The organism is Streptomyces hyderabadensis (genome assembly GCF_020404845.1).
GTDB classification, from domain to species: domain Bacteria; phylum Actinomycetota; class Actinomycetes; order Streptomycetales; family Streptomycetaceae; genus Streptomyces; species Streptomyces hyderabadensis.
Window position 1 is genome coordinate 1 of record NZ_JAIOJZ010000036.1, and the last position, 57,671, is coordinate 57,671.

A 57,671-nucleotide genomic window follows, 5' to 3' on the forward strand; every position below is an offset into this window, starting at 1 on the left:
TGCCGAACATCGCCGCGGCCAGGCTCAGCATGATCACGTAGGTGCCGGAGCGGTTGCGGTCGGCGAACATCTTCAGCGGCGTGATCGGTTCCTTGGCCCGCGACTCGATGAGGACGAAGGCCAGCAGCAGGACCGCGGCGGCCGCGAAGGAACCGATGGTCAGATTGTCCCGCCAGCCCTCGTCGGCGGCGCGGATGAAGCCGTAGACGAGCGATGCCATGCCCGCCGTCGAGGTCACCGCACCGGCGATGTCGAAGCGGCCGGTGTGCCGTTCGGACTCGCTGATGTAGAGCGGCGCCAGCACGGCGATCAGCACGCCTATCGGCACGTTGACGAAGAGCACCCAGCGCCAGTCCAGCCATTCGGTGAGCATGCCGCCCGCCAGCAGGCCGATGGCGCCGCCACCCGCGGAGACGGCGGCGAAGACGCCGAAGGCCCGGTTGCGCTCCGGCCCCTCGGGGAAGGTGGTGGTGATGAGCGCCAGCGACGTGGGCGAGGCGATGGCGCCGCCCATGCCCTGCAGGACGCGTGCCGCGAGCAGCTGCCAGGGTTCCTGGGCGAAGCCGCCGAGCAGCGAGGCGAGGGTGAAGAGCAGGATGCCGGTCATGAAGACCCGGCGCCTGCCGAGGATGTCACCGGCCCGGCCGCCGAGCAGGAGCAGGCCGCCGAAGGTGAGCGTGTAGGCGCTGACGACCCAGGTGAGGTCGGTGGTGCTGAAGTCGAGCGCGTTCTGGATGTGCGGGAGCGCGATGTTCACAATCGTCGCGTCGAGTACGACCATGAGTTGGCAGGCCGCGATGACGGCGAGTGCGATGCCGGGATGCCCCTCCCGGCGGGCCGCTCCCGGCTTCTGGTCTTTGAGCAGAGAAGAGGTTGTCACTATGTGTCCCCCACGAATGACTTAGTGAACGCTCGCGTTCACTGTTGCTTCAACGTTAGTGACCCGGAGACAGTGGACGCAACCGTTCACTTGTCGTGTCGTCGCGTGTCCGGTCCCCCGTTGCGGCCGCGCGATGCACGCCTTATCCCCGAATACCCGTTTTCACCGCTTTCTGGAGATCCCCGACATGGTTGCTTCGCACTGGGCGGCCGCCTCCGCCCAGACGCCCTCCCGCCGGCGAGGCGCGGTCCTGGAGCGCGCGATCCTGGAGGCCGCGCTGGACCAGCTCGGCACCGTCGGCTGGAACGGCCTGACGATGGAGGGAGTGGCCGCGGGCGCGCAGACCGGCAAGGCGGCCGTCTACCGGCGCTGGCCGTCCAAGGAAGACCTCGTCGCGGACGCGCTGCGGTCCGGCCTGCCGGACTTCGAGACGGTCCCCGACCTGGGAAGCGTGCGCGACGATCTGCTGGAGCTCTGCCGCAGAGCACGTGACGCGATGTACTCCCGCCCCGGATTCGCTCTGCGCTCGGTGATTCACGAATGCGACACCGTGCAGGCCGAGCGCTTCCATGCGGTGATCATCAAGGGTGTGGTCGAGCCAACGCTCAAGGTGCTGCGTGAGGTCATCCACCGCGGAATGGAGCGGGGAGAGGTGCGGGACGACGCGGCCAACGGCTACGTCTTCGACGCCATCCCGGCGATGATGATGTACCGCTCGAAGATTTGTGCAAGTGAATGGACGGACTGCGAGCTGGAGGAAATGATCGACCAGTTGATGCTCCCGCTGCTGCGGCCCGGCAAGTCCTGAACCCGGCCGGCGCGAAGACCGGTCCCGTTCGGGCAACCGGGGTGTCGCCCGGGGATCGCAGCGGCGTAGGCTGGGGGCGCCATGCCGTACGAACCACCTACTCACACCGTCGAGCGCTCTCTTCGCGCCACGACCGGAGCGAAGATCATTGCCGGTGTCGACGAGGTGGGGCGCGGCGCGTGGGCCGGTCCCGTCACCGTCTGTGCGGCGATCACCGGACTGCGCCGGCCGCCGGTCGGCCTGACCGACTCCAAGCTGCTCACCGTCAAGCGACGCACCGAACTCGCCGTGGAGTTGCGGACCTGGGTCACCTCCTACGCCCTGGGGCACGCCTCTCCGGAGGAGATCGACGAGCTGGGCATGACCGCCGCGCTGCGCCTGGCGGCGGTGCGTGCCCTGGAGACCCTGCCGGTCCGCCCCGACGCGGTCATCCTCGACGGCAAGCACGACTACCTCGGCGCCCCTTGGCGGGTCCGTACGGTGATCAAGGGTGATCAGTCCTGCGTCGCCGTCGCGGCGGCCTCGGTGCTCGCCAAGGTCCAGCGCGACAAAATGATGGCCGAACTGGGTGTCGACCATGCAGACTTCGGTTTTGCGGACAACGCCGGGTATCCGTCGCCCGTGCACAAGGCCGCACTGGAGGAGCGGGGCCCCACCCCGCACCACCGGTTGTCGTGGGCGTATCTTGATGCGCTGCCCCAGTGGCGGCACCTCAAGAAGGTCCGCAGTTGGGTGGACGGAAGCGTTCCGGAAATCGAGGGTCAGCTCGGATTCGATTTCTGACGGTTCCGCTCGCAGGCATGTGCCACCCGCCGACGCGAGCCGCACCAACGTTTGATAAATATCAGCTCATGCCTCTCATTCCCGAGGAGCCTCAGATTCACGAGAAGGCCCAGGGTCCCCGCGCCACTCCGGCCAGCGGCCGCACCGCGCCGACCCCCCGCCCCGTACCCGGCCCCCGTCCCGCGGCTCCGCCGCGCCCCGGCCGTCCCGGCCCGGTGCGGCCGGCCCCGCCGGCGCAACGCGCGTCGCGTGACACGGCCGCGGCCAAACCCGGACCGCCCGGTCCGGCCACTCCGGCAGCCACCCCGGCCGCCCCGCAGATCCAGTTGATCCCGGCCACCCCCGACGGTGCGCTCGACGCCGCCGAAGAGGCGGTGGACCTGCTGCTGGACTCGGGCCGAACCCCCGGTGACGTGCTGGTGATCACCACCGGCGAACCCCACCCGTGGGCGGCCCACGAACTGTCCTTCGGCGAGGCCGCCTACTGGGCGCAGCACGACGCGGGCGACGACGTCTTCTACGCCGACGCCGCCGTCGCGGACCGTGCCGCGTCGCGGGCCGTGGTCGTGGTCGCGCTCAACGGCGGCCCCGAGGCCGCCGCTGCGACCGCCCTGACCGTGGCCCACTCGCGGGCCGGCGCCCTGCTGATCGTCTGCGGCGACCCGCAGCGGATCAACTCGGTGCTGGGCGCGGGCGTCTGAGTCCGTTCCGCCGAGTGCGGCGGACGCCGGGTGCGCCCCCCCCGGGCCCCGGTCCGGAAGCCCCGCACGGAGGCGGCTTCGGCGTGCCCCGGCACGGCGACACAGCCCGGCCGGGCAGCTGATCGGACCCGACGGCGGCGCGCCCGCCGGGTCACGGCCACGCCGTGGCACCGTACGGGGCGCGGCGGAAACGGGTCATCGCGCGGTCACAGGGGCATCGGGTCACCGCTCGGGTCCCAGTCGAGTCGAGTCACCGCGCGGGTCGCGGAACGAGGCGGGGCACCGCTCGGGTCGTGGACGAGTCGGGGCACCGTGCGGGCAGGCCGCCCGCCCTGGTTTCCGGGCCCGGCCTCACCCGGGGCTCAGCGGGCCGCGGCGCGGCGCAGCACGTCCGAGGCGACCCCGCCGGTGCGCGGGGGCGGGGGCGGCGCCTCCGCCGTGGCGAAGGGCTCCGGCGCCGACGCCGCATTGGGCCGGCGCCCGCCGCGGCCCTCGCCGAGGACCTGCCAGCCGTCCCGGGTCAGCGTGATGTACGCGCCGCAGCGCAGCCCGTGCAGCGTGCACGCGTCCCGCAGCCCCCACATCCACGCGCCGTCCTCCTGCGTCCAACGCGCGTCGCCGTCACGGCAGTAGAGCAGCACGGCGGTGCGCACCGGGGTGCGGCGTCGCAGGTCGTGCGGGATGACACGGCGCAGCTGGGAGAGCAGTGCGTTGCGGAACATCCATCCGTCCGCGGGGGAGCGGCGGCTGGTGAACGAGGCGCTGGCGCGCAGTCGTTCGTCCGGGTCGAGTACGGCCACCACCGCCGTCGCCGGTTCGGGGCGGTGCCGCGCGTGCAGTCCGGTCACGACCTCGCGCGGATTGCGCAGCAACGGGATGCCGGCGGCGGCCCACTCCGCCGGTTCGAGCATGCGGGTGGCGGAAACGGCGGACGACGAAAACGAGGCCGCCGAGGACGGAGCGAATCCGAAGGTCACGTTCCTCCCTTCGGCTACGCGCCCACACTGCGGGCAGGGTCGGATTCGGGGAGCGCGCACCGCAGCGAAGCCCTGCCGGGGTCACGGATGGGCCGTGCGGGGAGCGGACTTCAATTCTTCCTGTCGAACTTGGATGCGGCAACGAGCAATTGAGACCGAGGACCCATATCGGCCGATGTGCGTTCTATATCCCTACCCGGAGCGTCACGGGGCGACGCATGGGGCACGGCATGCGCCGCGGTCCGTTCCGGATTCGCCGATTGTCAGTGCCATCGGGTTGCATGGGGAACATGGACCACGTGGAACTGCGTACCGAAGCCGACGCCGTCCTCGCCGAGCTGGTCGGCGACCGTGCGGGCTCGGCACGGCTGCGGGAGGACCAGTGGCAGGCGGTGGCGGCCCTGGTGGAGGAGCGCCGGCGGGCTCTGGTGGTGCAGCGCACCGGCTGGGGCAAGTCGGCCGTGTATTTCGTCGCCACCGCCCTGCTGCGTCGGCGTGGCGCGGGGCCCACGGTGATCGTCTCGCCGCTGCTGGCGCTGATGCGCAACCAGGTCGAGGCGGCCGCGCGCGCCGGAATCCGCGCGCGCACGATCAACTCGGCGAACCCGGAGGACTGGGAGACGATCTACGGGGAGGTCGAGCGGGGTGAGACCGACGTCCTCCTCGTGAGCCCGGAGCGCCTCAATTCCGTGGACTTCCGCGACCAGGTACTGCCGAAGCTGGCGGCCACCACCGGTCTGCTCGTGGTGGACGAGGCGCACTGCATCTCCGACTGGGGCCACGACTTCCGCCCCGACTACCGCCGGCTGCGCACCATGCTGGCCGAGCTGCCCGCCGGGGTGCCGGTGCTGGCCACCACCGCGACCGCCAACGCGCGGGTCACGGCCGACGTGGCGGAGCAGTTGGGCACCGGGGGCGGGGACGCCCTGGTGCTGCGGGGGCCGCTCGACCGGGAGAGCCTGCGGCTGGGCGTGCTCCGGTTGCCCGACGCGGCGCACCGGCTGGCGTGGCTGGGGGAGCGGCTGGGGGATCTGCCCGGTTCCGGGATCATCTACACGCTGACGGTGGCGGCGGCGGAGGAGGTCGCGGCGTTCCTGCGGCAGTGCGGACACCCGGTGGCCTCCTACACGGGCAAGACGGAGAACGCCGACCGGTTGCAGGCGGAGGAGGACCTGCTGGCGAACCGGGTGAAGGCGCTCGTGGCCACCTCGGCGCTGGGCATGGGCTTCGACAAGCCCGACCTGGGCTTCGTCGTGCATCTGGGGTCGCCCTCGTCCCCCATCGCGTACTACCAGCAGGTGGGACGCGCGGGGCGCGGGGTGGACCATGCGGACGTCCTGTTGCTGCCGGGGCGGGAGGACGAGGCGATCTGGGCGTACTTCGCCTCGGTGGGCTTCCCGCCGGAGGAGCAGGTCAGGCGCACGCTGGCGGTCCTGGAGGAGGCGGGGCGGCCGATGTCGCTCCCGGCACTGGAGCCGTTGGTGGACCTTCGCCGTTCGCGACTGGAGACGATGCTCAAGGTCCTGGACGTGGACGGCGCGGTCAAGCGGGTGAAGGGCGGCTGGACCGCCACGGGACGGCCCTGGACGTACGACGCGGAGCGGTACGCGTGGGTGGCCCGGCAGCGGCAGGCGGAGCAGCAGGCCATGCGGGACTACGTGGCGACCACCGGCTGCCGGATGGAGTTCCTGCAGCGGCAGCTCGACGACGAGAAGGCGGCACCCTGCGGTCGCTGCGACACCTGCGCAGGCCCCTGGCTCGACCCGGCCGTCTCCGCCGAGGGCCTCGCGGCGGCGACGGGCGAGCTGGACCGCCCGGGCGTGGAGGTCGAGCCGCGCAAGATGTGGCCGACCGGGCTCGCCGCGGTGGGGATGGACCTGAAGGGCCGTATCCCCGCGGGGCAGCAGGCCCTGACCGGGCGGGCGCTGGGGAGGCTGTCGGACATCGGCTGGGGCAACCGTCTGCGGCCGCTCCTGTCGGCACAGGCGGCGGACGCTCCGGTCCCGGACGACGTGCTGGCCGCCGTCGTCACGGTGCTGGCCGACTGGGCCCGCTCGCCGGGCGGCTGGGCCTCCGGCTCCCCCGACGCGGTGGCGCGGCCCGCGGGCGTCGTCGCCATGCCCTCCCGCACCCGCCCCCACCTGGTGACCTCACTGGCCGAGGGAGTGGCACGGGTCGGCAGGCTCCCGCTCCTCGGCAGCCTCGCCCTCACCCCGCACGCCGGGGAGTACGCCGCCCACCGCAGCAACTCCGCCCAGCGGCTGCGCGCCCTGGCCGAGTCGTTCACCGTGCCCGGGGAGCTCGCCACCGCCCTGGCCGGTACCCCTGGCCCGGTCCTGCTCGTCGACGACTGGACCGACTCCGGCTGGACCCTGGCCGTGGGCGCGCGCCTCCTGCGCCAGGCCGGTGCCGACCAGGTGCTCCCGCTCGTCCTGGCCCTGGCCGGATAGAGCCTCCGGAGAGGGCGGGGGCGGGGAAGGTCCAAGGCAGGACGAAGGTGACGTGTCCCTGTCGGGAGTTATCCACAGGGCAAAACGGAACGTCCCGATTCGCGAGATCGTCGAGCCATGACGAACCACAGCGAAACGCCTGGATCCGCCGAGAACGGCGACATCTCGCAGGCCGCACAGCCGGACCGGGCGCACCGAGCCCCGCACGAGAGCCCCGGAGACGAACACCAGGTCACCCTGCGCACCCCCGCAGAACTCGCCGACGCCCTGCCGTACCTGCTCGGATACCACCCCGAGGACAGCATCGTCCTGGCCGCCCTGCGGGACAGGGACGGGCGGGGCCGGTTCGGCGGCCGCGCACGGCTCGGCATCCCGGCGAGCCCGGACGACTGGGCGGGCGCGGCCGGACAACTGGTGCACGGACTGGTGACCGGAAGCGAGCGCCGAGGGGTGCGGCCCGAGCAGATGGTCGCCTACCTCTGCCAGGAACCGGGCCGGGGCGAGACCGGCCGGGACGTGATGGAGCGGTTGCGGCCGCTGGCCCAGAGGCTGCGCGTCGAGTGCGGCGCCCTCGACATCCCGGTCGTCGAAGCACTGTGCATCTCGGACGGGCGCTTCTGGTCGTACTGCTGCGACGAGGAGGCCTGCTGCCCGGCCGAGGGCCTGCCGATGGGACCGCCGGGGACGTCGGTGCTGGCCGCGGCGGCCACCTACGCCGGTATCCAGGTGCGCGGCTCGCTCAGCGAGCTGCGGGCCAGGATGCTCCCCAGGGAGGACGTGGTCGCGGTCGAGCAGGCGGCGGCCCTGGACGCGGCCTGCTCGACGCTCGTCTCCCGGATCCTGGACGCCGAAGGGCGTGCGGAGGTGGCCGAGGAGACGCTGGAGTCGGCGGAGCGGATCATGCGACGCCTCGCCGAGGCCCCGTCCGCGTCCGGCGTAGCGGCCGAGGACCTGCGTGACGACCGGTTGCTGGGGCACGACGAGGCGGCGGCGTTGATCCTCGGACTCCAGGACCGTACGACGCGCGACCGGGCGGCCGCCTGGATGGAGGGCGACGAGGCGGCCCCCGCGATGCGCCTCTGGCGGGCCCTGGCCCGACGCTGCGTCGGGCCGTACGCGGAACACGCGGCCGCGCCCCTCACCCTCGCGGGTTGGGTCGCCTGGTCCACCGGTGACGAACTGGAGGCGCGGGAGGCACTGGCCATGGCCCTCGGCGCGGATCCCGACTACCTCTTCGCCCGGCTGCTGCACCAGGCGTGCAACGAGGGCCTCGACCCCGAGTCGATCCGCCGCTGCCTGCGCGGGGGCGGGAAAGGCGGCCAGGGCGCGGGGGAGACGACTGCGGACGAGGACGCACCCGGCGCTCCGTCCGCGGAGCCGGAACCCGCCCGGCCCGTCGCGGCGACCCCCTCCGGCGGCCGGCGCCGCACACGCTCTCCCGCCCCGCCCCGTGCCGTCCGTGGCCGGGCGAGGACACGGGGCGGCGAATCCGGCACCGAGGCCGGCCGCCCCCGCACGTCCTCCGGGGCCGGGCGCCCCGGGACCGCACGGACCGACCGGTCCCGCCCGCACGCCTTGGGGACGCCGGTCACGGGCCGGCGGGGAGCCTGCCCGGAGGGGGGCGGGTACGGCAGAGCGCGGGAGCCGAGGCGGGAGCGAGCGCCCGTGAGGCGGATGGTCGCGGCACCGGAGCCGTACGCGGAGGCCTCGGGACGGCCGCCTCGCCGACGCGGTGGGTCTGACCTGGTACGACGTGTACCGGCGGGGCACGCGGGGACGGGCGGCGGGACGCGGGCCGGGAAGAAGTGGATCAGTACCCGGAGCGGTGGGCGAAGGGAGTGTTTATCGTCAGGCAGACGACTATGATCGCCGCATGCCCTACGACCCGTCAGCCTTTCCGCCCTTCGCCGTCACTGTGGACCTGGTCGTGCTGACCGTGCGTCGTCACTCCCTGTGCGCGCTGGCGGTGCGCCGGGGCGAGCCTCCGTTCCAGGGGCGGTGGGCCCTGCCCGGCGGGTTCGTGCGGGCGGACGAGGACCTGGCGCAGGCGGCGGCGCGGGAGCTGGCCGAGGAGACCGGGCTGTGCGTCCACGACCCTGCCGCGCCCACCCAGGACCACGGCGCCCACCTGGAGCAGCTCGCGACCTACGGTGATCCCGATCGCGACCCCCGCATGCGGGTGGTCAGTGTCGCCCACCTCGCGCTCGCCCCCGACCTGCCCGCGCCGCGGGCGGGCGGCGACGCCAGCAACGCCCGCTGGGCCCCGGTCGAGGAGCTGCTGGAACAGAGCGGCTACGGCCGGGCCGGCGAGGCGGTGGCGCCGCTCGCCTTCGATCATGCCCGGATTCTGGCGGACGGGGTGGAGCGAGCCCGTTCCAAGATCGAGTACTCGTCCCTGGCCACCGCCTTCTGCCCGCCCGAGTTCACCGTCGGCGAGCTGCGCCGGGTCTACGAGGCGGTGTGGAGCGTCGCGCTCGACCCCCGCAACTTCCACCGCAAGGTGACCGGCACCCCGGGTTTCCTCGTCCCCACCGGCGGGACCACCACCCGCCAGGGCGGCCGTCCCGCCCAGCTCTTCCGGGCGGGCGGCGCGACCCTCCTGAACCCCCCGATGCTCCGTCCCGAGGTGTGACGCCGGGCCTGCGTGATGCCCGAAAAACCGGATATCGCACGCTATTCTGCTACAGGTGATCCAGGCCTTCGGACTGACCAGCAACCCCCGCAAGGAGCTTCCGCCCGCCGTCGACGACGTCTCGTTCGAGGCGCGCGCGGGCCGCGTCACCGCACTGCTCGGAGCATCGGGCGCCGGCAAGACGACGGCACTCAGACTCATGCTCGAACTCCAACGGGGCCGGGGTCTCACCTACTTCAGAGGCCGCCCCCTGCACCGCATCGCCCACCCCGCACACGAGGTGGGTGTGCTGCTGGGAGACGTTCCGGGCCACCCCGCGCGTACGGTGCGCGGCCATCTCCGCATGCTGTGCGCGGCCGCCGGCGTTCCCGTCGGCCGGGCGGACGAGGTCCTGGAGTCGCTCGGCCTGCTGAACCTGCGCGACGAACGCCTCGGCACCCTCTCGCGCGGCATGGACCGACGCCTCGGGCTGGCCTGCGCGCTGGTCCCCGACCCGCACACCCTGGTTCTCGACGACCCCGCCGGCGCCCTCTCCGTCCAGGACGCCCGACGGCTGCACGACGCACTGCGGGCGCATGCCGCCCAGGGCGGCACGGTCCTGTTCAGCACGGCGGACCCCAAGGAGGCGGCGCGCAGCGCCGACCACGTCGTCACCCTGGAGCGGGGCAGAGTCGTCGCCGACCAGGCGGCGGCGGAGTTCTCCCGCACCCGGCTGCGACCCCGCGTCGCCGTCCGCAGTCCGCACGCCGCCCGCCTCGCCGCCCTGGTGACGAAGGAGGCACGCACGGCCCGCCGTTCCGTCGAGGTGGTGCGCGAGGGCGGCAACCGGCTCGCCGTCTACGGCAGTACGTGCGCCGACATCGGTGAGACGGCCTTCCGGCACGGGATCCTCGTACACCAACTGGCCGACGAGGTGGGCGACATGGGACCCGGGGCTGACGGCATCCCCGCGGCGCGGCAGCAGGAGCGACCGGAGGCGGACGGCGATCGCGCGCCCGCCGCCGGGACGCCGCGCCCGCCGTGCCCGTCCCCCGGCACGGAGGAAGACCCGGCCGAGGCCGCCGCCGGAGCCTCGGACCGCCCGGCGTCCGGGACCGCCCTGCACCGGACTCCCGGCCCCCGCCGAGCCCTCGTCCCCGCCCGCCTCCCCGGGCCTCCCGGGCCCTGCGCACCCGGCGCCGACCCGCACCGCACCGCGCGTCCGCCCGACAGCCTCACACCCGGCCGAGCGACGGCCCGGGAACAGGCCGCCACCCTTCCGCCCGCCATCTCCGTCCGCTCCGCCCCCAGCCCCCTCCGTCCGCTGCGCTACGAACTGCGACGCGCGGTGGGTGTCCGCACCGGATTCGTCACCGGCGCGGTCGTGCTCCTCGTGTCCGCCGTCACCGCCGTGGTCCTGGCCCGGATCGGACACACCCCGCAGCCGCGGCTGCTGGCCGCGTGGCCGCGTGAGTTCCCGCTGCCGCCCGCCGCGCTCGGTGCGGGGCTGCTCGGCGCCCTCGCCTTCGGCGACGAATTCCGCCACCCCGCCCTGGCCGCGGACCGCGGCACCGTGCCCCGCCGCCTGGGGCTGCTGAGCGCCAAACTCCTCGTCTCCGCGGCCGCCGCGCTGTTGCTGGCCGCCCTGACGGTGGGGTGCGACGCCGAGGTGCTCCGTCTCCTCTACGGCCAGGAGCTCGCGCGGGTGCCCGCCGACTGGCCCGCGCTGAGCGCCGGTTGGCTGGGACTCGTGGTCGGCTGCGCCTGGGCCGGAGTGCTCGCCGCGGGTGTCTTCCGTTCCACCACCGCGGGGCTGGCGGCAGTGGTCGCCGTCCCGGTCGTCGTCGTACCGCTCGTACAGAAGGTCTGGGCGGGTCCGTCCGTGCGGACGGCCGCGGGGTTCCCGATGCGGGTGCGCGAGGTCCTGTTGAGCCAGTGGCCGTTCGGTGGTGAGCGGTACGTGGCCGAGATGCTGCGAGTGATCGCTCAACCGGTGGGCGGTGCAATGACGTTGTCGCTGACCGCTCTGCTCTGCGCCTATCTGCTCACGACCCTGCGCAGCAGGGTTTGACGACGGGTGTCTCGCCCTTCCGTTCCGACCGTGTGCGCAACTCCCCGGGGAAAGCCCATTTCTTTCCGATAAGGCGTCAATTGCGACGGGGTGAGCGATCACCCTTTCGTGTGCTTTTCACCAAAGACCTCAAGGGAGTTGGGGCCAGCGCCGACAAAGGATGCGTGAGTACCCTTGCGCACACCATGATGACCGCCGCCCGCTCCGCCGACTCCGGCCTCGCGAACCCGGGCGAACTCGACCGCTACCCGTACGCGGAGACGCCCGCCGTCGACCGCGTCGGAGCGCCCTCCTGGGAAGGGGTGGAGCCCGAGCTGGGCCGCGTGGGCCGGCGCACCGCGGGCAACCGTGGCCGCGGACTGCACGGGCAACTCGTCCAGCAGCTGGGCCAGATGATCGTTTCGGGCGACCTGGGTGCCGACCGTCCCCTGGTGCCCGAGGAGATCGGGCAGCGTTTCGAGGTCTCCCGCACCGTGGTGCGGGAGTCCCTGCGCGTGCTGGAGGCGAAGGGACTGGTCAGCGCCCGCCCCAACGTCGGCACCCGGGTGCGCCCCGTCAGTGACTGGAATCTCCTGGATCCGGACATCATCGAATGGCGTGCCTTCGGCCCGCAGCGCGACGACCAGCGCCGCGAGCTGAGCGAGCTGCGCTGGACGATCGAGCCGCTCGCCGCGCGCCTGGCCGCCGGGCACGGACGCGAGGACGTCCAGCAGCGGCTCTCCGACATGGTCGGGATCATGGGCCACGCCATGGGGCAGGGCGACGCGCTCACCTTCTCGCGCGCCGACGCCGAGTTCCACACCCTGCTCATCCAGGTCGCGGGCAACCGGATGCTGGACCACCTCTCCGGCATCGTCTCCGCCGCCCTCCAGGTCTCCGGCGGCCCGGTCACCGGCTGTGACCGGCCGAACGACGTGTCGCTCGCGCAGCACGGCAGGATCGTCGACGCGCTCGCCACCGGCGACGGCGCGGCGGCCGAGGCGGCCATGCGTCAACTGCTGACCGTCCACCCCGAGGTGGAGCGCGTGGTGCCCGCCCCTCGCGAGCACTGACCGCTTCCGCCGGAACGGCACGGTCCGGACACGCCAAACCCCTCCTGTGGCTGTGGCCGGCCGCCGCCGTCGCCGCCGGGCCCCGCGGACGCCCATGGCTCCGCGGGGTCCGACGGTGTGATGAGAGGCTGAGCTTCCCGGTGTGGTCGGGACGCATGGGTTGGTGACCTTGTTCATCCGCTTTCGACCGGTTTTGATCGCTTACGGGGTGTGACTCGGGCCACGCGGATTGGGCGTAACGCTCTTGGGAACAACACGATGACCTAAGAGGTGACAGCCGCGGAGGGAATACGGACGCCGTTCACGGCGCTGTGCATCTCCCCGGCCCGCCCGTACCGTCGGCCCATTCCCAAGCCGGTGGTCGGCCCCTGTCCGCCGTGGACGGGGCCGGAAGCCGTTTTTCAACGTTCCGAGAGGTTGTTCGTGTCGGCCAGCACATCCCGTACGCTCCCGCCGGAGATCGCCGAGTCCGTCTCTGTCATGGCGCTCATTGAGCGGGGAAAGGCTGAGGGGCAGATCGCCGGCGATGACGTGCGTCGGGCCTTCGAAGCTGACCAGATTCCGGCCACTCAGTGGAAGAACGTACTGCGCAGCCTCAACCAGATCCTCGAGGAAGAGGGTGTGACGCTGATGGTCAGTGCCGCAGAGCCCAAGCGCACCCGAAAGAGCGTCGCAGCGAAGAGTCCCGCCAAGCGCACCACCGCCACCAAGGCGGTCGCGGCCAAGACGGTGACCAGCAGGAAGGCGACCGCTCCCGCCGCCCCGGCAGCGCCCGCCACCGAGCCCGCCGTCGAGGAGGAGGCCCCCGTCAAGAAGGCGGCGGCCAAGAAGACGACCGCCAAGAAGGCGGCGGCCAAGAAGACCACCGCCAAGAAGACGGCGGCCAAGAAGACCACCGCCAAGAAGGAAGACGGCGAGCTTCTCGACGACGAGGCGACCGAGGAGCCGAAGGCCGCGACCGAGGAGCCCGAGGGCACCGAGAACGCGGGCTTCGTGCTGTCCGACGAGGACGAGGACGACGCCCCGGCCCAGCAGGTCGCCGCGGCCGGCGCCACCGCCGACCCGGTCAAGGACTACCTCAAGCAGATCGGCAAGGTCCCCCTGCTCAACGCCGAGCAGGAGGTCGAACTCGCCAAGCGCATCGAGGCCGGTCTGTTCGCCGAGGACAAGCTGGCGAACTCCGACAAGCTCGCGCCCAAGCTCAAGCGTGAGCTGGAGATCATCGCGGAGGACGGCCGCCGCGCCAAGAACCACCTGCTGGAGGCCAACCTCCGCCTGGTGGTCTCCCTGGCCAAGCGCTACACCGGCCGCGGCATGCTCTTCCTGGACCTCATCCAGGAGGGCAACCTCGGTCTGATCCGCGCGGTGGAGAAGTTCGACTACACCAAGGGCTACAAGTTCTCCACGTACGCCACCTGGTGGATCCGGCAGGCGATCACCCGCGCGATGGCCGACCAGGCCCGCACCATCCGCATCCCGGTGCACATGGTCGAGGTCATCAACAAGCTCGCGCGCGTGCAGCGCCAGATGCTCCAGGACCTGGGCCGCGAGCCCACCCCGGAGGAGCTGGCCAAGGAGCTCGACATGACCCCGGAGAAGGTCATCGAGGTCCAGAAGTACGGCCGCGAGCCCATCTCGCTGCACACCCCGCTGGGCGAGGACGGCGACAGCGAGTTCGGTGACCTCATCGAGGACTCCGAGGCGGTCGTCCCGGCCGACGCGGTCAGCTTCACCCTCCTGCAGGAGCAGCTGCACTCCGTGCTCGACACCCTGTCCGAGCGCGAGGCGGGCGTCGTCTCGATGCGCTTCGGTCTCACCGACGGTCAGCCGAAGACCCTCGACGAGATCGGCAAGGTGTACGGCGTCACGCGTGAGCGCATCCGCCAGATCGAGTCGAAGACCATGTCGAAGCTGCGCCACCCGTCTCGCTCCCAGGTGCTGCGCGACTACCTCGACTAGGTAGCCGCAGGCCGTACGAGCGGACGGAACGAGAAGACGGTACGAGCGACGAGGGCCCGGTCCCGCCAGGTGCGGAACCGGGCCTTCGCGCTGGGCAGCGGGTGCGCGACACGGCGTACTGGATCACTCTGGGTGTCCCATGACCACCTAGGAGTGAGGAGCCCGCATGCGTCGTCTCTTTGCCCGGACACTGGCCCGGCCGCTCGTGCTGGCGGCCGCGGCGACCGCGATACCGCTGGGGTCCGCCGCCCCCGCGGCCGCCGACAGCATCGTCGTCGGAGGTTTCCCGGTCGAAGTGTCCGACAGTCCGTGGACCGTCGCCCTGTCCAGCCGTGACCGGTTCGGGGGTACGCGCGCGGGACAGTTCTGCGGGGGTGTGGCCGTCGGCCGGACCACCGTGCTCACGGCGGCCCACTGCCTGGGGGAGGAGGTGCTCGGGTCGCCGCCGGAGCGGGTGGACGACCTGAAGGTCATCGCCGGCCGGACCGACCTGCTGTCGGACCAGGGCCAGGAGATCCCCGTTCGCTCCGTGTGGGTGAATCCGGGGCACGACGACAGCAGCAACGCCGGCGACTTCGCGGTGCTTACCCTCTCCGAGGCCCTTCCGGCCGGCTCCGTCATAGGGATGGCGGCGGAAGGCGACCCCGCGTACACGCCGGACACGGGCGCCCTCGTCTACGGCTGGGGGGACACCTCAGGGGCCGGTGACTACGCGAACGGCCTGCACGCGGCCCGGGTGCGTGTGCTTCCCGACGCGTCCTGCGAGCGGGCGTATCCGGGGAACGACGACGGGCGGTACCTGCCGAGCACCATGCTCTGTGCCGGGGAGGATGCCGGGGGCCGCGACGCCTGCCAGGGGGACAGCGGAGGCCCGCTCGTCGGCCAGGGGAGGCTCATCGGTCTGGTGTCGTGGGGGAATGGCTGCGGGCGCCCGGGCAGCCCCGGGGTGTACACACGCGTCTCCTCGGTACTGCGGACGCTGGGCTGGGACGGCACGGCCGCGCAGCAGCGCGGGGGCGTCTGACGGCCGCCGAGAGCCGCTTGGACACGAGCACGGGCGGCCGCCTCCGGTTTCCGGAGACGGCCGCCCGTTCATCGGCCTGTGCCGATTCGGCTCGTCGTCGGGCGCGTTGGGTCAGCGCTCTTCCTCGGGGGAAGAAGCCGGAACGGCCGTCAGCCGCTCCGTCTCGTCCTGTATCTCAGCGGCGATCTTCTTGAGTTCCGGCTCGAACTTGCGGCCGTGGTGGGCGCAGAAGAGCAGTTCTCCGCCGCTCAGCAGGACGACGCGCAGATATGCCTGGGCGCCGCAGCGGTCGCAGCGATCGGCGGCCGTCAGCGGGCTTGCGGAAGTCAGAACAGTAGTCACGTCGCCTCTTCTCTAGCTCGACGAGCTGTCGTACCAGGGTCAACATCCAACCAGCCCCAAAACGTTCCCGCTCGTGGCTTTTCCTCGAAAAAAGTTTCCGAGGGGCCGGCTGTTGCCGATTGGCGGCGAATGTGCCGTATTGCGTGTCTCTGTGTCGTACGGGTTCGCGCAGTCGGTCAGTGTCGGTCCCGCCGGCTGGGTTGCCGGTTTGTTCATGAGGACGTGCCCGGAGCCTAAATGGTTCATGCCTCGAAGGGAACGTGATGTGTACTTCACCCCATCGAGGGATCGAACAAGCATGCGACCCTGGACTAGGGTGAGTGCGTGACGAGGGTGGCGTTACAACGGCTCTACCAGGCCTCGGTACCCTCTGACCGGTGAACCGAGCCACGCCCTTACCCAGCGGGGCCCCATCTGAAATTCAGCGAGGAGCGAACCGCGTGACCGCCGATACATCCGTGCCGTCCACTGCGCTGCTGGCAGGAGCAGACCGGGACGGATCCAACTACACCGCGCGGCACCTGCTCGTCCTCGAGGGGCTCGAGGCCGTGCGCAAGCGTCCGGGCATGTATATCGGATCCACCGACAGCCGCGGCCTGATGCACTGCCTGTGGGAGATCATCGACAACTCCGTCGACGAGGCCCTGGGCGGTTACTGCGACCGCATCGAAGTGATCCTCCACGACGACGCCTCGGTGGAGGTCCGGGACAACGGGCGTGGCATCCCGGTCGACGTCGAGCCGAAGACCGGCCTGTCCGGCGTCGAGGTCGTCATGACCAAGCTGCACGCCGGCGGCAAGTTCGGCGGTGGCGCCTACGCCGCCTCCGGTGGTCTGCACGGTGTGGGCGCCTCCGTGGTGAACGCCCTCTCCGCCCGCCTGGACATCGAGGTCGACCTCGGCGGGCACACCCACGCCATCAGCTTCCGCCGCGGGGTCCCGGGCGCGTTCGCGGGAGCCGGCCCGGACGCCAAGTTCGACGCCGGGAACGGACTGCGCAAGACCAAGAAGATCCCCAAGAGCCGCCGCGGTACGCGGGTGCGGTACTGGGCGGACCGGCAGATCTTCCTCAGGGACGCGAAGCTCTCCCTGGACACCCTGCACCAGCGGGCCCGCCAGACCGCGTTCCTGGTGCCCGGGCTGACCATCGTCGTACGGGACGAGTTCGGCCTCGGCGACGGCGGCAGCAAGGGTGAGGAGTCGTTCCGCTTCGACGGCGGCATCAGCGAGTTCTGCGAGTACCTGGCCAGTGACCGGCCCGTCTGCGACACCCTCCGCTTCAGCGGGCAGGGCAGCTTCAAGGAGACGGTCCCCGTGCTGGACGAGGACGGGCAGATGACACCGACGGAGGTCACCCGCGACCTGGGTGTCGACGTCGCGCTGCGCTGGGGCACCGGTTACGACACCACGATCAGGTCGTTCGTCAACATCATCGCCACCCCCAAGGGCGGCACCCACGTCGCCGGCTTCGAGCAGGCGGTGGCGAAGACGATGAACGAGGTGCTGCGCGCCAAGAAGATGCTGCGCGTCGCCGAGGACGACATCGTCAAGGACGACGCCCTGGAGGGCCTGACGGCGGTCGTCACCGTCCGGCTCGCCGAGCCCCAGTTCGAGGGCCAGACCAAGGAGGTCCTCGGCACCTCGGCCGCCCGCCGCATCGTGAACAACGTGATCACCAAGGAACTCAAGGCGTTCCTGACCTCCACCAAGCGCGACGCGGCCCAGCAGGCGCGGGTGGTCATGGAGAAGGCCGTCGCCGCGGCCCGCACCCGTATCGCGGCCCGCCAGCACAAGGACGCCCAGCGCCGCAAGACGGCACTGGAGTCGTCGTCGCTGCCCGCGAAGCTCGCGGACTGCCGCAGCGACGACGTCGACCGCAGCGAGCTGTTCATCGTCGAGGGCGACTCCGCGCTGGGCACGGCCAAGCTCGCCCGGAACTCCGAGTTCCAGGCGCTGCTGCCGATCCGGGGCAAGATCCTCAACGTGCAGAAGTCGTCCGTCACGGACATGCTGAAGAACGCCGAGTGCGGGGCGATCATCCAGGTCATAGGAGCCGGTTCGGGCCGCACCTTCGACATCGACGCGGCCCGCTACGGCAAGATCATCATGATGACCGACGCCGATGTGGACGGCTCCCACATCCGCACCCTGCTGCTGACCCTCTTCCACCGCTACATGCGGCCCATGGTCGAGGCGGGCCGGGTCTTCGCCGCGGTGCCGCCGCTGCACCGCATCGAGCTGGTCCAGCCGAAGAAGGGCCAGGACAAGTACGTCTACACGTACTCGGACCGGGAGCTGCGCGACAAGCTCATGGAGTTCCAGAGCAAGAACATCCGGTACAAGGACTCGATCCAGCGGTACAAGGGCCTCGGTGAGATGGACGCCGACCAGCTGGCGGAGACCACCATGGACCCGCGCCGCCGCACCCTGCGCCGGATCAACCTGACCGACCTGGACTCCGCCGAGCAGGTCTTCGACCTGCTGATGGGCAACGACGTCGCGCCCCGCAAGGAGTTCATCTCCAGCTCGGCGGCCACCCTGGACAGGTCGCGCATCGACGCGTGACCAGGCGCAGTCCTCGGACCGGGCCCGGAAGCGAGAACCGGGCCCGGTCCGACGCGTGCGGACGGTTCGCGGGCGGTCCGCGTACCGCGTCGCCGTCGCGGGCCACCGGTCCCTCCACCCCTGGGTGGAGTGCCGTGCCGGGCGCGGCTCCACCCATGATCCACCCGGGCTCCGATCCCACGGCCTCGCGCTTTCCGTAACGTCGAAGGCGTCGGCGGGACCGCCGCCGGCATCCCCCTTCTTCCGCTCACGGAGGCACGATGTCCGGGCTCCTCGACGCACTGGTCGTCACGGCGGTGGCCGGTCTGGTGATCAGCCGGCAGCTGCGCCCAAGCCGGATCGACACCGACCGCCGCTGGTGGGTGCTGCCCGTGGTGCTCGGCGTCGTTGCACTGCGCGAACCGGGCATGATCGACGCCCACCACCAGACCACTGCCGTGCTGCTGCTCGCCGTCGAGCTGATCGTCGGCCTGGCCATGGGGGCCGGCTGGGCCTGGACCACCCGGATATGGGTCGAGGCCGACGGCGCCGTGTGGAGCAGGGGCACCCGGGCGAGCATCGCGGTGTGGGGTGCCGGCCTCGCACTGCGCGCCGGGCTCTACGGGGTCGGTGCGGTCCTGGGGGTGCGGCAGGACAGCTCGGCCCTGCTGCTCGCCCTCGCGGCGACCCTGCTGGTCCGGTCCGGCGTCCTGGCCTGGCGCGTCCAGACCCGGCGTCCGGCCGCGGCACCCGGCCCCGCGTACCGTGACGCCGTGGCCAGGCCCGCCTGGAAGGAGCCCGCGTGACGGAGAACGTGTGGACGAGGTGGCCCTCCAGGGAGGCGCTCCTGCCCGAGAGCGTGTCCCGGCCCCGCCGGCTGCTCACCCTGACGGTGCGGCTGGTGGTGTTCGGGATGCTGCTGTGGGGCGCGCTCACCAGCAGCCGTCTGCACGGGTGGGGCTCGGCCGCCGCGGCTGTCGGCCTGGTGGGCGCCGTGTGCGCGGCATGGGGCTTCTTCCGGACCACGCTCGCGCACCGGTTGCGGCCGTCCCTGGCCCTCGTCGCCGTGCTGCTCGCGATCGCGGCCGCCGCCCAGTCCGTCGGCTTCGCGGTCCCCGCACTGGTCGTCTGGTGCGGCTGCGCCGTCGTGGCCCTGGAACGGATGCCCCTCGCGGCCGCGCTGCCCGTGACCTCGGCCGCGCTGGCCTCCTACGCCGTGGTCAGCGACGACGCCTGGCTGACCACGGCGGCCACGGCGGGCGGGCTGGTTCTCGCCGGATACGTCCTGCGCCTCGACGCCGAGGCGCGGGGGAGCGCCCAGCGGCTGCTGGACCAGGAGCGTGCCGCCCGGGCGGCCGAGGCGGAGTCCGCGGCACTCGCGGAGCGGGCCCGTATCGCGCGTGAGATCCACGACGTGCTGGCGCACAGCCTCTCGGCGCAGATGGTGCACCTGGAGGCGGCCCGGTTGCTGATCGAGCGGGACGCGGACCGGCAGCAGATCCTGGACCGGGTCGTGGCGGCACGGGGGATGGCCCGCGACGGGCTTGCCGAAACCCGGCAGGCGCTGTCCGCGTTGCGCGGCGACCTGACGCCGCTGGAGGACTTCCTGAGCCAGCTCGTCGAGACGGCTCAGGGCGCGGCGGAGATCACCATTACGGGGGAACGCAGACCGCTGCCGGCCGAGGCGTCGCAGGCCGTGCGCAGAGTGGCCCAGGAGGCGCTGACCAACGCCCGCAGACACGCCCCCGGCGCGGGGGTGCGGGTCCGGCTGGACTACGGCGCCCGCGAAGTGACGCTGGACGTGCGTGATTCGGGAGGTCCGCCGGGCGAGGCCACCGGCAGCGGAGGCGGGTACGGTCTGCTGGGCATGCGGGAGCGTGCCGAGTTGCTGGGCGGCTCGCTGCGGGCAGGCCCGGGCGAGGAGGGGTTCGTGGTGACGTTGAAGGTGCCCGTATGACGGAGGAGCCCGGAAAGGCGCCCGCGCGGGTCGTGGTCGCGGACGACCAGACCGTGGTGCGCGAGGGGATCGTGATGCTGCTCGGTCTCCTGCCCGGCGTCGAGGTCGTGGGCGCGGCCGGTGACGGCGAGGAGGCGGTCCGGCTCGTCGCCGAGCTGGCTCCGGACGTGGTGCTGATGGACCTGCGCATGCCCCGGTGCGACGGGGTGGAGGCCACCCGCCGGATCCGGGCCGAGCACCCGGGCACCCAGGTCGTCGTGCTCACGACGTACGCGGACGACGCGTCGGTGTTCCCCGCGTTGCGGGCCGGGGCGCGCGGCTACCTCACCAAGGACGCGGGCGGGGACGAGATCGTCCGGGCGGTGCACGGCGTCCTGTCCGGAGAGGCCGGGCTGGCGCCGAGCATCCAGAGACGACTTCTGGAGCGCCTGTCCGAGCCCGAGCCCGAGCCGCCGCGTGCGGGACCGCCCGAACCGCCGGACGGGCTCACCGCCCGGGAGACCGAGGTGCTGGTCCTCATCGCCGAGGGGCTCAACAACCAGCAGATCGCGAGGCGGCTGCGGGTCTCCACGGCGACGGTGAAGACCCACATCAACAACCTGTTCGCCAAGACGGGCATCAAGGACCGGGCGCAGGCGGTCCGTTACGCCTATGGCAAGGGGCTGGTGCGGCCACCATCGGGATGAATCACCTGATGGGGTGAAGTGCCTGGGGAAGAAGAGTCGGGGATCTTCCCGTTCTGTCCATCCTTGGGCATGCAGTCAAGCAACGATCGGCCCCGAGGTTCCGGGGGCGGTCCCGAAAGCGCGGCCGACCACCGCGCCGTGCCGGGCAGGGCCTACGTCGAGACGGTGCCCGGCGCGCCGTACGACGTCCCGCGGTACGAGGACCCGTGGTACGACGCCCTCGCCTCCGGATGGGGGGAGTCGGCCGGCCTCGCAGCCGCCGGGCCGGCGTTGCCGCCGGTGCGTCGGGAAGCCCCGGCGGAGCCGCCCCGGGCCGCGGGCGACGTGTATCTGGAGGTCCAGCGCAGTGCGGCCTTCCAGGAGGTCCGCAGCCGGTACCGGAGGTTCGTGGGGCCGGCCGTCGCCGCCTTCTTCCTCTGGTACGTCGCCTACGTGGTGACCGCCACGACGGCGCCCACCCTGATGGCCCGGCCGGTGGCCGGGGCGGTGAACGTGGCGATGCTCGCCGGGCTCGGGCAGTTCCTCACCACGTTCCTGCTCACCTGGGCCTATGCCCGGCACGCCCGGCTGCGCCGGGACCGGGCCGCGCTCGAACTGCGCTGGGACACCCAGGAGCTGACGCGCGGGGCACGGGGCGGTGCGTCGTGACGGGTGATCACCAGACCGCGGCCCTCGTGCTGTTCAGCACGTTCGTCGCGGTGACGCTCGGGATCACCACCTGGGTGGGACGCCACCGGCAGGGATCCGCGGAGGAGTTCTACGCGGGCGGCCGCCTCTTCTCGCCTATGGAGAATGGTTTTGCCATCTCCGGCGACTACATGTCGGCCGCGTCCTTCCTCGGCATCTCGGGGCTCATCGCGCTCTACGGCTACGACGGCATGCTCTACTCGGTGGGCTTCCTGGTGGCATGGCTGGTGGTCCTGTTCCTCGTCGCCGAACTGGTCCGCAACTGCGGGCGGTTCACCCTCGCCGACGTCGTCGCCGCCCGGATGAGGGAGCGGCCGGTGCGGATCGCGGCCGGGACCTCCTCGGTCACCGTCTCCGTCCTGTACCTGGTGGCGCAGATGGTGGGCGCGGGCAGCCTGGTCGCGCTGCTGCTGGGCGGGACCACCGAGGCGGCGCGGACCTGGACCGTCATCGGCGTCGGAGCCCTGATGGTGATCTACGTGTCGCTGGGCGGGATGCGTGCCACCACCTGGATCCAGATCGTGAAGGCGGTCCTGCTGCTCGGCGGCACCGTGGCGCTGACCACGCTCGTCCTGGTGCGCTTCCACGGCGACGTCGACCGGCTGCTGCGCACGGCGGCCGAGCGCAGCGGCCACGGCGAGGCGTTCCTCGCGCCCGGCCTGGCGTACGGCGGGGACTGGGTCTCCCGCTTCGACTTCATCAGTCTGGGGCTCGCCCTGGTCCTGGGCACGGCCGGGCTGCCGCACATCCTGTCCCGCTTCTACACCGTGCCCACCGCACGGGCGGCGAGGCGGTCCGTGGTCTGGTCGATCGGCCTCATCGGCGGCTTCTACCTGATGACGATCGTGCTCGGGTTCGGCGCCGCCGCCCTGGTCGGGCCGGACGCCGTACGCGCGTCGAACGCCGCCGGGAACACGGCGGTGCCGCTGCTCGCCCTCGACCTGGGCGGCGGTGCCGAGTCCACCGGCGGGACGGTCCTGTTCGCGGTCGTCGCCGCCGTCGCGTTCGCCACCATCCTCGCGGTGGTCGCCGGCATCACCCTGGCCTCCTCGGCGTCCGTGGCCCACGACCTGTACGCGTCCCTGCGGCGCCGTCACTCCGAGCCGCGCAGCGAGGTCGCCGTGGCCCGGGTCGCCGCCGTCGGCATCGGTGCCGTGGCGATCGGGCTCGGTCTGCTCGCCCGCGACCTCAACGTCGCCTTCCTGGTGGGCCTGGCCTTCGCCGTGGCCGCCTCCGCCAACCTGCCGGTGCTGCTCTACTCGCTGTTCTGGCGCGGCTTCACCACGCGCGGCGCGGTGTGGGCGGTCTACGGCGGCCTGGTGCCGTCCGTGCTGCTCGTGCTGCTGTCCCCGGTGGTCTCCGGCAGCCCGCAGTCGCTCTTCCCGGACCTCGACTTCCAGTACTTCCCGCTGCAGAACCCGGGGCTCGTCTCGATCCCGCTGGGCTTCGTCGCCGGCTGGCTGGGCACGGTCACCTCCCCGGAGGTCCCGGACGAGGCCAGGCATGCCGAGACCGAGGTGCGGTCGCTGACCGGAGCGGGGGCCGTGTAGGGACGGCGGCCCCCGGTCCCGTGCGCCCCGGTGTCCGGCGGTCGCCTCAGGGGCGGGTCGCCCACGCGTAACGGTGCTCGGGGCGGCCCGCCTCGCCGTACTTGAGGGTCAGGACGGCCCGTCCGGTGCGTTCCAGCAGCTTCAGATAGCGCTGTGCGGTCTGGCGGCTGACGCCGGTCCGTTCGGCGATCTCCTGGGCGGAGAGCGGTCCGTCGGCCTTCAGCAGGCACTGGCGCACCAGCTCGGCGGTGGTGGGGGAGTGGCCCTTGGGCAGCCCGGGGTCGGAGGGTGCCGACAGGGCGCCGAAGATCCGGTCGACCTCGGCCTGTTCCGCCTCACCGCCCCCGTCGAGGGTGCGGCGCAGTTCGGCGTACGCCTCCAGCTTGGCGCGCAGACCGGCGAAGGCGAACGGTTTCACCAGGTACTGCAGTGCCCCCTGGCGCATCGCCGCCTGCACGGTCGACACGTCCCGGGCCGCCGTCACCATGATCACGTCGGTCTGGAGCCCCCGTCGCCGCATCTCCCGGACCACCTCCAGACCGGTCCGGTCGGGCAGGTAGTGGTCCAGCAGGATCAGGTCCAGGCGGGGCAGCCTCTCCACCGCCGCCAGCGCCTCCAGCGCGCTGTGTGCCTCGGCGGCGACGTGGAAGCCCGGCACCTTCTCGACGTAGGCGGCGTTGACCCGCGCGACCCGCGTGTCGTCGTCCACGACCAGGACCTCGATCATCGGGACTCCTCCTCGGCGGTGGTGGTCACAGGGGCGGTGAGGGCGGGTTCAGGGGCCGGTTCGGTCAGTGCCTCCGGGAGGACGACGACGACCTCGGCGCCGCCGCCGTACGCCTCCCCGACGGTCGCGCCGCCGCCCTGCCGTTCGGCCAGGCGGCGCACCAGAGGCAGTCCGATGCCGCGCTCGCGGTGGGCCGGCGGCTCCTTGGTGGACCAGCCCTCGGTGAACACCAGCTCCCGGTGGTCCACCGGAATCCCGGGTCCGGTGTCGCGCACCGTGAGCGTGGCGGCCCGCCCCTCGGCCCGCAGTTCGACCTCCACGCGCGCGTGCGGTGTCCCCGCGGCGGCGTCGAGGGCGTTGTCGACCAGGTTGCCCACGATCGTGACCAGCCCCCGGGGATCGACCAGGCGGTCCGGCAGCCGGGTGCGGTCCGAGACCCACAGGGCGACCCCGCGCTCGGCCGCGACGGTGGCCTTGCCGACCAGCAGCGCGGCCAGCAGGGGGTCCTGGATCCGCTCGGTGATCTGCTCCGCGGTGACCCGGTGGTCGCCGACCACCTCGCCGACGAACTCCACGGCGTCGTCGTACATCTCCAGCTCCAGCAGCCCCAGCAGGGTGTGCATGCGGTTGGCGTGCTCGTGGTCCTGCGCGCGCAGCGCGTCGATCAGGCCGCGGGTGGAGTCCAGCTCCCGGCCCAGCTGCTCCAGCTCGGTGCGGTCGCGCAGCGTGGCGACCGCACCGCCGTCGTCGGTGGGCATCCGGTTGGCGACCAGGACCCGCCGGCCGCGCACGGTCAGCAGGTCGGTGCCGGTCACCCGGCCGGCCAGCACGTCGGCGGTGCGTCCCGCCCCGAGCGCCTCGTCGGGGGAGCGGCCGACGGCCTCGCCGCCGATGCCCAGCAGCCGCTGCGCCTCGTCGTTGAGCAGCCGTACCCGGCCGCCGCGGTCGAGGGCGACGACACCCTCCCGGATGCCGTGCAGCATGGCCTCGCGTTCCGCGAGCAGCCCCGCGATGTCCGAGAACGCCAGGTCCCGGGTCTGCCGCTGCACCCGGCGCGAGATGATCCAGGAGGCCAGGGCGCCGACGGCCAGCGCGCCACCGGCGTACGCGAACAGGCCGGGGATGGCGTGGATCAGGCGTGCCCGGACGCTGTCGTACGCGATGCCCACCGAGACCGCCCCGACGATCTCGCCGTCGCCGTCGCGCAACGGCACCTTCCCGCGGGCCGAGCGGCCCAGGGTGCCGTCGTCGATCTCCATGACCTCGCGGCCGGACAGCGCCTGGCCGGGGTCGGTCGAGACGACCTGCCCGATCCGCCGCGGGTCGGTGTGCGACCAGCGCACGCCCTCGCGGTCCATCACGACGACGTACTCCGCCTTGGTGGCCTCGCGGACCCGTTCCGCCGCCCGCTGCACCGGGCCGTCCGGGGTCGGCCGGGTGGTCCGCAGGTCCCGTACGACCTGCGGCTGCTGCGCGGTGGTCTGCGCGATCGCCAGCGCCCGGCGCATCGCCTGGTCGTCCAGCTGGTCGCCGAGCGGCGCCAGGAACAGCCCGGTCGCCAGCACGGCTACGCCCGCGGCGATCGCCAGCTGCATCAGCAGCACCTGGGAGAACACCCGCCGCGGCAGGCCCAGGCGCAGTCGGCGGACGGGGGGAGTGGTGCTCATGGCCTTGACGGTACGTGGGGCCGGTGGCGTGCCGTAGCGGGGTGTGGCGTGTATCTCCCGCGGGACGGCCCGTGCCTCCTGTGGGGCGGCCCGTGCCTGCCGCGAGGTGGCCCGTGTCTCCCGTGGGGCGGCCCGTGCCTGCCGCAGGCCGTCAGCTCGCCAGTGCCGCCGCCACCGGCAGCGCGCGCACCGCGGTGACCTCCATCCGCGCCGGCGAACCCAGCACCGACGCCCCGCAGCTCTCCGGCCGTGGTGGCACCGACGCCGCCTGTACGACGGTGACGCGCCAGTGCCGGCCGTCGCGGTGGGCCAGGGTCACCTCCCAGCGCGGTGCGGCGCCGTCCGTCCGTACGACGGTCAGTGCCTGGGCGGTGTCCTCGCCGACGGCCGACCGCAGGGCCAGCTCGGCGGCCTGGCCCGGGCGCTCCCACGCGGAGTTCCCGCGGCAGCCCCCGACGACGATCCGGCCCTCCCGCGCGCTGTGCAGCACTTCCTTGACGGCGTGGGCCTGGACCCGGCCGTAGACGTATCCGTGGGGCAGAACGAGGACGGTCGGCGAGAAGCGGTGACCGCCCAGGTGGGTGACCTCCCACACGCCGTCGGCGCCGGACGCGGCGAGTTCGGCCGCGAGGGGTCTGCCGAGCAGGGCGCAGCACCGGTCCCGCTTCCCGTTGGTGCACACCAGGGCGAGTGGACCGCCGGTGTGGGGACGGCCGTCCAGGAGTGAGTCGAAGGTGTGGTGGTCGCCCCGGCCGAGTGCCGCGAAGTCGAGGCCGAGCAGCCGGCCAGCGTCCTTGATCGTGGTGCCGTGCAGCCACACGTTTCCCGGCACGGTGTGGGCCGCGTACACGGTGCGTTCGGCGGGCGTGCCCTGGTCCGCGTGGCGGCCGGGGCGGCGCACGAGCGCGACGCGTACGCCGGTCCCCTTCGCCGCCGCTTCGAGGGCACGCCCCAGCGCGGGGTCCAGATGGCTGGACGTGAGCGCCTTGGCGCCCCACGGGCCGGGCTGTTCGAGCAGCAACCAGGTCCTCGCGACGGGTGCGGTGCCCGAAACGGGCTCGTCGAGGTCCCAGGAGACGGTTGAGCACGTACTCACAGAGGTGAGCCTAACCTGACTTGGTCCGGGGCGACTTCCAGCCGCGCCCGTGCTACTCCGGCAGTGCTCGCGGCGGCCTCGGACCCGAGTACAGCCCGCTCGGCCGCATCCGCAGCGGGCGCTCCCCGTACTCCTCCAGGGCGTGCGCGATCCAGCCCGCCGTACGGGCCACGGCGAAGATCGTCTCGGCCGCGGTGGGGGCCATGCCGGAGGACGCGGTGAGCACGGCGAGCGCCAGGTCGACGTTGGCGTGCAGCGGGGTGTGACGGGCGGCGGTGGCCTGGACGTCCCGGGCCGCCGCGAGTGCGGGCGCCGCCCGGGGGATGTCCTCCAGGAGAGCGAACAGGGCACGCGCGCGCGGGTCCTCGCCGGGGTAGAGCCGGTGGCCCAGGCCCGGGATGCGTCGGCCGGCCCGCAGCTCCTCCGCGACCACCGGCGCCGCGCTGCCCAGGTCGAGGACCTCCAGCAGCATCCGGTGCGCGAGTCCTCCGGCGGCACCGTGCAGCGGTCCCTCGATCACGCCCAGTCCCGCGGACACGGCCGCGTAGGCGTGCGCACGTGCCGACGCGGCGACCCGCACGGCCAGCGTCGAGGCCGCCAGGTCGTGGTCGGCGAGGAGGCTCAGCGCCGTGTCGAGGGCGCGCAGGGAGGGCTCGTCGGCGTCCTGCCCGCTGAGCCGGGTCCACAGCTGGTGGGCGATCGGGTCCTGGTCGTCTCCGTCGCGCAGGACGGGGGGCAGCGCGGCGACGAGGGTGGGGATGAGGACGCGCGCCGTGCCCAGCACCGCGTCCTCGGCCAGGCCGAAGCGGAGCGGGTCCGCGACCGCCGCGGCGATGGCCGCCACACGGAGCCGGTCGGCGGGGCCCGCGTGTTCGGGCAGGGCGTCGACGGCGCGGCGGGCGACGGACACGGAGGCTGCGGGGGCCCGGAAGACGGTGCCGGGGCGCATTCGCCCCGTCCAGAGCCACTCGGCCACCTCCTCGTAGGTGTGGCGAGCGGCGAGTTCCACCGCGTCGACGCCCCGGTAGTAGTACCGGTCGCTCTCGATGAGCGTGAGGCGGGTGCGCACGGTCAGCTCCTGCCCGGTGGCCGGGGTCGCGGCCGTGGTCGTGCCGCCGTCACGCCGGTTGCGCCGGGCGAGGGCCCGCACCTCGTCGGCGTCGAAGGTGCTGCCCCGGGAGCCGGGCGTGCGCCGGCTGTCGAGCTGGCCGCGGCTGACGTACGCGTACACGGTCTCGGGCTTCACCCCGAGCAGTTCGGCCGCCTCCCTGGTGGTCAGGCGCCGCTCGCTGTCGGCGGGGTGGTCGGGCTGTTGATCGCGCATGAGGTCACCGTATCGATCGAAGGCGGTCTGTGTTGAGCCGTCGGGTCGTCATGTATTGATTTAATCAATATTGACAGAAGTGCAGTCAAGTATGGACAGTTGAGTCAAGTTCAAGGAGGTAATCATGTCCGTCAACAAAACCGCAGCCGCCGCACCGACCGTCGAGGTGCCGCGCGGGCTCGCCGGTGTCGTGGTGGCCGAGACCGAGGTCGGCGACGTACGAGGGCTGGAGGGCTTCTACCACTACCGCCAGTACTCGGCCGTCGAACTCGCCCAGAGCCGCAGCTTCGAGGACGTCTGGCACCTCCTGATCCACGGGGAGCTCCCCGACGCGCGGCGCGGCGCCGCCTTCGCCGCCGAGACCGCGGCGCTGCGGCGACTTCCCGCTGCGGTGCGCGCCGCCCTGCCCGCCATCGCCGAGGCCGGCAGCCGCTCGGGACCGCTCGCCGGAATGCGTACCGGCCTGTCCCTGCTGGGCGCCGCCCTGGGCTTCGGGCCGGTGTACGACCTCTCGGCCGACCGGCGCAGGCAGGACACCCTGGTCGCCGCCGCGGCCGTACCGACGCTGCTGACGGCGCTGCACCGGCTGGGGCGCGGACTGGAACCGGTGGAGCCCCGCGAGGATCTGTCGTACGCGGCGAACTACCTCTACATGCTGACCGGTGAGGAGCCGGACGAGGCTCGCACCCGGGCGATCGAGCAGTACCTGATCTCCACCATCGACCACGGGTTCAACGCGTCGACCTTCACCGCGCGGGTCATCGCGTCGACGGGTGCGGACGTCGCGGCCTGCCTGGCCGGTGCGGTGTCGGCGTTGTCCGGCCCGCTGCACGGCGGCGCGCCCAGCAGGGCGCTGGACACCCTGGACGCGATCGGTACGCCCGACCGCATCGACGCCTGGATCCGGGAGCGGGTGCTCGCGGGTGACCGCATCATGGGTTTCGGCCACGCGGTGTACCGCACGGAGGACCCGCGCTCCCGGATGCTGCGTGAGGTGGCGCGGCGGTTCGGCGGCCCGCGCGTGGAGTTCGCGGTCGAGGTGGAGCGGCAGGTCGAGGCGATCCTCGCGGAGCTGAAGCCGGGGCGCGAACTGCACACCAACGTCGAGTTCTACGCCGGCGTGGTCATGGAACTGTGCGGCCTGCCCCGCGAGATGTTCACGCCCACCTTCGCGGCGGCGCGGGTGGTGGGCTGGAGCGCGAACATCCTGGAACAGGCGTCCGACTCGAAGATCATCCGGCCGGTGGCCAGGTATGTGGGGCCGGGGGCGCCGGTAGGGGTGCCGGCGGTGGCCTGAGCAGCACGAGCGGCCTGGTGCCGTTCGGGCGCCAGGCCTGGTCGGGGGAGCGTCGAGCAAGGACGGGGTGCCGGGTTGCTCGCCGGTGGTGGCTCCGTGCGCCGTCGTCGGTGGGTACGGCCGGAGACACGGTTGACGTCAGGCGTCCGGGATGTCCGCCTTGGCCCGGATGAGGGTCTCCCGGCTGACGACCACGATGCGCTCGTAGTCCGCACGGGAAGCATCGGCGGGGAGTTCACCCTCCAGGGTCTCGGTCGCCTCGGTGCCGATAACGGCGAAATTGCCGTCGCTCAGCTCGAAGAGGTCCGGACAGCTGGCTCCCGAGGTACTGCCGCGCGAGCTTGGAGGCACACCGATGCGGCGCACGATTTTCAAGGGGTACCGGTCCTTCTGGGTTGGCCATTGTACGGGGAGCACGTTACTGAAAACGCGGCCCGGGCGTGCTCTCCGGGGCGAAGACACTCCCGGAAGCGTGATCGGTCCGGCGAGCCTCAGTCGGACGGAGGCGTGCCCACCACCCACCACTCGTCCGTGTCGGCTTCGTCCAGGTCCTTGAGGAGTCCGTCCACCATCGTGCCGACGCGCGACTCCACCGACGTGGCCTTGAACGAGGCCCGCTGCTGCCTCGAAGCCTCCCAGTACTCCCGCATCAGCGGGGTCTGGAAGAGTTCGCGCAGGTGCCCGAACAACTCCTCCTGGTCCAGGATCTCCGCTTGGTGCAGGTGGAAGAGGTTGATGTACCAGGCGTTGGCGAAGAAGAACTGTCGCCGCTTCTGCGCCGGGATGCTCTTGTCGTACGTGTCGATGACCTCCGCCAGCGAGGGGTCGTCGAGCGCCCTGTTCAGCAACTCCCAGTGCATGCGCTGCTGGTGCCGCAGGGTCTCGCGCCGCAGCGCCAGCTCCTCCAGCCGCAGCCGGCGCTCGTGCAGCCGGATCCGGTCCAGCCGCCGCTGCCGCGCGGCCAGCAGCATTCCGGCCGCGGCGGAGCCGAACCTCCCCGTGATCTTCTTCCGAGTGACCATGTCAACCCCCGAATCAGGCGGCCGCCCGCCGGTCGTCGAGTGCGGGTCGGCTGACGGGGACCGGCGAGCGATGGCGGCGCTTGCCGCCTCCAGGGTGCCGAGCGGCGCTGATCGACGGGGAGGCGGAGAACGGGCGCACGGAGGGAAGCGAGGGTCGCACGGTCCGGCGCCTTGGAAAACGTCTGCCCCGCGCACGCTGCTAACAATCGTTCACTTCGTGCCGACTGCCGTGGACCGTATCCTGAGCAGGCAATTCCGCATGCGTGGGTGAGAGAGAGGTCGCACGGTGGGGCAGCGCCCGACTCCGCAGCAGATTCCGGTCGTCGTGCTCGCCGGGTTCCTCGGCTCCGGGAAGACCACTTTGCTCAACCACCTTCTGCACCGCAGCGGAGGCAGCCGTATCGGCGCCGTCGTCAACGACTTCGGTTCGATCGAGATCGACGCGATGGCCGTCGCGGGCGCCCTCGGCGACTCCACGGTGTCCCTCGGCAACGGATGCCTGTGCTGCGCCGTCGACGCGAGTGAACTCGACGGATACCTGGCCCGGCTCGCCCGCCCCGAGGCCGGCATCGACGTGATCGTCATCGAGGCCAGCGGCCTGGCCGAACCGGAGGAGCTGGTGCGCATGCTGCTCGCCAGCGAGGAACCCGGGGTCGTCTACGGCGGGCTCGTCGAGGTCGTCGACGCCGCCGAGTTCGACGGCACCCGCGCGAGGCATCCCGAGATCGACCGGCACCTGGCCCTCGCCGATCTCGTCGTGGTCAACAAGACGGACCGGGCGCCGGACGCCGAGCGCGTCCTCGCCCTCGTGCGGTCGCTCGCCGACGGCGCCGCCGTCGTGCCCGCCGCCTACGGCCGCATCGACCCCGAATTCCTCTACGACTGCCGGCCCAGTGAGGAGCGGGTGGGGCAGCTGTCCTTCGACGACCTGCACGACCACGCGGAGAGCGGCGAGAGCGGGGCGTGCGGCGAGGGCGGCGCCCGCCCCGGGCACCTGCACGCCGCCTACGACACCCTGTCGTTCGTCTCCGACCTCCCGCTCGACCCGCGCCGGCTCATGCGCTTCCTCGACAGCCGGCCCGAGGGCCTCTACCGGATCAAGGGGTACGTCGACTTCGGCCCGTACGACACGCGGAACCGGTACGCCGTCCACGCCGTCGGCCGCTTCCTGCGCTTCTACCCCGAGCCCTGGACCGGCCCCGGGGCCACGGACACCGCCGACGCCACCGGCGTCCGCCGTACCCAGCTCGTCCTGATCGGCACCGGCATCGACACGGCGGCGCTGCGCGAGGGCCTCGACGCGTGCCGCCGGGACACCGACGCCCCGCCCGCCGACGAGCACGGCATGTGGGGCGTCCTGCGCTACGTGCCCGACGGAGAGGAGCCCGACGGCGCGGAGCCGCCGGACACCACCTCCTAGGCCTTCCTACGCCGGGCCCGCCACCACGGACACCGTCTTCGGCAGCGACACGCCCGAGCCGTCACGGCGCGGGTCGATGTCCGGCAGCTGGGCCGGCGTGCCGTTCTTCTGCGCGGCGCGGGCCGGGGCCGCGCCCGCCCAGGCGAAGGCCAGGCAGTCCTCGCCCTTCAGGAACCGCTGGCAGCGCACCCCGCCCGTCGCGCGGCCCTTGCGCGGGTACTGGTCGAACGGCGTCAGCTTGGCCGTGGTCTGCACGGAGTCGTCCAGCGTGCCGCGCGACCCGGCCACCGTGAACACCACCGCGTCCGCCGCCGGGTCCACCGCCGTGAACGAGATGACCTTCGCGCCGTCGGCGAGCTTGACGCCCGCCACACCGCCCGCCGGACGTCCCTGCGGGCGGACCTGTGCGGCCTGGTAGCGCAGCAGCTGGGCGTCGTCCGTGATGAAGACCAGGTCCTCCTCCCCGGTGCGCAGCTCGACCCCGCCGACGATGCGGTCGCCCTCCTTGAGGGTGATGACCTCCAACTCGTCCTTGTTGGCGGGGTAGTCGGGCACCACCCGCTTGACGACGCCCTGTTCCGTGCCCAGCGCGAGCCCCGGCGAGGACTCGTCCAGCGTGGTCAGGCAGACGACGTCCTCGTCGTCCTCCAGGGACACGAACTCCGCCAGCGGTGCGCCGCCCGCGAGGTTCGGCGTCGGCATGGCCTCCGGGAGCTGGGGCAGGTCCACCACGTTCACCCGCAGCAGCCGTCCCGCGGACGTCACCACGCCCACCTCGCCGCGCGCCGTGGCCGGCACCGCCGAGACGATCAGATCGTGCTTGACCCGCTTGGCACCCGCCTCCGTGACGAGGGGCTCGTCGGTCGCGGTGCGGGCCAGCAGGCCCGTCGACGACAGCAGCACCCGGCACGGGTCGTCCGCCACCTGGAGCGGCACGGCGGCGACCGGGGCGCCGCCCGACTCCAGCAGCGTCGTACGGCGGTCGGTGCCGAACTTCTTCGCCACCGCCGCCAGTTCGGCCGAGACCAGCTTGCGCAGCTCCGCGTCCGAGTCGAGGATGCGGGTCAGCTCCTCGATCTCCGCGTTCAGCCGGTCCTTCTCGGACTCCAGCTCGATGCGGTCGTACTTGGTGAGCCGGCGCAGCGGCGTGTCCAGGATGTACTGCGTCTGGACGTCGCTCAGCGAGAAGCGCTCCATCAGGCGCTGCTTGGCCTGCGCCGAGTTCTCGCTGGAGCGGATGAGCCGGATGACCTCGTCGATGTCGACCAGGGCGGTGAGCAGGCCCTCCACCAGGTGCAGCCGGTCGCGCTTCTTGCTCCGGCGGAACTCGCTGCGCCGCCGGACGACGGTGAAGCGGTGGTCGAGATAGACCTCCAGCAGCTCCTTGAGGCCCAGGGTGAGGGGCTGGCCGTCCACCAGGGCGACGTTGTTGATGCCGAAGGACTCCTCCATGGCGGTCAGCTTGTAGAGCTGCTCCAGGATCGCCTCGGGCACGAAGCCGTTCTTGATCTCGATGACCAGGCGCAGCCCGTGCTCGCGGTCGGTGAGGTCCTTGACGTCCGCGATGCCCTGGAGCTTCTTCGAGCCGACCAGGTCCTTGATCTTCGAGATGACCTTTTCCGGGCCCACCGCGAAGGGCAGCTCGGTGACGACCAGGCCCTTGCGGCGGGCGGTCACCGTCTCCACGGACACCGTCGCGCGGATCTTGAAGGTGCCGCGCCCCGTCTCGTACGCGTCCCGGATGCCGGGCAGGCCGACGATGCGGCCGCCGGTGGGCAGGTCGGGCCCCGGCACGTGCTTCATCAGCGCGTCCAGGTCGGCGTTCGGGTGCCGGATCAGGTGCCGGGCCGCCGCGATCACCTCGCGCAGGTTGTGCGGCGGCATGTTCGTCGCCATGCCGACCGCGATGCCCGAGGCGCCGTTGACCAGCAGGTTCGGGAAGGCGGCGGGCAGTGCCGCCGGCTCCTGCTCCTGGCCGTCGTAGTTGGGGGCGAAGTCGACGGTGTCCTCGTCGATGGACTCCGTCATCAGCCCGGCGGCCTCGGCCATCCGGCACTCCGTGTACCGCATGGCGGCCGGCGGGTCGTCATTGCCCAGCGAGCCGAAGTTGCCGTGGCCGTCCACCAGGGGCACGCGCATCGAGAACGGCTGGGCCATGCGGACCAGCGCGTCGTAGATCGACGCGTCGCCGTGCGGGTGCAGCTTGCCCATGACCTCGCCGACGACGCGGGCGCACTTCACGTAGCTGCGCTCGGGCCGCAGGCCCATCTCGTTCATCTGGTACACGATGCGGCGGTGCACCGGCTTGAGGCCGTCGCGGGCGTCCGGCAGCGCACGGGAGTAGATGACCGAGTACGCGTACTCGAGGAAGGAGCCCTGCATCTCGTCGACGACGTCGATGTCGAGGATCTTCTCCTCGTACGAGTCGTCGGGCGGCGGGGTCTTCGTACTACGGCGGGCCATCGCTGCCGGCTCCTTGCTGAAGCGTGAACGGTGATCTGACGCCGTCCATTGTGGACTGCGGCACTGACAGCGACCGACCAGGACCCGTCACGGGCTGCCCGGCCCGGCGCTGCCCGCAGGGTACGCCCTCGCCACCGCCCGCCGTCCCCGGCGGCCCGTCAACCGCGTTCTCGCTCTCGGCGTACGGGGCCCGGGAACTCCACCGGCGGCCCGCACGCTTGCATACAGTGGCAGGACCGGCGGAATTCCGCAGTTCCGCCCACTGATTTCCACCCGGTGGTCCACCCAGTGGTCCCACCGAGTACTCCGCGATCGAAGGGACGTACATGCCCATGGGTCACACGGCCACAGCCCAGGCAGGCTCCGGCGGCCTGACAGCGACCGAGCACCGCCTGGCCAACGGCCTGCGCGTGGTGCTCTCCGAGGACCACCTGACCCCGGTCGCGGCGGTGTGCCTCTGGTACGACGTCGGCTCGCGCCACGAGGTCAAGGGGCGCACCGGCCTGGCTCACCTTTTCGAGCACCTCATGTTCCAGGGCTCCGCCCAGGTCAAGGGCAACGGCCACTTCGAGCTGGTGCAGGGCGCGGGCGGCTCGCTCAACGGCACCACCAGCTTCGAGCGGACCAACTACTTCGAGACCATGCCCGCCCACCAGCTGGAGCTCGCCCTCTGGCTGGAGGCCGACCGCATGGGCTCCCTGCTGGCCGCCCTGGACGACGAGTCCATGGAGAACCAGCGGGACGTCGTCAAGAACGAACGCCGCCAGCGTTACGACAACGTCCCCTACGGCACCGCGTTCGAGAAGCTGACCGCCCTCGCCTACCCGGAGGGCCACCCGTACCACCACACGCCGATCGGTTCGATGGCGGACCTGGACGCGGCGACCCTGGAGGACGCCCGCGCCTTCTTCCGCACCTACTACGCGCCGAACAACGCGGTGCTGTCGGTCGTCGGCGACATCGACCCCGAGCAGACGCTGGCCTGGATCGAGAAGTACTTCGGCTCCATCGCCTCGCACGACGGCAAGCAGCCTCCCCGGGACGGTTCGCTGCCGGACGTCATGGGCGGGGAACTGCGCGAGATCGTCGAGGAGGAGGTCCCGGCCCGCGCCCTGATGGCGGCCTACCGCCTGCCGGAGGACGGCACGCGCGCGTGCGACGCGGCCGACCTGGCCCTGACCGTCCTGGGCGGCGGCGAGTCGTCCCGCCTGTACAACCGGCTCGTACGCCGCGACCGCACGGCCGTCGCCGCCGGGTTCGGCCTGCTGCGGCTCGCCGGGGCGCCGTCCCTGGGGTGGCTGGACGTGAAGACGTCCGGCGACGTGGAGGTGCCGGTCATCGAGACGGCCATCGACGAGGAGCTGGCCCGGTTCGCCGAGGAGGGCCCCACGGCCGAGGAGATGGAGCGCGCCCAGGCCCAGCTGGAGCGCGAGTGGCTGGACCGCCTGGGCACGGTCGCCGGCCGCGCGGACGAACTGTGCCGGTACGCCGTCCTGTTCGGCGACCCGCAGCTCGCCCTCACCGCCGTGCAGCGGGTCCTGGAGGTGACCGCGCAGGAGGTCCAGGAGGTCGCCAAGGCCCGCCTGCGCCCCGACAACCGCGCGGTGCTCGTCTACGAGCCCACCGCCCCCGCCGACGAGACCGACGCCACCGACGAGAACGAGGAGGCGGCCAAGTGACCGAGCTCGCCACCATGGAATTCCACGCCCAGCCGCAGGCCGGCGACCCCAAGCCGTGGGCCTTCCCCGCCCCCGAGCGCGGCAGCCTCGACAACGGCCTCACCGTGCTGCGCTGCCACCGCCCCGGCCAGCAGGTCGTCGCCGTCGAGGTGCTCCTCGACGCCCCCCTGGACGCCGAGCCGGCCGGCCTCGACGGCGTGGCCACGATCATGGCGCGCGCCTTCTCCGAGGGCACCGACAAGCACTCCGCCGAGGAGTTCGCCGCCGAGCTGGAGCGCTGCGGCGCCACCCTGGACGCGCACGCCGACCACCCCGGCGTGCGGCTGAGCCTGGAGGTGCCCGCCTCGCGTCTCGCCAAGGCCCTTGGCCTGCTCGCCGACGCCCTCAGGGCGCCCGCCTTCGCGGACGGCGAGGTCGAGCGGCTGGTGCGCAACCGGCTCGACGAGATCCCGCACGAGCTGGCCAACCCCTCCCGGCGCGCCGCCAAGGAACTCTCCAAGGAGCTGTTCCCGGCCGACTCGCGCATGTCGCGCCCGCGCCAGGGCACCGAGGAGACGGTCGCGGCCATCGACTCGGCGGCCGTACGCGCCTTCTACGAGCGGCACGTGCGCCCCGCCACGGCCACCGCGGTGGTCGTCGGCGACCTCACCGGCGTCGACCTGGACGCGCTGCTCGGCGACACCCTGGGTGCCTGGACCGGCTCGGCCGCCGAGCCGCGTCCCGTGCCCCCGGTGACCGCCGACGACCGCGGCCGGGTCGTCATCGTGGACCGTCCCGGCGCCGTCCAGACGCAGCTGCTGATCGGCCGCACCGGCGCCGACCGGCACGACCGGGTGTGGCCCGCGCAGGTGCTCGGCACCTACTGCCTCGGCGGCACCCTCACCTCGCGCCTGGACCGCGTCCTGCGCGAGGAGAAGGGCTACACCTACGGCGTCCGGGCGTTCGGCCAGGTCCTGCGTTCGGCGCCGGACGGCACGGGCGCCGCGATGCTCGCCATCAGCGGCTCCGTCGACACCCCCAACACCGGTCCCGCACTGGAGGACCTGTGGACGGTGCTGCGCACGCTCGCCGCTGAGGGGCTCACCGACGCCGAGCGCGACGTGGCCGTGCAGAACCTGGTGGGCGTGGCGCCGCTGAAGTACGAGACGGCGGCGGCTGTGGCGGACACGCTCGCCGACCAGGTCGAGCAGCACCTGCCCGACGACTTCCAGGCGACGCTCTACCGTCAACTGGCCGCCACGGGCACCGTGGAGGCCACGGCGGCGGTCGTGAACGCCTTCCCGGTGGACCGCCTCGTGACGGTCCTGGTCGGCGACGCGGCGCAGATCAAGGAGCCCGTGGAGGCCCTCGGGATCGGCGAAGTCACCGTGGTGGCGGCCGAGTAGCGGCACGCGCGTGTGAGAGCCCTGGTGACCGGAGTGTCACCAGGGCTGCCGTTTGTCCGAATTGAGGGAGTGGCTGCCCCTCTGCCCTGTGGCGTGCGCTACAAAAAGCCTGTTGCGTTTGAGGATTGAACACAGCCGCGTTTAGCGTCTTCCGGGCTGTTCGTCAGGCAGTGCGCCGCACCCGCGGCACCGGACAGTCATCGCCGAGTCCCCGTACGGCGCGAGCCAGGGGAGCCGGGGACCCACCGCAGTCCCTGGGGTGAATCGGACGCCCGCGCGCACCGCGAGGGGGTCCGTAGGAGACCTTCCACCTCCGAACCCGTCAGCTAACCCGGTAGGCGAGAGGGAAGGAAAGGACAAGCCTCTACATGGCGTTCACGCGCGCCACCGGGAAGCACCGCCGTCCCAGCCGGGTGCACCGCACCACCGCCCGCGCGGCGGGAGTCGCGGCCCTCGCCACCACCGGCGTCGTCGGCACCCTCGCGGCTCCGGCGCTCGCCGCCGAGCCCGAGGTCGAGCAGAGCGGACTCACCCCGGTCGTCACCATCGGCGACTCCATAGCCGACGAGATCGACGCCCAGGCCGTCGCCCAGAAGCAGGCGGCCGTGGACGCCGCCGCCCGCGAGGCGGCCCGGGAGGCGGCCCGCGAGCGGGCGGCCGAGGCGGCCAAGGAGGCGCGCGAGGCCAAGGAGCGCGCCGCGCGGGAGGCGGAGCGCAAGCGCCTCAACACCTTCGTCGCGCCGATCACCGCCTCCTACGTCTCCACCGGGTACCAGGCCGGCAGCTCCCTGTGGTCCTCCGGCAGCCACACCGGCATCGACTTCCACGCCTCCAGCGGCACGACCGTGCACGCCGTGGGCGTCGGCACCGTCGTCGAGGCCGGCTGGGGCGGGGCGTACGGCAACCAGGTCGTGATCAAGATGCACGACGGCACGTACACGCAGTACGGACACCTGTCGTCCATCGGTGTCTCGGTCGGCCAGTCGGTCGAGCCCGGACAGCAGATCGGCCTCTCCGGCGCCACCGGCAACGTCACCGGACCGCACCTGCACTTCGAGGCCCGTACGAGCCCCGAGTACGGCTCCGACATGGACCCCGTCGCCTACCTCCGCTCCCACGGCGTGAACGTCTGACGGAAGACGACGGAGAACGTCGCGAAAAAAGCCCCGGCTTCCCGAGCCGGGGCTTTTTCGCATTTAATGTCGCATGATTGGCCCGAGGTGACTCAACGCGCGTCAATCGTCGACGTTTCACGGGGACCAAAACGGAGGTCGGTCATGCGTATTCCGGCGCATTCGGTGTGCACGGCGATCCGGGACGACATCGTCGCGGGCGTCCACGGCCGCGGCAGCCGGCTCACCGAGGAACTCCTCGCCCGCCGCTACGGAGTCTCCCGCGTCCCCGTCCGCGAGGCGCTGCGCACCCTGGAGGCCGAGGGCTTCGTGGTGACCCGGCGGCACGCGGGCGCATGCGTGGCGGAGCCGACCGAGCGGGAGGCCGCCGACCTGCTGGAGACGCGCACGCTGCTGGAGCCGCTCGGTGCCTCCCGGGCCGCCGGGCGGCGCACCGAGGCCCACCTCAAAGTGCTGCGCGGCCTGGTCAGGCTGGGGCAGGAGCGGGCCAGGCAGGGGGCGGGCGAGGAGCTGCGCTCACTGGGCGGCTGGTTCCACGAGACCCTCGCCCGGGCGGCGGACAGCCCCTCCCTGACGGCGCTGCTGACCCAGCTCCGCCAGAAGATCGACTGGATGTACGTCGTGGAGGCCCCGGCCGGTCCGCTGGAGTACTGGGCGGAGCACGGGGCGATCACCGACGCGGTGGCCCGGGGCGACGGCGAACGCGCACGGGCGCTCATGACCCTGCACGTCGAGCGGTCGGCGTCGGCGCACCGGCTGCGGTTCGCCTCCGGCGGGGGGCGGAAGGAGCGTGTGAGGAATGCGCAACATCCCGTAAACACGGCGGGCCCGCAGCGGTAACGCGGCTGCCGTATAAAAAGGGCGGGGAATTGCACTCGAAGTTTTCTGCTGCCCGTAAACAGAATGCATGCAAGCGGAATGCATGGGCGGGCGAGGCGGAGCGGAAAAGGTGAAAGGCCCGCACGGAGGTTCCGGGCGGGCCTTTCGGTGCTGCTGTCCGTGGGGCTCAGACGGTCTCGGGGAGCTCCTCGAGCCCCTCGGCGACCAGCTTCGCCAGCCGGTCCAGGGCGGCCTCCGCACCCTCGGCGTCGGAGGCGAGGACGATTTCCTCGCCGCCCTGGGCGCCGAGGCCGAGGACGGCCAGCATGGAGGCCGCGTTGACGGGGGACCCGTCGGCCTTGGCGATCGTCACCGGGACGCCTGTGGCCGTGGCGGCTCGGACGAAGATGGAGGCGGGGCGGGCGTGGAGGCCCTCGGCCCAGCCGACGTTGACGCGGCGCTCAGCCATGTGATGCTGCCCTTCAGGTGTTCATGTTCAGAGGGGTTTGAAGTTGTCTAGACCAGTCTTGTCTAGACCAGTTTCCCACATCGTGAAGCGGGGTCGGGACGACCGCGTGCGCCGTCCCGCGCGGGGCCCGGACCGCGGCCTCGGTCCGGGCTTTCCGTCCCCCACAGACTGCCCCGCGCCGTTGTCGTACGCGAGCCGTACTCTGGGGCCCATGCAGACCTCGTCGGACCGGCACGAGTATCCCGCCCACTGGGAAGCCGACGTGGTGCTGCGCGACGGCGGCACCGCGCGCGTCCGCCCCATCACCGTTGATGACGCCGAGCGCCTGGTCAGCTTCTACGAGCAGGTGTCCGACGAGTCGAAGTACTACCGCTTCTTCGCGCCGTATCCTCGCCTGTCCGCCAAGGACGTCCACCGCTTCACGCACCACGACTTTGTGGACCGGGTGGGACTCGCGGCCACCGTCGGCGGCGAGTTCATCGCCACCGTACGCTACGACCGGATCGGGGCCGGCGGAACACCCGCCACCGGCCCGTCCGACGAGGCCGAGGTCGCCTTCCTCGTCCAGGACGCCCACCAGGGGCGGGGCGTCGCCTCGGCCCTCCTGGAGCACATCGCCGCCGTCGCGCGCGAGCGCGGCATCCGCCGGTTCGCCGCCGAGGTGCTGCCCGCCAACAACAAGATGATCAAAGTCTTCATGGACGCCGGGTACACCCAGAAGCGGAGCTTCGAGGACGGGGTGGTCCGCCTGGAGTTCGATCTCGAACCCACCGACCGCTCGCTCGCCGTGCAGTACGCGCGCGAGCACCGTGCCGAGGCCCGTTCCGTGCAGCGGCTGCTGCAGCCCGGCTCGGTCGCGGTGGTCGGCACCGGACGCACCCCGGGCGGCGTCGGGCGCAGCATCCTCGGCAACATCCGGGACGCGGGGTACACGGGTCGCCTGTACGCCGTGAACAGGGCCTTTCCCGAGGGGCAGAAGGACGTCGACGGGGTTCCGGCGTGCCGCTCCGTGCGCGACATCGACGGGCCCGTCGACCTCGCCGTCGTGACCGTGCCCGCCGAGCACGTCCCCGACGTCGTCACCGAGTGCGGCGAGCACGGGGTGCAGGGGCTGGTGGTGATCTCCGCCGGTTACGCCGACAGCGGGCCCGAGGGACGCGAACGCCAGCGCGCCCTGGTGCGGCAGGCGCGCACGTACGGCATGCGCATCATCGGGCCCAACGCCTTCGGGATCATCAACACCTCCCCGGACGTGCGGCTCAACGCTTCCCTCGCCCCCGAGATGCCGCGCCCCGGCCGGATCGGCCTGTTCGCCCAGTCCGGCGCCATCGGCATCGCCCTGCTCTCCCGGCTGCACCGGCGCGGCGGCGGGGTCACCGGTGTCACCGGCGTGTCCACCTTCGTCTCCTCCGGCAACCGCGCCGACGTCTCCGGCAACGACGTCCTCCAGTACTGGTACGACGACCCGGAGACCGACGTCGCGCTGATGTACCTGGAGTCCATCGGCAACCCGCGCAAGTTCACCCGCCTGGCCCGGCGCACCGCCGCCGCCAAGCCCCTGGTCGTGGTCCAGGGAGCCCGGCACGGCGGTGTGGCACCCCAGGGGCACGCGGTACGGGCGACCCGGCTGCCGCACGCGACGGTCTCCGCGCTGCTGCGGCAGGCCGGCGTGATCCGGGTCGACACCATCACCGACCTGGTCGACGCGGGGCTGCTGCTCGCCCGCCAGCCGCTGCCGGCCGGACCGCGGGTGGCCATCCTGGGCAACTCGGAGTCACTGGGGCTGCTCACGTACGACGCGTGCCTCGCCGAGGGCCTGCGCCCGCAGCCCCCGCTGGACCTGACGACGGCCGCCTCGGCCGGCGACTTCCACGCGGCCCTGGCCAGGGCCCTGGCCGACGACACGTGCGACGCGGTCGTGGTGACCGCCATCCCCACGGTGGGGGAGGGGGCGGCCGGGGACGCCGCGCTGGCGGAGGCGCTGCGCTCGGCGGCGGCCGCGGTCCCCACCAAGCCGGTCCTCGTGGTCCACGTGGAGCTGGGCGGCCTGGCGGAAGCCCTCTCCGCGGCGGCAAGCACCGCCCCGCACCCGTCCCCGGGCACCGCCTCGCAGGCGGCTCCGGGCACCGCTTCCCCGGCGGCTCCGGGCACCGCCCCGCAAGGCGGCACCCCGGACACCGCACCGCAGGCGGCTCCGGGCGCCGCACCGCGCCCGTCCCCACGGCTTGCTTCCCCGGCGGCCCCGGGCACCGCCCCGCAGCCCGTCCCGGGTGCCGGCTCCCGAGTGGCTTCGAGTACGGGCTCCCCGGGCTCCCCGGGCGGTCCTGGCGCCGGGCCGCAGGCCACCCCGGGCGGCGCCCCTCAACCGGAGCCGGGCGCCGCCTCCCGCGGCACCCCGGGTGTCGCCCCCGGCGTGCCCGGCGCCGTCGGGGAGGCCCCGTCCGGCGCGGGCCGTTCGGCCGCTGCCCCGGCAGGGGCCCACCTGATCCCCGCCTATCCCGCCGCCGAGCGCGCCGTCCGTGCCCTCGGCGAGGCCGTCGCCTACGCGCAGTGGCGGCGCGATGCCGCCGACCCCGGCAAGGTGCCCGAGTACGAGGACATCGACGAGAAGGGCGCCGCCGAGCAGATCGCGGGCCACCTCGCGCGCGGGCAGGGGCTCACCCTCGGCAGCCGGGAGACCTGCGACCTGCTCGGCAGCTACGGCGTCCACGTCCACCGCGCCCTGCCCGCCCCCACCCCCGACGAGGCCGCGTCCGCCGCCCGGACCATCGGCTACCCCGTGGCCCTCAAGGCCACCGCCCCGCACCTGCGGCACCGCGCGGACCTGGGCGGCGTACGCCTGGATCTCGCGGACGAGGAGCAACTGCGCCGGGCCTACGCCGAGTTGACCGAGCTGTTCGGGACGCCCGCGGAGCTGCGCCCGGTGGTGCAGGGCATGGCCCCGCGCGGCGTCGACACCGTCGTACGCGCGGTCATCGACCCGGCCGCCGGCGCGGTGCTCTCCTTCGGCCTCGCCGGCGCCGCCACCCAGCTGCTCGGCGACATGGCGCACCGGTTGATCCCGGTCACCGACCGGGACGCCACCTCGCTCATCCGCTCCATCCGCACGGCGCCGCTGCTCTTCGGCTGGCGCGGCTCCGCCCCCGTCGACGCCGCCGCCCTGGAAGAGCTGCTGCTGCGGGTGTCCCGGCTGGTGGACGACCACCCGGAGGTCGTCGCGGTCACCCTGGAACCGGTCGTGGTCGCACCGCACGGCCTCAGCGTCCTCGGCGCGTCCGTCCGCCTCGCGCCCCCGCCCGCCCGCGACGACCTCGGCCCACGCACCCTGCCGGCCTACTGAACGCCAGGCCGCGTGCCCGGCCCTGCCCGCCCCGCGCACGGCCGGGACGGGTACCGCGGGAGCGTCCCTCGCAGTCAGTGGGTCCCCGTAGGATGGACGGCATGGCCAAGACCAGTACGACGACCCAGGGGCTGCGAGCGGCGATCGAGCGCAGCGGCTACTACCCGGCCCTCGTGGCCGAGGCGGTGGAAGCCGCCGTGGGCGGCGAGCCCGTGCGGTCGTACCTGGTCCATCAGGAGACGACGTTCGACCAGAACGAGGTGCGCCGGCACGTGACCGTGCTGGTCCTCACCGGCAACCGCTTCATCGTGAGCCACACCGACGAGCAGGCCGCCGACGACACCTCCCCGACGCCGTACGCCACCACGTCCACCGAGTCCGTCAAGCTCGGCCGGATCTCGTCCATCGTCGTCAGCCGCGTCGTCGCCAACCCGGAGCAGTACAAGCCGGGCACGCTGCCCCGCGAGATCGTGCTGACCATCGGCTGGGGCGCCGTCTCCCGCCTCGACCTGGAACCGGCGGCCTGCGGCGACCCCAACTGCGAGGCCGACCACGGCTACACGGGCAGCTCGACGGCCGACGACCTCAGCCTGCGCGTCAGCGAGGCCGGGGACGGTCCCGAGACGGTGCGCCAGGCGCTCGCCTTCGCCCAGGCCCTGTCCGAGGCGACCGCGGACTCCACCCGCTGATGGTGCAGCACACCGCCTGGGACGCCCACCCGGAACCGCTCCCCGTCGACTCCGCGCCCGTACCCCAGTACGGCACCGGCTCCCTCGCCGATCTGCTGCCCACCCTGGCCGCCGGCCTCGGCGTCCCCGGCATGAGGGCGGGGATCACCGAACTGACCCCCGCCGACCGCAACTGCGTCTTCCTGATCGACGGCCTCGGCTGGGAGCAGCTGCGCGCGCACCCCGAGGACGCCCCGTTCATGAGTTCCCTCCTGGGCAGCTCGCGCGGCGGCACCGGACGCCCGATCACCGCCGGTTACCCGGCGACCACGGCGACCTCCCTCGCCTCCGTCGGCACCGGTCTGCCGCCGGGCGCCCACGGCCTGCCCGGCTACACGGTGCGCGACCCCGCCACCGGCGCGCTGATGAACCAGCTGCGCTGGCAGCCGTGGACCGCGCCGGGCCCCTGGCAGCCGTACCCGACCGTCTTCGCCCTCGCCCACGAGGCCGGTGTGCACGCCGCCCAGGTCTCCTCGCCCACCTTCGCGAACACCCCGCTGACCAAGGTCGCGCTGAGCGGCGGCGAGTTCCACGGACGGCTGTCCGGCGAGGACCGGATGGACTGCGCCGCCGAGCAGCTGGCCCGCGCCGACCGCGCCCTCGTCTACACCTACTACGCCGAGGTCGACGGCGCGGGCCACCGCTTCGGCGTCGACTCCGACACCTGGCGCGGCCAGCTCGGGCACGTCGACCGCCTCGTCCAGCGCCTCGCCGAGCAGCTGCCGCCGCGCAGCGCCCTGTACGTCACCGCCGACCACGGCATGGTCGACGTGCCCTTCGACGAGGACCACCGCATCGACTTCGACGAGGACTGGGAGCTGAAGGCGGGCGTCGCCCTCCTCGGCGGCGAGGGCCGGGCCCGCCACGTCTACGCCGTCCCCGGCGCCCACAACGACGTGCTGACCTGCTGGCGCGAGGTGCTCGGCGAGCAGTTCTGGGTGGCCTCCCGGGACGAGGCGATCGAGGCGGGCTGGTTCGGCCCCCGTGTCGACGACCGGGTGTACGGCCGCATCGGCGACGTCGTGGCCGCGGCGCGCGACGACGTCCTGCTCATCGCGTCCGAGCGTGAGCCCAAGGAGTCGGCGATGGTCGGCAACCACGGCTCGATGACCCCTGCCGAACAGCTCGTCCCGCTGCTCGAAGTACGCTCCTGACGCCCCGCCCCCGCCCCGCCCGCCCCCGATGCCGAAAGGTGCTCAACTCCTCATGCCCGAGCTGGTGTTCTTCTCCGGAACGATGGACTGCGGGAAGTCGACACTGGCTCTCCAGATCGAGCACAACCGCTCGGCACGCGGACTGGCCGGCATGATCTTCACCCGTGACGACCGCGCGGGCGAGGGCAAACTCTCCTCCCGCCTCGGTCTCGTCACCGACGCGGTCGAGGTCGGGGACGGTCAGGACCTGTACGCCCACGTCGTCGACCACCTCTCGCAGGGCGGCCGCGTGGACTACGTGATCGCCGACGAGGCGCAGTTCCTCGCGCCCGACCAGATCGACCAGCTCGCGCGGGTGGTCGACGACCTCGACGTCGACGTGTACGCCTTCGGCATCACCACCGACTTCCGCTCCAAGCTCTTCCCCGGCTCCCAGCGGCTGGTGGAACTCGCCGACCGCGTCGAGGTGCTCCAGGTCGAGGCCCTGTGCTGGTGCGGTGCCCGCGCCACGCACAACGCCCGCACCGTCGGCGGCGTCATGGTCGTCGAGGGCGCCCAGGTGGTCGTCGGCGACGTCGCCCAGTCACCGGACGAGATCGGCTACGAGGTGCTGTGCCGCCGCCACCACCGCAGGCGGATGACGAGCGCCACGGCGCGGGCGGCGGCGCTGTCGCCGGACGTGCTGCCGGTCACCGCCACCTGAGTGCCGGGACCGGCGTTCCGTCCCTCGCGTCCGATCAGCCGACGGGCTCGGCCACGACGAGCTGGAACCGCTCGAAGGCCAGCTTCACGGTGTTGTGCCGGGCGTCGGCAGTCCCGAGCGAGCGGCCCTCGAAGGGGTCGGTCAGGCGGTACCTGCCGTGGCCCAGACCACGCAGCTCGACCGTCCCGTCCCACCGCTCGGCGTAGAAGGCGTAGTGCAGCACCGCTCCCTTGGCCACCACATGGGCCTCGGGCTTGTCGAAACCGATGTCGTACAGCTCGCCCCGGTACTCGCCGGTGGTCAGCATGTTCTCCTCGTACAGGTCCAGCCACCGGCGCCAGAGAACCTCTCTTTCCGGCGTGAGCACGATCGTCTCGTCCGGGCCGGCGGGGTAGGTGAACTTCGTCGACAGGACCGCCCCCACGCCGTAAGCCGAGGCGAAGTCGTCGCCGCCGTCGCTCAGTTCGACGTGGTCGCCGGAGTAGCTGCTGCCCCGGCCCATCAGCGCCTTCATCGTCTTGCCCTTCGTCCGCACCTGGTAGGACGAGAGCGGGTCCGAGCTGGGGTACTGGTCGACGTAGGGCAGGTTGTGGAAGGCGAAGGCGGTGCCGCAGGGGCACAGCTCGACCACGGCGTCGCGGTTCGCCTCGTGGGCGGCCTCGTACACCGCCTTCCAGAACCGCGCGAGCCCCTCGGTCGACTCTTCGGGGCGGGCATGCCCGTGTGCCGGGTTGTAGCAGGGGGCGACGGCGTTGAGGTGCTGCCCGTCGATCTTGAGCCCTTCGTAACCCCAGTCGCCGATGAACTCCTTCACCTGGGCGACGAAGTAGTCCACCGTGGGCCGGTACGCGGGGCACAGCGTCCAGGCGTCCCACCAGCTCACCCGCTGCTTGTTGCCCTCGCGGTCCAGCAGGAGCATGTCGGGGCGCTCCTCGTACAGCCTGCTCCCCGGGTCCGCCGCCAGCGGGGCCCACCACAGGCGCGGCCGCAGTCCCGCGTCCCGGATCCGCCGGGTGAAGGCCCGCATGTCCGCCGCGCCCCTGGGGAACTTCCGCGGGTCGAGCTCCCAGTCGCCCTCGTTGGTCTGCCAGCCGTCGTCGAGGACCGCCCACTTCAGGCCGACCTCCCGCACCTTGGGGAGTGTTGCGACCACCTCATCGACGGTGAAGTCGCGCTCGTACCCCCAGGCGCACCACATGGGCTCCAGGGCCGACGCGGGTGTCTCGGGGGCACGCTGGCCTACGTCACCCATGTAGTCGCGGTAGCGCTGGAGCGGCACGAAGTGGTCGCCCGGCAGGGCGGTCAGGAACGTGGTGTCGGTGGTCAGGCGCCGGCCCGGCCTCAGCGTGACGGGGCTGTCCCCCTCGACGGCGATACCTGCTCCGCGGGCCGTCCGGCGAACCGGCAGGCGCAGCATCCTCGCCACGGGTTCGACATGCCCGACGGAGAGACCGGCGCCCGGCCGCCACACGGATGCCAGGGGGGTGCCGCCGCCGTAGTCGGAGGCGTCCATCCCCAGCGAGTTCTCCTGGACGAACCCGTCCGTCATCGGCTGCACCCAGTCGCGGCGGTCCTCGTACGTCGTACCCGAGAAGGTGAAGAAGCCGCCGGGAACCTCAAGGAGTTCATGGGCCCCGCTGCGCCACCCGGTGACCGCGAGCGGGCTGCCGGTCCCGTTGGTGTAGGTCACCTTCATCACGATCATCCCGGTCAGGCGCCGGTAGGAGGTCAGCTCCACCGTCTTGCGAACGCCGGACGCGGACCTGCCCCAGACGGTCACCCGCACACCCGCGCCATGCCGGGAATGCCTGGTCCTGCGGGTCTGGTGACCGCCGTAGGCGAACTCGTCGATCACCTCGTCGCCCAGGAGCAGCGCCTCACCGGCGTCGAAGCGCGTGACGGCCTCGCCGTTCAACGCCACCCGGCTGCGCAGCCGGTCGTCGAACTCCAGGGTGATGGAGGTGTCGCCGACCCCGACGAGGTCGGGTTCGCGGTGCGGTGCGGCGGCCGCCGGTGCGGCGCCCGCTGCCACCGTGGGCAAGGCGGCCAGGCCGGCACCCCCCAGCGCCACCTTCAGTACGGTTCGCCGGTTCACATCCGTCATGTCGGTCTCTCTCTCGGCGCGGGGTCTGGTACAGGGTGGACTGGTTCGAGAACGTAAGTGGTCTTTGATTGGCCTGTCAATGGTCCAAGAGGCCGCCGCGGCTCGGGAGTTCACCCCCCGTACCAGGAGGACCAGGCGGGGAGCAGTGGGATCGGATGCCTGCGCGGGGCGATCGGACCGGTATCCGCATGGGCGGTCGAACCGGTATCTGTACGGGCGGCCGAACCGGTATGCTTCTGGTATGACCGAAGCGAGTACGCCGATGCCCAGGGGCCTCTTCGCCGACGACGCCCTCCCCCTGTACGAGCGCACGGCCGCGCGGCTCCTCGACGATCTGCGCGCCGCCGCCGCCCGCCCCGGCGACCGGCTGCCCTCCGAGCGTGCCCTGGTCACCCGCTACGCCGTTTCGCGCGTGACCCTGCGGGCCGCCCTCGCCCAGCTGGAGGCGCGGGGCATCGTGCGGCCGTCGTCGTCGCGCGGATGGTTCGTCGCCGAGCCCGGCCTGTTCCCGGACGCGGAGCCGGCGCCCGCCTCGGCCGTTCCCCAGGTCCAGGGGTTCGCCGACTACGCCGAGGCCAACGGCCTGACGACGGCCAGCAAGGTGCTCTCGGCCACCGTCCGTCCGGCCACGGTGGCGGAGGCGGAGCAGCTGCGCATGGCCCCGGGCGCCGATCTCTTCGACCTCCACCGGCTGCGCTTCCTGGACGGCCTGCTGGTCGTGCTGGAGCACAACCGGCTCCCGCTGTCGGCCTGCCCGGCCCTGGCCGAAGCCGACTTCAACACCGCCTCGCTCTACGCCACCCTGCGCGCCGCCGACCCGCCGCAACTGCCCCGGGTCGCCGACTACTCGGTCGAGGCCCGCCACCCGACGGCGCGGGAGATCGAGCTGTTCGAGATCGGCGCCACCATGCCGATGCTCGTCGCCACCCAGCTGACCTCGAACCAGGACGCCCGCCCGATCGAACTGACCGTGCAGGTCTACCGGGGGGACCGGTACCGGTTCCGGGCCTCCATCACCAACCAGACCTGACCCGAACGGTCGCGTGCAAACCCTGCCCGAGCCGGGCGTCGGAGTGGCCGACGCCCGGCTCGTCGCCATTGCGCGCACTGGTCACCATGAGACGACAGTGAGAGATACCAGAAGCAGACCAAGAAAGACCTATTGACGGCCGAAAATAAGACCAGTAACGTTCCGCATGAGCTTCGGGCCATCGCGGCAAACGGGCTCAAACCGCACTTCAGTGAGGGGTTGGCGATGCAGAGCCCGTTGGACGAGGTCGTCCGGAGCCAGAAGGCCGGACGGCCACAGGGCATCACCTCCGTGTGCTCCGCCCATCCGCTGGTCATCGAAGCGGCCGTACTGCAGGCACGGGAGACCGGTGGCCCCCTGCTGGTGGAGGCGACCTCGAACCAGGTCGACCAGTACGGCGGATACACGGGCATGCGGCCCGGCGACTTCCGCGACCTGGTGCACGGCATCGCGACGGCCTGTGGTCTGCCGCTGGACCGGGTGATCCTCGGCGGCGACCATCTCGGACCGAACCGGTGGCAGTCCCTGCCGCCCGAGGAGGCGATGGAGCAGGCCGAAGCCCTGGTCGCGGCCTACGCGGGGGCGGGCTTCACCAAGATCCACCTGGACTGCAGCTTCGCCTGCGCAGGCGACCCCGTACCGCTGACCGACGACGTGGTCGCCGAACGCGCCGCACGGCTGATCCGGGTGGCCGAGGACACGGTGGGCCCCGAGCGGGCGGACCGGATCCGGTATGTGATCGGTACCGAGGTGCCCACGCCCGGCGGCGCGCACGAGACGCTCGGCGCCCTCGTGCCCACCACGCCCTCGGCCGCGCGCACGACGCTGGAGCAGCATCGCAAGGCGTTCGCCCGGCACGGCATCGACGGTGTCTGGCCACGCGTCATGGCCCTGGTGGTGCAGCCGGCCGTGGAGTTCGACCACCTGCGCGTCGTCGACTACCGGCGGGAGCCGGCCCAGGAGCTGCGCAAGGTCCTCGACGACGAGCCCACCATGGTCTACGAGGCCCACTCGACCGACTACCAGACCGCCGAGGCGCTCACCGCCCTGGTCGAGGACCACTGGGCGGTCCTCAAGGTGGGGCCCGGGCTGACCTTCGCCCTGCGCGAGGCACTGTTCGCCCTCGCCGCGATCGAGGACGAGCTGGTGCCGCCCGGTGAGCGGTCGCGGCTTCCCGAGGTCGTCGAGCGGCGGATGCTCGCCGAACCCGCCAAGTGGGAGGGCTACTACCCCGGCGGTGCGGACGAGCAGCGCCTCGCACGCCGCTACAGCTACAGCGACCGGATGCGCTACTACTGGCCCGACCCCGAGATCGAAGCGGCCCAGGCCAGGCTGTTGGCCAACCTCTCGGCCGCGGCCGTCCCGCTGCCGCTGCTCAGCGCCCATCTGCCGCTCCAGTACGCCCGCGTCCGCCGCGGTGAGCTGGCCGCCCGCCCGCGCGACCTGGCCGTGGACCACGTCCGCGACGTGCTGCGCGACTACGCCCGCGCCGCCGACCCCGGCGGCACCCCGGAGCAGAACCAGAACCAGAAGCCGAGCCAGAAGGAGTACGTGTGACCACGCCCTCCGGCACGCTGCCCCTCGACGACAGCGCTGTCCACACCGTCCGCGAGATCGCCCAGCAGCCCGCCCTGTGGCGGGAGGTCGAGCAGATCGTCGCCGCCTGCCGGGACTCGCTGGACGCGTTCCTCAGTCCCCTCCTGGCCCGCGGCGACCTGCGCGTGGTCCTCACCGGCGCCGGCACCTCCGCGTTCGCCGGCCAGGTGCTCGCGCCGGCCCTGTCCCGGCGCCTGGGACGGCGCGTCGACGCGGTCGCCACCACGGACCTCGTCGCCGATCCCCGCGGTTGCCTCGCCGAGGACCTGCCCACGCTGCTGGTCTCCTTCGCGCGGTCGGGCGACAGCCCCGAGTCCGTGGCCGCCACCGCCCTGGCCGACCAGGTCCTCTCCGAGGCGCACCACCTCGTGATCACCTGCAACGAGCAGGGCCGCCTGGCGCGCGAACACGCCGAGCGGCCCCGGTCCCAGGTGCTGCTGATGCCCGCCGCGTCCAACGACCGCGGCTTCGCCATGACGTCGAGCTTCACCTGCATGACGCTCGCGGCGCTGCTCGCGCTGGGCGCAGACGCCTACGACGGGATCGCCGAACGCCTGGCCCGGGCGGCGGAGTCGGTCATCGAGGAGGGCGCCGCCGACCGCACCGCCGGCGCCCTGGTGGACCGCGCGCCCGAGCGCATCGTCTTCCTGGGCAGCGGCCCGCTGAAGGGCCTCGCCGAGGAGTCGGCGCTGAAGGTGCTGGAACTCACCGGCGGGACGCTCATGGCGGTCGCGGAATCCTCGCTGGGATTCCGGCACGGTCCCAAGGCGGTGCTCAACGAGCGTTCGGTCGCGGTGGTGTACGTGTCGAACGACCCCTACACCCGCCGGTACGACCACGACATCGTCGCGGAGCTGCGCGGAAACCTGCCCGACGGCAGTGTCTTCGCGGTCTCGGCACAGACCGGTGCCGCGGCGGAGGACGCGGCCGACGCCTGGCCCCTGCCGGGCCTCGACGACGTCGACGACGCCGCCCTGGCCCTGCCCGCGGTGGTGTACGCCCAGCTCATCGCCCTGCGCGCCTCCCGGGCGCGGGGCCTGCGGCCCGACAACCCGTTCCCCTCGGGTGAGGTCAACCGCGTGGTGCAGGGCGTGATCCTGCACTCCCTGAACAACTGATCGAAGGCGGCGACGGCGCGCACCGAGGGCGCCGGACGGAGGTACAACGATGTTCCTGGGTGTCGACGGCGGCGGTACGAAAACCGCCTTCTGCCTGGTCGACCGGTCCGGGCACGTGGTGTCGCGAGCACAGGCGGCGAGTTCGTACTACTTCTCGCACGGCATCGAGCTGGTCGAGCGGGTGCTGAGGGAAGGCGTCGACGCCGTCTGCGCGGCGGCCGGAGCGGCCCCGGCCGACATCGAGTACGCCTTCTTCGGCCTGCCCGGTTACGGGGAGGCGGCCCACGACCTGCCCGTCCTCGACGCGACCCCGCGAGCGGTGCTCGGCCACGACCGCTACGCCTGCGACAACGACATGGTCTGCGGCTGGGCGGGCTCCCTGGGCGCGGTCGACGGCGTCAACGTCATCAGCGGCACCGGTTCGATGACGTACGGCGAACGGCTGGGCCGGGGCGTGCGGGTCGGCGGCTGGAGCGAGACGTTCGGCGACGAGGGATCGGCGTACTGGATCGCGGTCCGCGGCCTCAACGCCTTCTCGCGGATGAGCGACGGACGGCTCGCCGAAGGCCCCCTGGCCGGGGTGTTCCGCGGCCGGCTCGCCCTCGGGTCCGACCTCGACGTGATCGACGTCGTCCACAACCGGTGGCAGGGCGACCGGGGGCGGATCGCCTCGCTCAGCCGCGCGGTGGCCGAGGCGGCCGCGGCGGGCGACGCGACCGCGGCGTCGATCCTCGCGGCGGCCGGCCGCGAACTCGCCCTGCTCGTGGACGTCACCCGCGAACGCCTGGGGTTCGGCCCGGACGAGACCGTGCCCGTCTCCTACTCCGGCGGCACCTTCGGCGCCGCCCCCGTCCTGGAGGCGTTCACCTCCGGGCTGAAGAGCCGCTTCACCGGCTACGAGTTGCGGCACCCCCTGTACGAACCCGTCGTGGGCGCCGCCCTGTACGCGGCGAAACTCGCCGGAACCCCGCTCGACCGGCCGGCGCTCGACGCGCTGCGCGGGACCTCCGGGGCCCCTGCCTCAGGAGAGGACGAACAATGAAGAACGGCACGAGAAGCTGGATCCTGTACGCGTCGCTGCTGGTCCTGTTCTGGGGTGTGTGGGGCGCCTTCTCCAGCGAGCCGAACAGCAGGTACGGCTACCCCAACGAGATGATCTACGTCATCTGGGCCTTCACGATGATCATCCCCGCGTACTTCGCGATGCGCGGCAACACGTTCGACCGCAGGCCGGTCGCCGCGATGTACGGACTGATCGCCGGACTGACCGGAGCCGGCGGACAACTGCTGCTGTTCCAGGCGCTCTCCGACGGTCCGGCGTACCTGATCTTCCCGCTGGTGTCGCTCTCCCCGGTGATCACCGTGCTCATGGCGACGGTGCTGCTGCGCGAGCGGATCACCCGGCTCGCGGTCGTCGGTGTGGTCGCGGCGCTGGTGGCGATCGTGCTGCTCAGCATTCCCAGCGGCTCGGACGACTCGGACTCGCACGGCCCGTGGCTGGTGATGGCCGTCCTGGTCTGCGTCGCCTGGGGCGTGCAGGCGTTCTGCATGCGCAAGGCCGCACTCGTCGGCGTCAACGACGCGACGACCTTCGGGTGGATGACCATCAGCGGACTGCTGCTGGTGCCGGTGGCGTTCGCGCTCATGGGCGGCCTCCCGGACGGGGCTCCCTGGCAGGCGCCGGCGCTCACCGCGGTGACCCAGATCCTCAACGCGGTCGGCGCGCTGTTCCTGGTCATGGCGTTCAGCCGGGGCAAGGCCACGGTGGTCGCCCCCGTCACCAACGCGCTCGCCCCGGTCCTGACCATCGTGCTGTCCCTGGCGGTGTACCAGACGCTGCCCAGCGTGTGGGGCACCCTGGGCATCGTGCTGGCCCTCGCGGGCTCGACCCTGATGGTCTACAGCGACGAGAAGAGCGGCGAGACGTCCGTGGCACCGGGGGCCGCGGAGAGCGACGTGAGTCCGGTCGGCCGGTAGTCCCGGCCGCTCGTACCGGCCAAGCCCCGAACCGAACGACCGTCGAAGCAACCGCAACACGAAAGCGAGGGGAAACACCCCCATGCCCCTGGTTCCCACGCAGGACCTCGTCCAGGCGGCGGCCGCCGCCGGCCGGGCCGTCGCGGCGTTCAACGTGATCACGCTGGAGCACGCCGAGGCGATCACCTCGGGCGCGGCGGCCGCGGGCGCCCCGGTGATCCTGCAGATCAGCGAGAACGCCGTGCGGTTCCACGGCGGCCGCGTCGAGCCGATCGCCCGGGCCGCGGCCGAGGTCGGCAAGGCCAGTGACGTCGACGTCGCACTGCACCTGGACCACGTGACGGACATGCGGCTGCTGCGCACGGCGGCCGACGCCGGGTTCTCCTCCGCGATGTTCGACGCCGGGGCGCAGCCCTACGCCGAGAATCTGGCCGCCACCCGTGCCGCCGCGCAGTGGGCCCACGGCGCGGGCCTGTGGCTGGAGGCCGAACTCGGCTACGTGGGCGGCAAACCCGACGCGCCCGCGAGCGCCCACGCGGCCGGGGTGCGCACCGACCCGGAGGAGGCGGCGCGATATGTGGCGGACACCGGCGTGGACGCGCTGGCCGTCGCCGTCGGCAGCAGTCACGCGATGACCGAACGCTCCGCGTCCCTGGACCACGCGCTGATCGGCCGACTGCGGGAGGCCGTGCCCGTTCCCCTGGTCCTGCACGGTTCGTCGGGCGTCGGCGACGACGAACTGCGGCGAGCCGTCCGGGCCGGCATCGTGAAGATCAACGTCGGTACCGCCCTCAACATCGCCTTCACGGGCGCGGTCCGCGAGACACTGGCGGAGCGCCCCGACCTCACCGACCCCCGCCCCTACGTCGCCCGGGGCCGGGAAGCGATGGCGGAGACGGTACGCGCCCTGCTCGCAGTGGTGGGCGGCTGAGCGTCGCCGAGGAGACGGCCGACGGCACCTGTACGGCTGCTCAGCGCCGCCTCACCGCTGAGCGTGCAGCAGCGTGAACCGCGCGCCCTCGGGATCCGCCACCGTCGCCGCCCGGCCGTGCGGTGTGTCCCGGGCCGGCACGAGGACGTGCCCGCCCAACTCGACGAGACGCGCCACGGACGCGTCCGTGTCGGCCACCTCGAAGTGCGTCATCCAGTGCGGACCCCGGTCACGGGGCAGGGCGTCACCGACGCCGTGGATGCCGGCGACGGGGCGGCCGTCGAGGCGCAGCGTGACGCGATCGTGGTCGGTGGAGGGCTCCGGGTCCGGCTCGAAGCCGAACACCCTCTCGTAGAACTTGGCGACGCCCGCCGTCTCGTAGGTCAGCAGCTCGTTCCAGGCCGGCGTGCCGGGTACCCCGGTGACGGCCGTGCCCAGGTGCGCGGCCGCCTGCCAGACGCCGAAGACCGCCCCGGCGGGGTCGGAGCCGAGGGCCATGCGCCCCGCCTCGCCCGCGTCCAGGGGGCCCACGCCGACGGTGCCACCGCACAGACGCACCGTCTCGGCCGTCCGGTCGACGTCGTCCGAGGCGAAGTACGGCGTCCAGGCGGTGGGCAGTTGCCGGTCCGGGGGCAGCTGCCCGATCCCGGCCACCTCCCGCCCGTCGAGCAGGGCCCGCGCGTACGGGCCCAGTTGCTGGGGGCCGGGCCGGAACTCCCAGCCGAACAGGGCACCGTAGAAGTCGTGGGTGGCGGCCGGTCCGTGCACCATCAGACTCACCCAGCAGGGTGTGCCGGGCGCGCGCCGGGCGTTCGTCTCGCCGATCCGGCTGTCCGATCCCCGTGCGTCGGTCATCGTCACCCTCTTCTCGGCCCTCCGCGGGCCGTGCGTCCGCTTCCGCTCCGACGGGCCTCGGCACCGATTCCGGCACCGGGTTCCGGTGCGTGGTTCGGCCGAGCGCGCGCTCGTGGGGCAGCCCGCCTGCCCGGGCAGTACAGCATGTGCCCGAACCCGTACGCCTCGTGATCGGTACTGTCCGGCGGGCAGAGTAGCCCGACATCGACGCCTCGGCCACTCGGTACGCCAGGATGGGGCCATGAACGCCATCATCTCCGCATCCGAACTCGTCGACGAACTGGCGGGCGGCGACCCGCCCGTGCTGCTCGACGTCCGCTGGCAACTGAGCACGGCGAAGGCGGCCGGGGCCCCGCCGTTCGACGGCCGGGCCGAGTACGCGGCCGGGCATCTTCCCGGTGCGGTCTACGTCGACCTGGACAAGGAGCTGGCCTCGGCGCCCGGTGCGCACGGCCGGCACCCGCTGCCCGACGTCGGGGAGTTCGGAGCGGCGATGCGCCGGGCGGGCGTGTCGCAGCGGCGGCCGGTCGTCGTCTACGACGGCGGGCAGGGGTGGGCGGCGGCCCGCGCCTGGTGGCTGCTGCGCTGGACGGGTCACCCGAACGTGCGGGTCCTCGACGGCGGGTTGCCGTCCTGGGCGGCGCCGCTGTCGACGGACGTTCCGACGCCCCCGCCGGGCGACTTCACGCCGGTGCCGGATGCCCCGGGGCTGCTGGACGCGGACGGGGCCGCCGCGCTGGCGCGGTCCGGGGTGCTGTTCGACGCCCGTGCGGGGGAGCGGTACCGGGGCGAGGTGGAGCCGATCGATCCGGTCGGCGGCCACATCCCGGGTGCCGTGTCCGCGCCGACGACCGACAACGTGGCCCCGGACGGGCGCTTCCGGTCCGCCGAGGAACTCCGGGCCCGCTTCGAGACCCTGGGCGCCACGGAGGACCGGGCGGTCGGCGTCTACTGCGGCTCGGGCGTGTCGGGCGCCCACGAGGTGCTGGCGCTGGCGGTGGCGGGTATCCCGGCGGCGCTGTACGTGGGCTCGTGGTCCGAGTGGTCGTCGGACCCGGCCCGGCCGGTCGCGGTGGGGCCCGACCCGCAGTAGGGCGGAGGCGCGGGACCGGACCCGCAGCGGGGAAGAGCCCGGGGCCGCGCCCGCAGGAGGGCTGGAGCACGGGGCCCGGCCCGCGGCAGGAAGGAGTTCGGGGCCGCACCCACTTGGGTGCGGCCCCGAACTCCTTCACGTCGTCCGGCGAGGACTCGGCTACTCCTGCTTCTTGCGCCGGGTCCCGAACACGATCTCGTCCCAGCTCGGCACCGCAGCGCGGCGGCCCGGCCGGACGCCGTCGGCCTCGGCCTGCCGGTCGGTGGAGCCGGTGAGACGGTCGCGGTGGCTGGCCACCGAGCGCGGCATCAGCACGTCGGCGTAGGCGGAACCGGCCGACGCGGCGGGCGCGGGTGGCTCCTCCACCTCGGGTTCCTCGACGGGCTCCTCCACCGGCTCCGGAGCGCGCTCCGGCACCACCAGATCGCCGCGGAAGCTCGGCACGGCCTCCAGCAGGCTGGTGAGCGAGTCGCGTTCCCGCTCGGCCGAGGCGGTGGCCGCGGTGTCCTCGGCGGGCTCGGCCGGCGGCGGGGGCAGGCTCGGCCGCTCCCGCTGCTCCCGGTCGAGGGTGCGGTCCAGCGGCCGGTCGCGGGGCAGCCGGGCGATGCGCGGCACGAACGGGAAGCTGGGCTCGGGCGCGGCGAGGTCGTCGGACTCGCCGATCAGCGCGCGTGCCTCCGCGTCCACGGCCTGGACGAGCCGCCGGGGCGGGTCGTACGTCCAGCTCGCCGAGTGCGGCTCACCCGCGACCAGGTAGACCAGCAGCACTTCCCAGGTGCCGTCGTCGCGGCGCCAGGAGTCCCACTGGACGGTGTCCTTGTCGGCGCCGCGCAGCAGCAGCCGCTCCTGGACGGCCTCGCCGAGGGGCGGTCCGGAGTTCTCGCCGGGGCGGCGGACGGGGGTCTTGCGGGCCCGCTCCGCCATGAAGGCGCGCTCGGCCAGCACCGGGCCCTCGAAGCGCCGTACGCGGTCGACGGGGATGCCGGCCATCTGGGCGACCTCTTCCGCGGTCGCGCCGGCCCGTATACGTGCCTGGATGTCGCGGGGGCGGAGATGGCTCTCCACCTCGATCTCGATCTGGCCGAGGCGGGGACGGTCGCCGCGCACGGCGGCCCGGAGCCGCTCGTCGATCGGAAGCGTGTACTCCGTGCTGTCCGCAGCCTTCAGCACCAGCCGTGTGCCGTCATTCGAGACGGCCACGACACGCAGTTCGGGCATGGGGACCTCCCGGGTGGTGCCTGCCGACGTCACGTGCGTCGCTGCTTCCGCTCTGTCGAGTGTGGCCTGCCCGGGTGCAGCCTGCCACAACCTTGCCGAGTTGCCCGGCGTGTCGGGCGCGGGCCCTGGATCGCCGTTATGGCACGGTTACCTGTTCGCAACGCTAAGTGACCAACTCCGTCACCCTGTGCAACTGTCCCCCTCGTGGCGGTCCTTCACGGTGTCGGACCCCCTCTCGGGAG

47 protein-coding genes and 1 riboswitch are annotated in these 57,671 nt (G+C 72.7%); of the genes, 33 read left to right on the forward strand and 14 right to left on the reverse strand.

The genetic code is table 11. From position 1 onward, the window contains the following. Positions 1-880, reverse strand: an 880-nt coding sequence (locus tag K7854_RS24930; protein WP_226028783.1) for an MFS transporter, incomplete at its 3' end; no start/stop codon positions are given. Positions 881-1,067: 187 nt separating this feature from the next. On the opposite strand from K7854_RS24930, the gene K7854_RS24935 reads away from it, so the two are divergent. From K7854_RS24935 to K7854_RS24945, 3 genes are all read left to right on the forward strand, one after another. Continuing rightward, entirely contained in the window at positions 1,068-1,688 is a 621-nt protein-coding gene (locus K7854_RS24935) for a TetR/AcrR family transcriptional regulator (protein WP_226028784.1), read from the forward strand. Positions 1,689-1,769: 81 nt separating this feature from the next. After that, complete coding sequence (gene rnhB / locus K7854_RS24940; RefSeq protein ID WP_226028785.1) at positions 1,770-2,471, forward strand: ribonuclease HII; 702 nt, start codon at positions 1,770-1,772, stop codon at positions 2,469-2,471. A 68-nt stretch (positions 2,472-2,539) separates the two neighbouring features. Beyond that, complete coding sequence (locus tag K7854_RS24945) at positions 2,540-3,172, forward strand: hypothetical protein (RefSeq protein ID WP_226028786.1); 633 nt, start codon at positions 2,540-2,542, stop codon at positions 3,170-3,172. Between the two features lie 362 nt (positions 3,173-3,534). Here K7854_RS24945 and K7854_RS24950 read toward each other — a convergent pair whose 3' ends face one another. Further along, positions 3,535-4,149 (reverse strand): hypothetical protein, encoded by a 615-nt coding sequence (locus K7854_RS24950; RefSeq protein WP_226028787.1) that lies wholly within the window; start codon positions 4,147-4,149, stop codon positions 3,535-3,537. Between the two features lie 290 nt (positions 4,150-4,439). Here K7854_RS24950 and K7854_RS24955 point away from each other — a divergent pair, with 290 nt between their 5' ends. The 7 genes from K7854_RS24955 (at position 4,440) to K7854_RS24985 (ending at position 15,316) form a co-directional block, all read left to right on the forward strand. After that, positions 4,440-6,599 (forward strand): RecQ family ATP-dependent DNA helicase, encoded by a 2,160-nt coding sequence (locus K7854_RS24955; protein ID WP_226028788.1) that lies wholly within the window; start codon positions 4,440-4,442, stop codon positions 6,597-6,599. A 117-nt stretch (positions 6,600-6,716) separates the two neighbouring features. After that, positions 6,717-8,465, forward strand: coding sequence for a DUF4192 domain-containing protein (locus K7854_RS24960; RefSeq protein WP_226028789.1), 1,749 nt, complete (start codon positions 6,717-6,719; stop codon positions 8,463-8,465). A 7-nt stretch (positions 8,466-8,472) separates the two neighbouring features. Next, positions 8,473-9,231 (forward strand): NUDIX hydrolase, encoded by a 759-nt coding sequence (locus tag K7854_RS24965; RefSeq protein ID WP_226028790.1) that lies wholly within the window; start codon positions 8,473-8,475, stop codon positions 9,229-9,231. Between the two features lie 55 nt (positions 9,232-9,286). Further along, positions 9,287-11,281, forward strand: a complete 1,995-nt coding sequence (locus K7854_RS24970; RefSeq protein ID WP_226028791.1) for an ABC transporter ATP-binding protein — start codon at positions 9,287-9,289, stop codon at positions 11,279-11,281. Between the two features lie 164 nt (positions 11,282-11,445). Next, entirely contained in the window at positions 11,446-12,333 is an 888-nt protein-coding gene (whiH, locus tag K7854_RS24975; RefSeq protein ID WP_226028792.1) for a sporulation transcriptional regulator WhiH, read from the forward strand. Positions 12,334-12,756: 423 nt separating this feature from the next. Further along, complete coding sequence (locus tag K7854_RS24980; RefSeq protein WP_226028793.1) at positions 12,757-14,292, forward strand: RNA polymerase sigma factor; 1,536 nt, start codon at positions 12,757-12,759, stop codon at positions 14,290-14,292. A 166-nt stretch (positions 14,293-14,458) separates the two neighbouring features. Beyond that, positions 14,459-15,316 (forward strand): S1 family peptidase, encoded by an 858-nt coding sequence (locus tag K7854_RS24985; protein ID WP_226028794.1) that lies wholly within the window; start codon positions 14,459-14,461, stop codon positions 15,314-15,316. Positions 15,317-15,427: 111 nt separating this feature from the next. On the opposite strand, the gene K7854_RS24990 is transcribed toward K7854_RS24985, so the two are convergent. Then, the gene (locus K7854_RS24990; protein WP_122618489.1) at positions 15,428-15,658 is read right to left on the reverse strand and encodes a DUF7455 domain-containing protein; all 231 of its coding nucleotides are present in this window, start codon (positions 15,656-15,658) and stop codon (positions 15,428-15,430) included. A 440-nt stretch (positions 15,659-16,098) separates the two neighbouring features. On the opposite strand from K7854_RS24990, the gene K7854_RS24995 reads away from it, so the two are divergent. From K7854_RS24995 to K7854_RS25020, 6 genes are all read left to right on the forward strand, one after another. Continuing rightward, positions 16,099-18,222 carry a DNA gyrase/topoisomerase IV subunit B gene (locus tag K7854_RS24995; protein ID WP_226028795.1) on the forward strand — a complete coding sequence of 708 codons (2,124 nt, stop codon included), beginning with the start codon at positions 16,099-16,101 and terminating at the stop codon, positions 18,220-18,222. Between the two features lie 260 nt (positions 18,223-18,482). Continuing rightward, complete coding sequence (locus tag K7854_RS25000) at positions 18,483-19,007, forward strand: DUF1453 domain-containing protein (RefSeq protein ID WP_226028796.1); 525 nt, start codon at positions 18,483-18,485, stop codon at positions 19,005-19,007. Next, complete coding sequence (locus tag K7854_RS25005; RefSeq protein ID WP_226028797.1) at positions 19,004-20,158, forward strand: sensor histidine kinase; 1,155 nt, start codon at positions 19,004-19,006, stop codon at positions 20,156-20,158. The genes K7854_RS25000 and K7854_RS25005 overlap by 4 nt, the downstream gene beginning before the upstream one ends. Further along, the gene (locus K7854_RS25010) at positions 20,155-20,844 is read left to right on the forward strand and encodes a response regulator transcription factor (RefSeq protein ID WP_226028798.1); all 690 of its coding nucleotides are present in this window, start codon (positions 20,155-20,157) and stop codon (positions 20,842-20,844) included. The genes K7854_RS25005 and K7854_RS25010 overlap by 4 nt, the downstream gene beginning before the upstream one ends. Before the next feature lie 69 nt (positions 20,845-20,913). Next, positions 20,914-21,492, forward strand: a complete 579-nt coding sequence (locus K7854_RS25015; RefSeq protein ID WP_226028799.1) for a DUF485 domain-containing protein — start codon at positions 20,914-20,916, stop codon at positions 21,490-21,492. Beyond that, positions 21,489-23,081, forward strand: coding sequence for a monocarboxylic acid transporter (locus tag K7854_RS25020; RefSeq protein WP_226028800.1), 1,593 nt, complete (start codon positions 21,489-21,491; stop codon positions 23,079-23,081). Before K7854_RS25015 ends, K7854_RS25020 begins: the two co-directional genes overlap by 4 nt. A 46-nt stretch (positions 23,082-23,127) precedes the next feature. Here the strand turns inward: K7854_RS25020 and K7854_RS25025 are convergent, their stop codons facing one another. The 4 genes from K7854_RS25025 to K7854_RS25040 all read right to left on the reverse strand — a co-directional run bounded on the left by K7854_RS25025 (position 23,128) and on the right by K7854_RS25040 (position 27,895). Beyond that, complete coding sequence (locus K7854_RS25025; RefSeq protein ID WP_226028801.1) at positions 23,128-23,808, reverse strand: response regulator; 681 nt, start codon at positions 23,806-23,808, stop codon at positions 23,128-23,130. After that, positions 23,805-25,475, reverse strand: coding sequence for an ATP-binding protein (locus K7854_RS25030; protein WP_226028802.1), 1,671 nt, complete (start codon positions 25,473-25,475; stop codon positions 23,805-23,807). Before K7854_RS25030 ends, K7854_RS25025 begins: the two co-directional genes overlap by 4 nt. A 151-nt stretch (positions 25,476-25,626) precedes the next feature. Further along, a complete protein-coding gene (locus K7854_RS25035) occupies positions 25,627-26,571 on the reverse strand; it encodes a ferredoxin family protein (protein WP_226028803.1) in 945 nt (314 codons plus the stop codon). Between the two features lie 52 nt (positions 26,572-26,623). Beyond that, positions 26,624-27,895, reverse strand: a complete 1,272-nt coding sequence (locus K7854_RS25040; RefSeq protein WP_226028804.1) for a citrate synthase — start codon at positions 27,893-27,895, stop codon at positions 26,624-26,626. 124 nt (positions 27,896-28,019) lie between these two features. Here K7854_RS25040 and K7854_RS25045 point away from each other — a divergent pair, with 124 nt between their 5' ends. Then, positions 28,020-29,192: a citrate synthase/methylcitrate synthase gene (locus tag K7854_RS25045; protein ID WP_226028805.1), complete on the forward strand. Its 1,173-nt coding sequence runs from the start codon at positions 28,020-28,022 to the stop codon at positions 29,190-29,192. A gap of 138 nt (positions 29,193-29,330) precedes the next feature. On the opposite strand, the gene K7854_RS25050 is transcribed toward K7854_RS25045, so the two are convergent. Together K7854_RS25050 and K7854_RS25055 are read right to left on the reverse strand one after the other, a co-directional pair. Continuing rightward, complete coding sequence (locus K7854_RS25050; RefSeq protein WP_115744584.1) at positions 29,331-29,567, reverse strand: hypothetical protein; 237 nt, start codon at positions 29,565-29,567, stop codon at positions 29,331-29,333. A gap of 116 nt (positions 29,568-29,683) precedes the next feature. Further along, positions 29,684-30,214, reverse strand: a complete 531-nt coding sequence (locus K7854_RS25055) for a DUF6082 family protein (protein WP_226028806.1) — start codon at positions 30,212-30,214, stop codon at positions 29,684-29,686. Positions 30,215-30,500: 286 nt separating this feature from the next. Here K7854_RS25055 and K7854_RS25060 point away from each other — a divergent pair, with 286 nt between their 5' ends. Beyond that, the gene (locus K7854_RS25060; protein ID WP_226028807.1) at positions 30,501-31,634 is read left to right on the forward strand and encodes a CobW family GTP-binding protein; all 1,134 of its coding nucleotides are present in this window, start codon (positions 30,501-30,503) and stop codon (positions 31,632-31,634) included. Positions 31,635-31,640: 6 nt separating this feature from the next. On the opposite strand, the gene K7854_RS25065 is transcribed toward K7854_RS25060, so the two are convergent. Beyond that, the gene (locus K7854_RS25065; protein WP_226028808.1) at positions 31,641-34,097 is read right to left on the reverse strand and encodes a DNA gyrase/topoisomerase IV subunit A; all 2,457 of its coding nucleotides are present in this window, start codon (positions 34,095-34,097) and stop codon (positions 31,641-31,643) included. A 326-nt stretch (positions 34,098-34,423) separates the two neighbouring features. Between K7854_RS25065 and K7854_RS25070 the strand changes: the two genes are divergently transcribed. From K7854_RS25070 to K7854_RS25085, 4 genes are all read left to right on the forward strand, one after another. Next, a complete protein-coding gene (locus K7854_RS25070) occupies positions 34,424-35,776 on the forward strand; it encodes a M16 family metallopeptidase (RefSeq protein WP_226028809.1) in 1,353 nt (450 codons plus the stop codon). Next, complete coding sequence (locus K7854_RS25075) at positions 35,773-37,161, forward strand: M16 family metallopeptidase (protein ID WP_226028810.1); 1,389 nt, start codon at positions 35,773-35,775, stop codon at positions 37,159-37,161. The genes K7854_RS25070 and K7854_RS25075 overlap by 4 nt, the downstream gene beginning before the upstream one ends. Before the next feature lie 191 nt (positions 37,162-37,352). After that, a riboswitch (cyclic di-AMP (ydaO/yuaA leader) is annotated at positions 37,353-37,517 on the forward strand. A gap of 12 nt (positions 37,518-37,529) precedes the next feature. Then, a complete protein-coding gene (locus K7854_RS25080) occupies positions 37,530-38,294 on the forward strand; it encodes a M23 family metallopeptidase (RefSeq protein WP_226028811.1) in 765 nt (254 codons plus the stop codon). Positions 38,295-38,438: 144 nt separating this feature from the next. Beyond that, complete coding sequence (locus tag K7854_RS25085; protein ID WP_226028812.1) at positions 38,439-39,134, forward strand: GntR family transcriptional regulator; 696 nt, start codon at positions 38,439-38,441, stop codon at positions 39,132-39,134. Positions 39,135-39,300: 166 nt separating this feature from the next. On the opposite strand, the gene K7854_RS25090 is transcribed toward K7854_RS25085, so the two are convergent. Further along, a complete protein-coding gene (locus tag K7854_RS25090; protein WP_007445064.1) occupies positions 39,301-39,582 on the reverse strand; it encodes an HPr family phosphocarrier protein in 282 nt (93 codons plus the stop codon). Between the two features lie 211 nt (positions 39,583-39,793). Between K7854_RS25090 and K7854_RS25095 the strand changes: the two genes are divergently transcribed. From K7854_RS25095 to K7854_RS25110, 4 genes are all read left to right on the forward strand, one after another. Next, entirely contained in the window at positions 39,794-42,922 is a 3,129-nt protein-coding gene (locus K7854_RS25095; protein WP_226028813.1) for a GNAT family N-acetyltransferase, read from the forward strand. Positions 42,923-43,014: 92 nt separating this feature from the next. Then, positions 43,015-43,611, forward strand: a complete 597-nt coding sequence (locus tag K7854_RS25100; RefSeq protein WP_180988946.1) for a DUF5998 family protein — start codon at positions 43,015-43,017, stop codon at positions 43,609-43,611. Next, positions 43,611-44,804, forward strand: coding sequence for an alkaline phosphatase family protein (locus K7854_RS25105; protein WP_226028814.1), 1,194 nt, complete (start codon positions 43,611-43,613; stop codon positions 44,802-44,804). Before K7854_RS25100 ends, K7854_RS25105 begins: the two co-directional genes overlap by 1 nt. A 52-nt stretch (positions 44,805-44,856) precedes the next feature. Then, the gene (locus K7854_RS25110) at positions 44,857-45,507 is read left to right on the forward strand and encodes a thymidine kinase (RefSeq protein ID WP_003973175.1); all 651 of its coding nucleotides are present in this window, start codon (positions 44,857-44,859) and stop codon (positions 45,505-45,507) included. Between the two features lie 34 nt (positions 45,508-45,541). Here the strand turns inward: K7854_RS25110 and K7854_RS25115 are convergent, their stop codons facing one another. Then, a complete protein-coding gene (locus K7854_RS25115; RefSeq protein ID WP_226028815.1) occupies positions 45,542-47,611 on the reverse strand; it encodes a glycoside hydrolase family 36 protein in 2,070 nt (689 codons plus the stop codon). Positions 47,612-47,852: 241 nt separating this feature from the next. On the opposite strand from K7854_RS25115, the gene K7854_RS25120 reads away from it, so the two are divergent. The 6 genes from K7854_RS25120 to K7854_RS25145 all read left to right on the forward strand — a co-directional run bounded on the left by K7854_RS25120 (position 47,853) and on the right by K7854_RS25145 (position 54,263). Continuing rightward, positions 47,853-48,641, forward strand: a complete 789-nt coding sequence (locus tag K7854_RS25120; protein WP_226028816.1) for a GntR family transcriptional regulator — start codon at positions 47,853-47,855, stop codon at positions 48,639-48,641. A 225-nt stretch (positions 48,642-48,866) separates the two neighbouring features. After that, positions 48,867-50,198: a D-tagatose-bisphosphate aldolase, class II, non-catalytic subunit gene (locus K7854_RS25125; RefSeq protein ID WP_226028817.1), complete on the forward strand. Its 1,332-nt coding sequence runs from the start codon at positions 48,867-48,869 to the stop codon at positions 50,196-50,198. Then, a complete protein-coding gene (locus K7854_RS25130; protein WP_226028818.1) occupies positions 50,195-51,355 on the forward strand; it encodes an SIS domain-containing protein in 1,161 nt (386 codons plus the stop codon). Before K7854_RS25125 ends, K7854_RS25130 begins: the two co-directional genes overlap by 4 nt. Positions 51,356-51,404: 49 nt before the next feature. Further along, complete coding sequence (locus K7854_RS25135) at positions 51,405-52,397, forward strand: N-acetylglucosamine kinase (RefSeq protein ID WP_226028819.1); 993 nt, start codon at positions 51,405-51,407, stop codon at positions 52,395-52,397. Beyond that, positions 52,394-53,332, forward strand: a complete 939-nt coding sequence (locus K7854_RS25140) for a DMT family transporter (RefSeq protein WP_226028820.1) — start codon at positions 52,394-52,396, stop codon at positions 53,330-53,332. The genes K7854_RS25135 and K7854_RS25140 overlap by 4 nt, the downstream gene beginning before the upstream one ends. 82 nt (positions 53,333-53,414) lie before the next feature. Beyond that, the gene (locus K7854_RS25145; protein WP_226028821.1) at positions 53,415-54,263 is read left to right on the forward strand and encodes a class II fructose-bisphosphate aldolase; all 849 of its coding nucleotides are present in this window, start codon (positions 53,415-53,417) and stop codon (positions 54,261-54,263) included. Between the two features lie 51 nt (positions 54,264-54,314). Here K7854_RS25145 and K7854_RS25150 read toward each other — a convergent pair whose 3' ends face one another. Further along, positions 54,315-55,118, reverse strand: coding sequence for a VOC family protein (locus K7854_RS25150; RefSeq protein ID WP_226028822.1), 804 nt, complete (start codon positions 55,116-55,118; stop codon positions 54,315-54,317). A gap of 241 nt (positions 55,119-55,359) precedes the next feature. On the opposite strand from K7854_RS25150, the gene K7854_RS25155 reads away from it, so the two are divergent. After that, complete coding sequence (locus K7854_RS25155) at positions 55,360-56,211, forward strand: sulfurtransferase (RefSeq protein WP_226028823.1); 852 nt, start codon at positions 55,360-55,362, stop codon at positions 56,209-56,211. Positions 56,212-56,370: 159 nt separating this feature from the next. Here the strand turns inward: K7854_RS25155 and sepH are convergent, their stop codons facing one another. After that, positions 56,371-57,429 (reverse strand): septation protein SepH, encoded by a 1,059-nt coding sequence (sepH, locus tag K7854_RS25160; protein ID WP_226028824.1) that lies wholly within the window; start codon positions 57,427-57,429, stop codon positions 56,371-56,373. Between the last annotated feature and the right edge of the window lie 242 nt (positions 57,430-57,671).

Bases quoted from the DNA above. Each gene is read 5' to 3' on its own strand.
- K7854_RS25155 (WP_226028823.1), top strand. From the start codon at position 55,360: ATGAACGCCATCATCTCCGCATCCGAACTCGTCGACGAACTGGCGGGC.
- K7854_RS25125 (WP_226028817.1), top strand. From the start codon at position 48,867: ATGCAGAGCCCGTTGGACGAGGTCGTCCGGAGCCAGAAGGCCGGACGG.
- K7854_RS25100 (WP_180988946.1), top strand. From the start codon at position 43,015: ATGGACGGCATGGCCAAGACCAGTACGACGACCCAGGGGCTGCGAGCG.
- K7854_RS25040 (WP_226028804.1), bottom strand. From the start codon at position 27,895: ATGCGCGATCAACAGCCCGACCACCCCGCCGACAGCGAGCGGCGCCTG.
- K7854_RS25025 (WP_226028801.1), bottom strand. From the start codon at position 23,808: ATGATCGAGGTCCTGGTCGTGGACGACGACACGCGGGTCGCGCGGGTC.
- K7854_RS25110 (WP_003973175.1), top strand. From the start codon at position 44,857: ATGCCCGAGCTGGTGTTCTTCTCCGGAACGATGGACTGCGGGAAGTCG.
- K7854_RS24955 (WP_226028788.1), top strand. From the start codon at position 4,440: ATGGACCACGTGGAACTGCGTACCGAAGCCGACGCCGTCCTCGCCGAG.
- K7854_RS24965 (WP_226028790.1), top strand. From the start codon at position 8,473: ATGCCCTACGACCCGTCAGCCTTTCCGCCCTTCGCCGTCACTGTGGAC.
- K7854_RS25095 (WP_226028813.1), top strand. From the start codon at position 39,794: ATGCAGACCTCGTCGGACCGGCACGAGTATCCCGCCCACTGGGAAGCC.
- K7854_RS25000 (WP_226028796.1), top strand. From the start codon at position 18,483: ATGTCCGGGCTCCTCGACGCACTGGTCGTCACGGCGGTGGCCGGTCTG.
- K7854_RS25010 (WP_226028798.1), top strand. From the start codon at position 20,155: ATGACGGAGGAGCCCGGAAAGGCGCCCGCGCGGGTCGTGGTCGCGGAC.
- K7854_RS25145 (WP_226028821.1), top strand. From the start codon at position 53,415: ATGCCCCTGGTTCCCACGCAGGACCTCGTCCAGGCGGCGGCCGCCGCC.
- K7854_RS25065 (WP_226028808.1), bottom strand. From the start codon at position 34,097: ATGGCCCGCCGTAGTACGAAGACCCCGCCGCCCGACGACTCGTACGAG.
- K7854_RS25090 (WP_007445064.1), bottom strand. From the start codon at position 39,582: ATGGCTGAGCGCCGCGTCAACGTCGGCTGGGCCGAGGGCCTCCACGCC.
- K7854_RS24935 (WP_226028784.1), top strand. From the start codon at position 1,068: ATGGTTGCTTCGCACTGGGCGGCCGCCTCCGCCCAGACGCCCTCCCGC.
- K7854_RS25150 (WP_226028822.1), bottom strand. From the start codon at position 55,118: ATGACCGACGCACGGGGATCGGACAGCCGGATCGGCGAGACGAACGCC.
- K7854_RS25015 (WP_226028799.1), top strand. From the start codon at position 20,914: ATGCAGTCAAGCAACGATCGGCCCCGAGGTTCCGGGGGCGGTCCCGAA.
- K7854_RS25140 (WP_226028820.1), top strand. From the start codon at position 52,394: ATGAAGAACGGCACGAGAAGCTGGATCCTGTACGCGTCGCTGCTGGTC.
- K7854_RS24945 (WP_226028786.1), top strand. From the start codon at position 2,540: ATGCCTCTCATTCCCGAGGAGCCTCAGATTCACGAGAAGGCCCAGGGT.
- K7854_RS25135 (WP_226028819.1), top strand. From the start codon at position 51,405: ATGTTCCTGGGTGTCGACGGCGGCGGTACGAAAACCGCCTTCTGCCTG.
- K7854_RS25115 (WP_226028815.1), bottom strand. From the start codon at position 47,611: ATGACGGATGTGAACCGGCGAACCGTACTGAAGGTGGCGCTGGGGGGT.
- K7854_RS25030 (WP_226028802.1), bottom strand. From the start codon at position 25,475: ATGAGCACCACTCCCCCCGTCCGCCGACTGCGCCTGGGCCTGCCGCGG.
- K7854_RS25045 (WP_226028805.1), top strand. From the start codon at position 28,020: ATGTCCGTCAACAAAACCGCAGCCGCCGCACCGACCGTCGAGGTGCCG.
- K7854_RS25105 (WP_226028814.1), top strand. From the start codon at position 43,611: ATGGTGCAGCACACCGCCTGGGACGCCCACCCGGAACCGCTCCCCGTC.
- K7854_RS25085 (WP_226028812.1), top strand. From the start codon at position 38,439: ATGCGTATTCCGGCGCATTCGGTGTGCACGGCGATCCGGGACGACATC.
- rnhB (WP_226028785.1), top strand. From the start codon at position 1,770: ATGCCGTACGAACCACCTACTCACACCGTCGAGCGCTCTCTTCGCGCC.
- K7854_RS25070 (WP_226028809.1), top strand. From the start codon at position 34,424: ATGCCCATGGGTCACACGGCCACAGCCCAGGCAGGCTCCGGCGGCCTG.
- sepH (WP_226028824.1), bottom strand. From the start codon at position 57,429: ATGCCCGAACTGCGTGTCGTGGCCGTCTCGAATGACGGCACACGGCTG.
- K7854_RS24985 (WP_226028794.1), top strand. From the start codon at position 14,459: ATGCGTCGTCTCTTTGCCCGGACACTGGCCCGGCCGCTCGTGCTGGCG.
- K7854_RS25120 (WP_226028816.1), top strand. From the start codon at position 47,853: ATGACCGAAGCGAGTACGCCGATGCCCAGGGGCCTCTTCGCCGACGAC.
- K7854_RS25055 (WP_226028806.1), bottom strand. From the start codon at position 30,214: ATGGTCACTCGGAAGAAGATCACGGGGAGGTTCGGCTCCGCCGCGGCC.
- K7854_RS24960 (WP_226028789.1), top strand. From the start codon at position 6,717: ATGACGAACCACAGCGAAACGCCTGGATCCGCCGAGAACGGCGACATC.
- K7854_RS25080 (WP_226028811.1), top strand. From the start codon at position 37,530: ATGGCGTTCACGCGCGCCACCGGGAAGCACCGCCGTCCCAGCCGGGTG.